The organism is Nocardioides koreensis (genome assembly GCF_039531775.1).
GTDB classification, from domain to species: domain Bacteria; phylum Actinomycetota; class Actinomycetes; order Propionibacteriales; family Nocardioidaceae; genus Nocardioides; species Nocardioides koreensis.
On the sequence record NZ_BAAAQR010000001.1, the window covers coordinates 561,896 to 617,473 of the forward strand.

Genomic DNA, 55,578 nt, shown 5'->3' on the forward strand with positions numbered 1-55,578 from the left:
CTGCTGCACGATGAGGTGACAGGTGGGGTCAGGCAGCCTGAACGGCTGGCTCGGTCATGATGGTCTCGAACTCAACAGGGGTCAATCGGCCGAGAGCATCCTGTCGGCGGTGGTAGGTGCTCTCGATCCAGGTGACGATCGCGATTCGCAGGTCGTCGCGGGTGGTCCAGGAGCACCGGTCCAAGACGTTCTTCTGCAGCAGCGCGAAGAAGGACTCCATGGCGGCGTTGTCGCCTGCCGCACCGACGCGACCCATCGATCCGACCATGGCGTGACGTCCCAGGGCACACACGAGCTTCCGGCTGCGAAATTGACTGCCCCTGTCGGTGCGGACCACGCAGCCGGCCACGTTACCGCGTCGGACGACGGCGTTCTCCAGGGCGGCAACGGCCAGGCGGGACTTCATCCGGGAGTCGATGGAGTAACCCACGATCCGGTTGGAGTAGACGTCCTTGATCGCACACAGGTAGAGCTTCCCTTCACCGGTGCGGTGCTCGGTGATGTCGGCCAACCACAACTCGTTCGGCGCTGCCGCAGGAAGTTCCGCTGGACGAGGTCCTCGTGGACCGGCGGCCCGGAACGGCCGGCCTTGCCGCGCTTGGGCTTGCCGAACGCGATCCACCAGCCGTTGCTCGAGCAGATCCGCCACGCCGTGCGTGTCGCCATGCTCTGGCCGGCGTCACGCGCCTCATCAACCAGGTACCGGTAGCCGAACTCCGGGTCGTCGCGGTGGGCGTCGAACAGCGCGTTGGCCCGGTAGGCCTCCTCGAGCTCGCCGTCGGTGACCGGGCAGGCGAGCCAGCGGTAGTAGGGCTGGCGGGCGAGATTGAGAACCCGGCACGTCACCGCGACGGGGATCCCGTCGGCGGCGAGCTCCTTCACGAGCGGGTAGAGCCTTTTCCCGGCAGGTTGGCCTGCGAGAGGTAGGCGGCGGCGCGGCGTAGGACCTCGTTCTCCTGCTCCAGAAGCCGGATCCGCTGTCGGGCCTCACGCAGCTCGGTGTTCTCCGCCGCAGTGGTCCCGGGCTTCGTGCCGTCCTCGACGTCGGCCTGTCGCATCCAGTTGCGCAGGCACGACTCGGCGATTCCGTAGTCGGCAGCGATCTGCTTGATCGTCTGTCCCGGCTCACGCCGAAGCGCGACGTTCACGACGTCGTCGCGGAACTCCTTGGGATAGGGCTTGGGCACGGCACACATCCTTCCAGTGACGCCTCACAGCGCCACAGATCAGATGTCACCTATCCGTGCAGCAGTCCCCGATGGGGACGACAGCCTCGAGAACCGCTCGGTGAAGTCGGATGAGACATATTGGGCGAGTTCAACCGGTTGATGATCAGCCCGGCCAGGTCGGTGATGCCCGTCTGTCGTTGCGTCCAGATCTCATGCTGGAGGGGTCGCGCACCAAGTCTGTGGTAATCCGGCTCAACGCACGCCAGCCGACAATCGGCCTGCTGAAGACGCCTAAGACGAACGTCATGTCCACCATGCCGGATCAGATCGGGACGTCGGTCAAGTCCGTAAGCCACAGTTGGTTGGGACGGGAGGCCCAGAACTGTCGATCGACTTGGTCGGTCGGCCGCACCGACCCTTCCTCGGCAGGCAGCGGTCGGATCCGGCACTCGCAGCGCGCGCCGCCCCTGGGCTGTTCGCGATAGAGTCGCTCGACCGTGCAGCGAGCCACATAGTGGCCGCGGCCGCGAAGGTGTAGCCATATCTTGCGTGCTCTGAACCGCGCGAGTTTCTACCGGTCGCGCTCGGCTCCGATGAACGCGACCTCGGCGTCGCGAGCGCCCGCTTCGACGGGCGGCGGCTGCGCGCCTCGTAGTCGGTGGATGGGGCGATCTTGATCCCTGCTTGCTCAGCACGCGACAGATCGGCTCGACCCCCAACTCCTCCTTGTGGTTGTCGATGTAGTCGATCAGTGCCGGTAGGCTCGGTCGAGCGCCACCGCGAAGAAAGCCGGGGCGGCCTTGAGGATTTCGTTCGCCCGGCGCAGCTCGGCGTTCTCCTTTCGTAACGCCTTGAGCTCAGCGATTTCTTCGTTGGTCTTGCCCGGCCGCAGACTGCCAACGATCTCAGCCCGACGCAGCCGTTTGCGCAACGACTCAGGCGATGTGACCCCGAGCTTCACTGCGACCGACCTGATCGCTGCCTACTCGGTCTCGTAATCGGCCCTGGACTCGATCACCATCCTGACCGCGCTGCTGCGACTCCTGCGGGTACTTGAGGGACGTGCCATGAGACTCACCCTTCCCACCAAAGGACTCTCCAGACACTCCGGGGCGGTTCACATAGCTGGCCTGATGTCCTCACAAACCCTTCGCCATCGACTCAGTCACAGCAACTCGCCCATGCCCCAGGAACTGCTCGCAATCTCGGGGACTGCGGGGCTGACAGCATAAGGAAACTGTCACGCCCAGCATCACGAACAGTGGCTCCTGAGCAAATCCAGGCGCAAGAATCACCTCAGTCATAGAGGCCAAGAGGATGGCAAGGAGCACTGCCAATCCGTACACCGAACCACGCTCTTTGGCGAGAACACCGCGTCCGAGCGCGTGCGTGGTAAAGAGGGCCACGACCGCGAATGCTGCCGCGCCCATCAACCCAGCGTCATAAAGCTGCTGCAGCAGAGAATTGTGAACGCTGATTGATCGAGGATCTGCGCTGAGTCCAGCCACCTGGGAGGCATAAGACCATGACGCCCCGGATACATGCTGACCGTAGGTGCCATACCCGAGCAGCGCTCTCCATCCTTCAACCCGTTCGGTCCAGAAGTGTGTGGACTGCGACCAGATGTACTCACGACCGTTCAAGCCGACATCGGCCTGAGTATCTCCTCGGCTAAGGAAGGGCAAAGTGCTCAGAGTCCAGGTCAGTGCCGGCTGGACGATCGGCTTCGCGAGTAGCGGGAAGATGAAGACGAAAGTCAAAGCGCCCGTAGTGAGCGATGTGCCGATACGGGCCAAGCTCCGTGGAGTGCCCGCCGCGCACACAACGATCAAGCTAGCTATGGCAATGGATGCGCGGGCATCTGCGCCTGCGAGGACGACTACCGCAGCGCCCATGCCAAGGATGCGAAAGAATCTGCGGACCGCCCGCCCCTCAAACCACAGGATCGCCGCCGCGAGGTACGCGGCAGCGAGGATAGCCGGGATGGCAAGGCCCGAGGCGAGTGGATAAAAGATCCGCTCGTCTCCACCCAAGGACTCCAGTCCGCCGACCCGGATATCGGCGTTCGGCGACCGCATGCCTGCCGCGTATGCGAGCACATTAAGGATCAAGTACAACCCGAGGCCGTCGACAAGTGAATGGATGACTGCGTGATGTGTCCGTCGCCGCGCGGAAACCGTGAGCAGGGTCACCACCAACGGCGGAACGAGTGCCGTCTCCATCGACGCCGGTCGCAGCACGACCGGTAAGAACATGACGGCAATCGACACCATCACCCAGCGTCGCGTCAAGGAACGACCGGGAAGTGGCTCACTCGTCGCAAGTAGCGCGACCACCACCGCAACAACGAGCACGAGCGTGTATCTGAGGTTGAAGATACGAAGCGACAGGAGAGTTGGTAGCAGTATGAGCTCCCATGCCCACGGGGCTGACCGCACGTGGACGAGCAGCCTCTCCCGAGTCGCGAAGGTGACGCCGACCAGGAGCGCGACTCCGCCCAGGATGACTGTGGGCAGCGGCCAGCTGACTACAGCCAGTCCTGTGAAAGCGGCCGCGGCGGCCGCCACGATCGCGAAGTGAGCTCGAGCCACGCTGCGGAGTCTCCCACAGCTGCGTCTTCGTCGGTCCCGTCGTCGCTATGAGCTCGCCCGCTCCCGACTGCGGGCTGGACTCTCATAGCCTGCTCTCATGGGATCGGAGACGAAGTACCTCTCGGGCATGAAGCGCAGCAACAACAGCATCGGGTTCCTGCGTCTCGCGGCAGCCACGCTCGTCATCGTGGGTCACTCCTTCCCCCTTGGCGGGTATGGAGACGATCCGCTCCTCGAACTGACCAATAACCAGATTGCGATCGGGCGATTCCCCGTTGATGTTTTCTTCGCACTCAGTGGGTATTTGATCGCGATGAGCTACACACGGTCCTCCCACTGGGGCGTCTTCGCCTGGCACCGGTTCCTGCGCATCTACCCGGCCTTTTGGGTATGCATTGTCCTGACTGGGATCACGTTCGCATCCCTGCTGGGCACCGGTCCCAACCTGCACTATTTACTCCGCAACGCGCCGATCATCTTCGGCATCAACGACACCGTTCCGGGCTTGTTCATCGACACTCCAGCAGCGCCGTCGGTAAACAGTTCGCTCTGGACTCTGCCGTGGGAGTTACGGGCGTACGCCCTAGTGCTCATCCTCGGCCTCACCGGTTTACTCACCCGCATTCGCGTCGTACTCCCCCTCTTCTTAGTCAGCTGGCTTCTCCTGAATGTCGAGATCTTCAGCTACCCCGGCGCCGAGAACACCTCGCCGGCTGTGACAAGCGGCGCACGCCTGATGTCCTTCTTCCTGGCGGGAACCCTGTTCTACCTGTGGCGCGATCACATACGGATCCGCACCAACTACTTCGCGGGAGCCTTGATCACGCTCATCGTGGCGACCCTCGCTGGCACTCAATGGGCCGACTATTCCGCCGGCCTGTTCTACGCGGTCGCACCGCTGCCCCTGACCTATTGCGTGTTCTGGCTGGCAGCGACCCTCCCGCTTCAACGCGTCAATACGTCGTACGATTTCTCGTATGGCATCTACATCTATGGCACTCTCACCCTCAACCTGCTCGCCGATCAGCGAGTTAACGAACACGTGTCCTGGCTGGCTTTTCTTCTGCTAGCCATCGTGTTCGGATACGCCGCCGCAGTCGCGAGCTGGTACTTGATCGAAAAACCAGCCCAAGCGTTCAAGGACTGGCGGCCCCGTCGACGACGGCCCCAAACGAAACGGCCAGACCCCGTGGGATCCGGTGGTTCCGCTGACCTGTGATGCATGGCGGGCACACCGGCTCGCCCTGTTCTCTCAGATTCACGTTCAGTAGGAACTGCCGCAACAGTGTCCTCAAGCTGCCCCCCTCGGACTGAATGTGCGCGGACCTCGGCCGGTTGAGCGTCACTACGATGTTGCCGTGAACGCCGTGCTCGCCGACCGCATCCTTATCACCGTCGCCCCCACCGGCGCCGAGACCTCGAAGGCCGACTGCCCGCAGCTGCCGACCACGCTCGAGGAGCTCGTCGATACCGCCCGCGCCTGCGAGGTCGCCGGCGCGGCCATGATCCACGTCCACATCCGCGACGCCGAGCACAAGCCCACCCTCGACCTGGGCCGGCTCACCGAGACCGTGGCCGCGCTTCGTGAGAGCACCGACCTGGTCGTCCAGCTCTCCACCGGCGGCTCGGTCCACGACCCGCTCGACCGCCGGCTCAAGGTGCTCGACGCCGCGCCGGACTCGTGCAGCCTGACCATGGGCACCACCAACTTCGGCGACGACGTCTTCTCCAACCCGTGGCCGTTCGTCTGCGAGCTCTACCAGCTCAGCCAGGAGCGACAGGTCGTCCCGGAGTTCGAGCTGTTCGACCTCGGCCAGGTGCACGCCCTGCACCGCCTGCTCGACAAGTACGGCCTGCCGTACGGCGGCAAGGTGCACTGCGACTTCGTGATGGGGGTACCCGGCGGGATGCCCGGCACCGCCGACGCACTGGTCGCGGGCGTGTCGACGCTGCCGGACGTGGTGACCTCCTGGTCGGCCACCGGCATCGGCCGTACCACCCTGCCGGTCGCGCTGGCCGCGCTGTCCAAGGGTGGCCACCTGCGGGTGGGCATGGAGGACGTGCTCACCATCAGCCGCGGGGTCCCGGTGGAGAGCAACGCCCAGCTCGTGGAGCGGGCGGTGGAGCTCGCCGATCTGGCTCAGCGCACCCCGACGTCCACAGCGGAAGCGCGGACCCTGTTGGGCCTGAGCCCCGTGGTGACCATGTGACGAGCCGGTGAACTCTCGGAAACCTGTCCGAACTCCGTACACCGGATGTGCGCATCCCCAAAATTCATGAAAGAGTGTCGATTCGATCACCACTGTCTTTCATGGGGAGTCTCACAATGAAGAAGCTGTTCGCCGGCCTGGTGGCCACGATCATGATGGTGGGCCTGGTTTCCGGCCTGTCTGCCGGCAGTGCCGTCGCGAAGTCGCGCTACCCGGACAGCGTCGCGACCGGCGTGAACATCAAGGTCGCCAACAAGGTCAAGAAGGGGCACTCGGTCCGCATCGGCGTCAAGGTGACCGCCGCCGGCAACGGTGGGCCCAAGAACGGCTCCGTGTCCATCCGGGTGCACCGTCGCGCGGGCGGCTACCACTGGGTGGACGGCCGGGACTACGACGGCGGCTGGGTCTACTTCCGCACCTCCAAGTTCAACAAGGTCGGCAAGTACTTCGTGCGGGCTCGCTACGACCGTCCGGGTGCCAACTCGCCGTGGATGGACAGCAACAACCAGGATTCGTTCAAGGTCGTTCGCTGACCACCTGAGCGCCCACGCTCTCTCCTCGGCCCCGTACGCACCTGCGTCCGGGGTCGAGGCCATTTCTGAACCCCTAGGATTCCCGCGTGCCGAACCGCCGACGCCTGCTCTGGATCGTCCCGATCGTCGTGGTGGGGGCCGCCGTCGCCTACACGGCTTGGCTCGCCTGGCAGGTCCAGGGTGACCTGAGAGGAGCGGAGTCCAGCGTCACCCGGCTGAAGGACTCGCTGGACGACAAGGATCCGTCGTCCCGCGACGCTGCCGTCGCTGCTCTGCGCGCCGACGCCCGCTCGGCGGCCGATCGCACCGACGGTGTTTGGTGGTCGGCCCTGACCCACGTCCCCGCGGTGGGCGACGACGCCGCGGGCGTCCAGGCGATGAGCTCGTCGCTCAACACCATCGCCAATGAGGGCGTGCAGCCGCTGAGCGACAGCGTGCAGGACGTCGACCACGTCCTCGTGGATGGCCGCATCGACGTCGCAGCCGTTCGAGACCTGCAGCAGCCGGTTGGGCAGGCCCAGCGGGCCTTCGCGGCCGCAGCCGGCGATGTATCAGGACTCGACAGCTCCGGGTACGTCGGGCCCCTGAGGTCGCGCTTCCAGCGCTACGCATCCCTGGTCGATGACACCGCGGCGGCGCTGGGGTCGGCAGAGAAGGCGACCGAGGTGCTACCCGGGGTGGCCGGCGCCGACGGTCCGCGGGACTACCTGCTCGTCTTCCAGAACAACGCCGAGATCCGAGCCACCGGCGGACTGCCGGGCTCCTGGGCACGCCTGCATGCCGAGAACGGCAGACTCCAGATCGTCCAGCAGGGCACGGCCAACGAGTTCCCCGAGCGGGCCACCCCGATCCTGCCGCTGACCAAGGCCGAACTTGCCCTGCATCATGAGCCGCTGGGCACCTACTTCCACGATGCCAACTTCACACCCGATTTCCCGCGTGCTGCCGAGCTGTGGACGGCACGGTGGCAGGAGAAGTACCCCACCCAGCTGGACGGCGTCCTCAGCCTCGACCCGGTGGCGATGTCCTACCTGCTCGAGGGCACCGGTCCCGTTCGGGTGGGGGACCTGACGCTCACTAGCGACAACGCGGTCGAGGAGCTGCTCAACCGGCCCTACCGCGATCTCGGGCCGGCCGCCCAGGACGTCCTCTTCGCCAAGGCAGCCCGAGCCATCTTCGAGGCGAGCACCGCGGATCTTGCTTCGCCGATGCGGTTCGTGGAGGGACTCGACCGAGCAGCCCGTGAAGGTCGCTTCTTATTCGCGCCGCGGGACCCTGCCGAGCGCAAGGCACTGGCAGGCACCCGCGTCGAGGGGGCACTCACCGCCGACGACGGCCAGACGCCGCACGTTGACATCGCCCTCAACGACGGGACCGGGTCGAAGATGTCCTACTACCTGCGCTACTGGGCCGACCTGAAGGCGATCAAGTGTCAGGCGGGCCAGCAGACGCTGACCGGATCCATGACGCTGAACCAGAACATTTCCGTGGCCGAAGCTGCCAAGCTGCCGCCATACCTCACCGGCGGTGGTCAATTCGGCGTACACCCGGGCAAGCAGATCGTCCTGATACCGCTCTTCGGGCCGTACGGCGGCACCATCGACCACATCTCGGTCAACGGCAAGTCCTTGGATGACGTCGCGCAGATCGTCGACTATCGGGGCCGTCCGGCGACGGTGGTCTTCGCGCAGCTCAGCTCGAGCAAGGAAGTCGTCTTCAACTGGACCATGACCACCGGCAAGGGCCAGACCGGCAACCCCGAGCTCGGCATGACTCCCAGCATCGTCCCCGGCAACAACGACGCCACCTTCAAGTCCGCCTGCTGACCGCATCATGCCCTCGGCCTCCGCGCTGCTGCTTGTGCGAACGAAGCGAGCCTCGAACCCCCGCTAGTAAACGACTGCCTGAACCCCGTCCTGAAGGATCTCCTCGGCAAACACCGCAGCGCCAGCGGTCTGCACCCCAGGCAGCACATCGGCGGCAGTGATGTCCCGCCGGGCAGCGCACTGCGTGCAGAGCGTCAGCCGGCCTCCGGCGAGCACAGCGTCGAGCAACGAGTCGAGCGGAGCAGCCAGCGGCAGTTCGAACTCAGCCGCCCGCCCAGGAAGCGCAAACCACGCCGCCTCACCCGTCAGCCAGAGGCTCACCTCGGCACCAGCCGCGAGGGCTGAGGCAGCCACCGTGAACGCTTGGTTGCACCGCTCACGGTCCTCCGCGCCACAGGTCACTTTGACGACGAGTTTTCGAGCCATGAGCGCAGACTAACTAGACTCCCGGACTATGCCGTTCGAGCTCCCCGAGAACCTCCACCCAGACTCTGGCCCCATCGCCTGGATGCTCGGCACCTGGCGCGGCAACGGTCACGGCGACTACCCGACCATCGAACCGTTCCAGTTCGGCCAGGAGCTGATCTTCACCCACGACGGCCGGCCGTTCTTCCACTACATGTCCCGTGCCTGGATCCTCGACGACCAAGGCCAGAAGGTCCGCGACGCGGCGATCGAGACCGGTTTCGTGCGCGCCCGTCCCAACGGCAAGGTCGAGGTCCTGCTGACGCACAACACCGGCTTCGTGGAGATCTGGTACGGCCACGCCGGCGACGGCAAGCTCGAGATCGCCACGGATGCGGTCGCGCGCACCGAGAGCGCCAAGGAGTACACCGGTGGCAAGCGCCTCTACGGCAACGTCGAGGGCGACCTCCTGTACGCCTACGACATGGCTGCGGTGGGTCAGGAGCTTCAGCCCCACCTCTGGGCGCGCCTCCAGCGTGCCTGACCACCCAGCGGGGCTGAGGTGCGAGGAGCGCAATCGACGAGCCTCGAAACCCGTAAGTGAAGTCGAGGCGTAGCCACTCGGTGGTCGAGCTTGTCAAGACCACGCGCAAGAATGTCCCCATGACCCAGGACTGGCGCGAGAAGCTCAGAGGAAGCGGCTACCGCCTGACGCCCCAGCGCGAGTTGATCCTCCGCGCGGTCGAGGACCTGGGACACGCCACCCCCGACGAGGTGCTGGCCCGGGTGCGCGAGCAGTCGTCAGCGGTCAACGTCTCGACGGTCTACAGAACGCTCGAGGTCCTTGAGGAGCTCGGTCTCGTGCGCCACGCGCACCTGAGTGACCGGGCACCCACGTATCACTCAGTGGCCGAGCACGAGCACTTCCACCTGGTCTGCCGGAATTGCCATCGCGTCGTCTCCGTTGACCCTGATGTGCTGCAACCGCTCCGCGACCACTTGGTCAAGGAGCACGCGTTCGTGGTTGACGTCGGGCATCTGACCGTCTTCGGTCACTGTGAGGAGTGTGAGAGCCGTGCGTAGCCCCCTGCTGGACCTGCCCGGCGCCGTCGCCGGCGATGCCATCGACGCCGACGTCGCCGCCCACTACGGGTCGTTTAACGGCGAGCAGCGCACCCTGGAGGCAGGGGAGGGCTTCGTCGACCTGTCCCACCGCGACGTGGTGCGCATCGAGGGTCATGACCGCCTCACCTGGCTGCACTCGCTCACGACCCAGTATTTCCTCGACCTCCCGCCGCAACTGTGGACCGGTGCTCTCATCCTCAGCCCGAACGGGCACGTGGAGCACGCGTTCTTCGGGTACGACGACGGCGAGGCGTTCGTTGCTCACACTGAGCCCGGCTACGCACCGGCCCTCATCGAGTTCCTCGACAAGATGCGCTTTATGACGCGTGTCGAGGTCACCGACGTCTCTGCCGATATCGCAGTCACCTGGCGCCCGAAGCCGGTGGTTGAGGTGCGAGGCGTGCCAGTGACGAGCCTCGAAACCCCTGAAGCCGGGCGCGGCCTGTACGACAACTACGAATTCGTCCCCAGGGTTCAGTTGACCGGGTACGCCGAAGCTGCGGGCCCGGCCTGCGGCATGTGGGCTTTCGAAGCCCTCCGCATCGCCCGCGGCGAGCCCCGGCTAGGCATCGACACCGACCACCGAACGATCCCCAACGAGGCCGGCTGGATCGGCCCGGCAGTGCATCTCGACAAGGGCTGCTACCGCGGCCAGGAGACGGTGGCTCGCGTGCATACCCTCGGCCGACCTCCGCGGCGGCTGACGTTGCTTCACCTCGACGGCTCCGAGAATAGACTTCCGGCCGCCGGGTCCGAGTTGAAGTTCGGCGACAAGGTCGTCGGCTTCGTCGGCAGTTCGGCGCGCCACCACGAACTCGGTCCGATCGCGTTGGCAATGGTCAAGCGCAATGTGTCGCTGGATGCCCAACTCGACGCCGATAGCCTCGCCGCTGCCCAGGAGGTCCTCGTCGACCCCGAGGTGGGATTGCACGTTAGCCCGCGGGTCCGCTAGCCGTACGACAGATCGCAGACGATGCGCGCGGTTATCCAGCGAGTTCTTGGCGCCTCGGTGGCCGTCGACGGGAAGATCGTTGGTGCGTTCGAGGAGCCCGGCCTGCTGGTCTACCTGGGGGTGACCCACGAGGACGGCCCGACCGAGATCGCGTGGACGGCGCGCAAGGTGTGGGAGCTGCGGCTGCTGCGCGACGAGCAGTCCGCCTCCGACGTCGGGGTGCCGATCCTCGTGGTCAGCCAGTTCACGCTCTACGGCGAGGCGCGCAAGGGACGGCGTCCCACCTGGCAGGCGGCAGCCCCGGGGCCGGTGAGCGAACCGGCGTACGACGCCGTGTGCGCCGAGCTCGAGCGGCTCGGGGCGCGGGTGGAGCGCGGCGTCTTCGGCGCCGACATGCGCGTGGAGTCGGTGAACGACGGGCCGGTGACGTTGATCCTGGAGAGCCCGAAATAGGTCTCGACACGGTTGCTGCGCAACCTGCTCGACCAACGACCTGTCAGCCGGCCTGCATGGCCTTCCAGACCAGGAAGAGCGTGACGAGCACGACGACCATCAGGCCGATCAGCTCCAGGCGCCTCTTGCGGCGCTCCTGCTCGACCGTGCGGACGCGCCTGCGCAGCGCATACATATAGGTGCCCCCTCCCCCCGAGATGACATCAGCGGGAGAAGGCTGTCACCTCTCCCGGGCTTGCGGCGGAAACGCCCAAATCCCCTCAGCAGCGAGGGTTCGGGCCAGGTGCGCCTCCACCGTACAAGCCGAGTCCGGCCCGCCGCCGAGCCCGTCGGTTAGCCTCGAGGAGTGAAGGCTCTCCACCACGCGTCCGTCAGCGCCGTCCTGCTCGCCGGTCTCCTGGTGAGCGGCTGCGGCTCCGAGCCAGCGGCCCACGACACCGCGACGCCGGTGGCCGCCTCGCAGCAGGCGCCCGCGGCCAAGGCGTCGACCAAGGTGACCAAGCTGCTGGTGTTCGTGGAGGAGAACCACTCGCTGGCGCAGATGAAGAACGGGATGCCCTACACCTTCGGGCTGGCCGAGAAGTACGGCTACGCCACGCGCTACCGGGCGATCACGCACCCGTCGCTGCCCAACTACCTCGCGATCGCGGGCGGGAAGACCTACGGCGTCACCGACGACGCCGACCCGTCGGCGCACCGGCTCAAGGGCAAGTCCGTCTTCGGCCAGGCGCTGGCCCGCGGCCGGACCGCCGGGCTCTACGCGCAGAGCATGCCGAGCAGGTGCGCGACCACCCCCAGCGGCCCCTACGCGGTCAAGCACAACCCGTGGGCCTACTTCGTCAACGAGCGCAAGGGCTGCCGGGCCCACGACGTACCGATGACCCGCTTCGGCGCGGACGTGACCGCCGGCGACCTGCCCCGGGTCGGGATGGTCATCCCGGACCTGCAGCACGACGCCCACGACGGCACGCTGAAGAAGGCCGACCGGTGGTTCAAGTCCGTGATGGCGAAGGTCTTCGCCGGCCCGGACTGGAAGTCCGGCCGGCTCGCGGTGGTGCTGACCGCCGACGAGGACGACCGCAGCAGCGGCAACCGGGTGCTGACCGTGGTCATCCACCGCAGCCAGAAGAACCACGTCGTGACCAAGCGGCTCAACCACTACTCGCTGACCCGGCTCTACGACGACGTGGCCGGCCTGCCGTACCTGCACAGGGCCAAGCGCGCGCCGTCGATGACCAAGGCGTTCGGGCTGCCCGTGAACTGACTGTTCACCCCGGCAGCACCCAGCCACCATCGGGTGGCCACCCGGCCGGTCCAGCATCGCGGCCATGACTGATCTCGGCCGCCGTACCCTGCTCACCTCCACCGCGGGCCTCGCGCTCGGCGGCACCGCCCTGGCCGGCGCCGCCCGCGCCGCCTCCCCCGCCCTCGTGCGCCGCCGGCTCACGCTCCCCTCCGGCGTGATGAGCGGGGACGTGACCACCCGCTCCGGCGTGCTCTGGGCGCGCGCGGACGGACCGGGCCGCCTGGTCGCCGAGATCTCCAGCGGCCGCCGCTCCTGGCACCAGCTCGGCCCGCGGGCGAGCGCCGCGACCGACTACACCGCCAAGATCGAGCTGGACGGGCTCGCACCGGGGCGGGAGTACGCCGTCGACCTGTGGTTCGAGGACGAGGACGGCCACCGCGGCGAGACCCGGCGGGCGACGTTCTCCACCGCTGCCCTCCATCCGGCGGCGACCACGTTCGTGTGGACCGGGGACTCCTGCGGCCAGGGCTGGGGCATCAACCCCGACCTCGGCGGGCTGGTCGGCTACCGGGCGATGCACCAGACCCGCCCCGACTTCTTCCTGCACTCCGGCGACTCGGTCTACGCCGACGGCCCGATCCAGGCCGAGGTCACCGAGCCCGACGGCCAGGTCTGGCACAACCTGGTGACCGAGGAGGTCAGCAAGGTCGCCGAGACGCTCACCGAGTTCCGCGGCCGGCACCGCTACACCCAGCTCGACGACAACGTCCGCGCGATGTACGCCGAGGTGCCGCTGATCTCGCAGTGGGACGACCACGAGACCCACAACAACTGGTACCCCGGCCAGATCCTCGACGACGACCGCTACACCGAGCGCCGGATCGACGTGCTCGCTGCCCGGGCCCGGCAGGCGTGGCAGGAGAACATGCCGATCGGGTCTCGACAGGCTCGACCGACGAAGGGCGCCGGTCGACCGGCGAGGGGCGACTCGGGGTTCGTGCCCGCGCGGATCTACCGCAAGGTGCCCCGCGGTGCGCACCTCGACGTGTTCTGCCTCGACATGCGCACCTTCAAGGACCCCAACACCCCCGGGCTCGAGCAGCAGGAGACGCACCTGCTCGGCCAGGAGCAGGTCGACTGGCTGATCCGCGAGGTCGCCGCGTCGAAGGCGACGTGGAAGGTGATCGCGGCCGACCTGCCGCTCGGCCTGGTCGTCCCGGACGGCACGGTCAATCAGGAGAGCCTCTCCAACCGCGACCCGGGCGCGCCGCTGGGCAAGGAGCTCGAGCTGGCCGCGGTGCTGTCGGCGTTCAAGCGGCACGGTGTGAAGAACGTGGTGTGAATGACCGCGGACGTGCACTACGCCGCGGCCCACCACTACGACCCGGCGCGGGCGGCGTTCACCGACTTCGACCCGTTCTGGGAGTTCGTCGCCGGCCCGGTCGCGGCCGGCACCTTCGGACCGAACGAGCTGGACGCGACCTTCGGCCCGCAGGTGGTCTTCCAGAAGGTGGCCGACTACCCGAACCAGTCGCCGCGGCACGGCAACCAGTTCTTCGGGCACGGCGCGATCGCGGCCGACGGCCGGTTCACGGTCTCGCTGCGCGACCTCACCGGCTCCACGCTCTTCAGCATGACCCTCGAGCCCGCCTGAGCCGCGGCCGGTGGCCGCGGAAGCTGCCCTCAGTCCTCGCGGATGTGGCGGGACCGGTCCGGGCGGAAGCCGTGGTCGATGCCCCAGAGCACCGCCTGGGTGCGGCTCTGCACGCCGATCTTGCGGTAGAGCGTGCGGATGTGGGTCTTGACGGTGTTCATCCCGAGGAACGCCTTCTCGGTGATCTCCTGGTTGCCCAGTCCCTGGCAGAGCAGCGCGAGCACCTCGGCCTCGCGGGCGCTCAGGCCGTGCTCGGCCCCCGGCCAGCGTCCGAAGTCGTCCCCGTCGCGCATCGGGGTCTGCAGCGGGGTGACCCGTTCGCCGGCGTGGACCCGTTCCAGGGCGTCCACGAGCTCGGCGCCGGTCAGCCCCTTGGTGAGGTAGCCCGCGGCGCCGCGCTCGAGCGACTGCTCGACCAGCTCCGGGTCGGTGTTCCAGCTGAACACCACGAGCTTGGCGTGGCTGTCACCCAGCAGCCCGGTCACGTCCAGCCGGCGCCCCTGGGACTGCCCGAAGGAGTCGTAGAGGACCACGTCGACCTCGGCCTGCACCGGGACCCGGGTGTCGAGCTCGACGACCTCGACCCGGTCGGCGTACGGCGCGAGCACCCCGGCGATGCCGGCCACCACGAGCTCGTAGTCGTTGACGACGGCGACGCGCACCGCAGCCTGTCCCATGGCCTGCAGCATAGGAGCCCGCTCAGCCGGCCAGGTCGGCGCGTCGCTCGACCACTCCGTCGACGGCGGTGGCCGTGCTGCGCAGTGCGGTGACCAGCGCGCCGTACACCGGCCAGGGCAGCCCGGGCAGGCGCTCCCCGGAGAGGTCGTGGGTGAGCTCGTCCAGGTCGGTGCGTACGTCGTCGACGTCGCGGTCGGCGTCGACGAGCCGGAGCGCGGTCCGCTCCAGCAACCCGGTCCACCGGGCCCGGAAGTCGTCGTCCCAGGCCTGACCCTGCCCGGTCGCCTCGTCCACGACGCGGGCCATCGCGCGCGCGTGGGTGACCCCGTCCTCGAGCCGCAGCAGCAGGGCGGTCGCCTGCTCGACGTCGGTGGTACGCCGGGACCGGCGCCGGCGCGGGTTGCCCCACCGGCTCTCCCGGGTGAAGCCGAGGTGCGACTCGGCCTCGTCGAGGAGGGCGTCGATGCGCCGGGTCTCGGCGATCCAGGCCCGGCTGACGGCGTCCTCCATGTCCGGGCGCAGCTCACCCGCCATCCGGCCCAGCAGCGCGCCGAGGTCGGCCGCGGCCCGGTCGAGCACCCGCTCGGCCAGCCGGTCGTCCAGCGGCGGGACGACGACCAGGTTGACGACCAGCCCGACGCCGACGCCGACGACCGTGTCGAGGAACCGGTGCAGGAGCAGCTGCTCCTGGCTGCCGTAGCCGGCGGTGAGCACGAACAACGCGGTCGTCGCCACGGTGACCCCCTCGTCGCGCAGCAGCGGGGTCCGGGCGACCAGCAGCCCGAGCAGCACCGCCAGGCCGAGGCTCGGCGCGCCGTACCCCCACAGCTGCACCACCGCGAAGGAGAGCAGGATGCCGACCATCGTGGAGAGCACCGACTGGGCGCCGCGCCACAGGGTCCGGTAGACGGTGGCGTGCACGGTCAGCAGCGCCGCCCACGGCGCCAGGAAGGGCTGCTCGAGCTCCAGCACCTTGACCGCGAGCAGCCAGGCCACGACCGTGGCGATGACCGTCTTGAGCACCTGCGCCAGGTCGGTGTGGAGCTCGGGCCGCGCGGCCCAGCGGCGTGCCGCGGGCAGGGCGCGGGCGCCGGCCTGGCGGACTCCGGACGGCGACGACATCCGGCGACGCTCTCAGCCGGGCCCCCGCGCGCGCACGTCCCTCACACCTGCGGGTGAGGGACGTGCGGGCGGCGCGGGGCGGGCCGGGTGCGGCGTCAGAACGGGTAGCGCTCGATCTCCGACTGCATCGTCACCCACTGCAGGTGGCCGAACGTCTCGAGGTTGGCCCGGGCCCCGCCGAAGTGGCCGCCGGACCCGGAGGCCTTGATCCCGCCGAAGGGGATCACCGCCTCGTCGTCGACGGTCTGGTCGTTGACGTGCACCATGCCGACCTCGAGGCGGCTGCTCAGCTCGTACGCCGCCATCGCGTCGCCGCTGAGGAGCCCGACCGAGAGCCCGTAGGGGTCGTCGTTGACCAGCGCGACCGCCTCGTCGACGGTGTCGTAGGCGATCACCGGCGCGACCGGGCCGAAGATCTCCTCGCGGGCGACCCGCTGGTCCGGGGAGACCCCGGCCAGCACCGTGGGCCGGTAGAGCAGCCCGTCGTGGGTCCCGCCGGCGGCCAGCCGGGCGCCCTGCGCGACCGCGCCCGTGACCAGCTCGTGCACCCGGTCGCGCTGGGTCGCGTCGATGAGTGGGCCGAGCGCCACCTCACCGGACCAGGGGTCGCCGACGGGCAGGGCGTCGGCCTTGGCGGCCAGCATCGCGGCGTACTCCTCGGCCAGCGGCCGCGGCACCAGGTGCCGGCCGGTGGTCATGCAGATCTGGCCCTGGTGGAGGAAGGACCCCCACGCGCCCGCCGACGCCGCCGCCTCCAGGTCGGCGTCCGGCAGCACGACGAGGGCGTTGTTGCCACCGAGCTCGAGGTGCAGCTTCTTGAACATCGGCGCCGCCACCGCGGCGATCGCGCGCCCGGCGGCCGTCGAGCCGGTGAAGGACACGCAGGGGACCTGCGGGTGGCCGACCAGCCGCTCGCCGAGCTCGCGGCCGCCGGGCAGCACGTGCAGCAGTCCCTCGGGGAGCCCGGCGTCGGCGAGCAGCCGGGCCAGGGCCATCCCGCCGGCGACGGTGGTGCGCGGGTCGGGCTTGAGCAGCACCGCGTTGCCGAGCGCGAGCGCGGGCGCGACCGAACGCATGGACAGGATCCCGGGGAAGTTGAACGGCGAGATCACCCCGACCACGCCCACCGGGACGTGCCGGGCGATCGACAGGCGGGGCTTGCTCGACCGGAGCACCTGGCCGTACGGCGCGGCTGCGGCAGCGGCCGACTCGCGCAGCTCCGACACGACGAGCCCCAGCTCGAAGGCCGCCTTGCCGGGCGCGGAGCCGGCCTCGCGGACCAGCCAGGGATGCAGCCGCTCGGGCTCCTGCTCGAGGAGCGCTGCCGCCCGCAGCAGGACCTCGGCACGCTGCTGGTACGGCGCGTCCGCCCAGGCCCGCTGGGCGGCGTGCGCGGTCGCGACGGCGTGGTCGAGGTCGTCGGCGGTGGCCGAGCCCACCGAGCCGAGGACGGCGCCCGTGGCCTTCTCGACGACCGGGCTCGGCTCGCCGCGGCCCTCGACGAAGCTTCCGGAGAAGATCCGGTCGGTCCAGGGCGCCGTGCCGGTGGCGGGGTCGCGGTGGGTCGTGGTCACGAGTGGACCTCCTTGGTGTCGTGGCTGCGGGATCCGGCGGCCTCGTGCTGGGCCTCGGAGCGTTCGAGGCCGCGGGGCACGGCGATCATCGCCGCCACCGCCAGCAGCGCCACCGCGGAGAAGAAGTAGAAGCCCCACGGGTAGGCGATGCCGGCAGTCACCAGGGCCCCGGTGATGGTCGGGCCGACGATCGAGCCCACGCGACCGATCCCGGAGGACAGGCCGAGGGCGGTGCCGCGGATGTCCGAGGGGTAGCTGCGGGTGATCCAGGCGTAGACGAGCACCTGGGCACTGAACACGAACACGCCGGTGACGAAGACCGCCACGTCGAGCAGCAGCGTCGGCATCTTCACGCTGAGCAGGCCGAGGAAGACCGCGGCACCGAAGAACCAGCCGATCGCGCTCGGGCGGATGCCGCGGGCGTCGCCGACGAAGCCGGCCAGCACCAGTCCGGCCACCCCACCGAGGTTGAGCAGGAACAGCATCACCAGCGAGGTGGACAGCTTGTAGCCGGCCTCGCTCATGATGGTGGGCAGCCAGGAGATCAGGCCGTAGACGAGCAGCAGGCCCATGAACGAGGCCACCCAGGTCGCGACGCTGGCGACCAGGAAGGGCTGCCGGAGCACGGCCGACAGCGGCACTCGCTGGGACTCGGGCTCACCGGAGCGTCGGGCCAGCACCCGCTCGCTGGTCTCGGGGAGCTTGACCCACATGACGGGCAGCACGGCCAGGCCGACCACGCCACCGATGATGAAGAGCCACTCCCAGGTGGGCATCACGACGAGCCCGAGGAGCGCGGTGAGCATCGCGCCGGTGTGGTAGCCGGTCATCGCCAGGGTCGTGCCCCGGGCGCGCTGCGAGGGCCGGACCGTCTCGCTCATCATCGTCAGCGCGGCCGGCATGCAGGCGCCGAGGCCGATGCCCGCGAAGAAGCGCAGGGCCGCGAACGCCGAGACGTCCGGCGCCCACGGCACCAGCAGGGTGAGCACGGAGAACAGCGCGATCGACCCCATCAGCGAGACCTTGCGGCCGATCCGGTCGGAGATCGGGCCGACCAGCAGCGCGCCGACCAGGATGCCGACCAGGGAGATCGTGGTGATGAAGGTGGCCTCGGCCTTCCCGATGCCGGCGTGCTCGGTGCCGAGGATGGTCGGCAGCGAGGCGCTCAGGGCCACGATGTCGAAGCCCTCCAGCGTCACGGTCGCCCAGCACAGGGCGCGGGTCCAGCCGGGGGTGGCGACGCGCGGGGTGGGGTCGCCGGTGGTGGCGGTCATCGGATGACTCCTTCTCGGGGTTCCTGCGGGCCCGGTCACCCGACGTCCTGCGACGCCGGTTCCGGGGTGGTCAGGGAGGTGTCGACCTGGAGCAGCCGCGGGCCCTCGGGGGTCCGCGACAGCTCGTGGGCGAGGGCGGACCGGTCCTTCACGTGGACCGCGGGCACGCCGTACCCCTCGGCGAGGGGGACGAAGTCGATGCCGGGCACGTCGAGGCCCGGGACGTCGGGGGTGCCGAGCAGTCCCGCGAACCAGCGCAGCGCGCCGTAGCTGCCGTTGCGCAGGATCACGAACGTCACCGGGACGCCCAGCTGGGCCGCCGACCAGAGGGCGGTGATGCCGTAGTTGGCCGACCCGTCACCGACCACGGCCACGACCGGCCGGTCCGGGCGGGCCAGCGCGACCCCGACGGCGGCGGGCAGCCCGAAGCCGAGGCCGCCGGAGGCGGGGAAGAAGTAGCTGCCCGGATGGCGCAGGTCCATCTGCGCCCAGAAGTCGGCGTTGGTCGAGGTCGACTCCACGACGTAGCTGGTGTCGGCGGGCTGAGTCTCGCGCAGGGTCGCGAACACCTCGGCCGGGTGCAGCGCGTCGTGGGCCGAGGCGGGCGCGTCGCAGGGAGTCCATCGGTCGGAGGCGTCCGCGGCGAGCGTGGCGGGTACGTCGACCCCCAGCAGGTCGAGGAGCGACTCGACGACCGCGGCGGGATCGGCGACCACGGCCTCTCCCATCGGCGCCCGGGCCGCGGCCGAGGCGCTGTCGGTGACCTGGACCAGGGTGGTGCCCTCCGGCAGCAGCTCGCCCGGCTCGTGCTGGTGGTAGCGGAAGACCGGCGCGCCGAGGACGAGGACCAGGTCGTGGCCGGCGAGGGCCGCGGCCACGGACCGCACGCCTGCCGGGAGGACGCCCCCGAACAGCCGGTGCCGGTTGGGGAACGGCAGCCGGTGCGGGGAGGGCGCGACGTGGACCGTGGCGCCGAGGTGCTCGGCGAGGGCCATGAGCGGGTCGTACCCGATCCGGCCGTCGAGCTCCGGGCCGAGCACCAGCAGCGGGCGCTCCGCCGCGCGCAGGCGGCGGGTGAGGTCGGCCGCGACGGCGGGGTCGACGTGCGTGGCGTCGCGGACGACACGGTCGAGCAGGTGCGCGCTGCCGGGGGGCGCCGGCCGGTCCCAGTCGTCGTACGGCACGGAGACGTACGCCGGCCCGCTCCGGGCGACCCTGGTCTCGTGCAGCGCCTGCGCGATCGTGCGCGGGACGTCTCCGGGCGACAGCGGCTCGGCGCTGAAGCCGGTCAGCGGCCGGGTGAGCAGCCCGGCGTCGGTGCTGGCGAGCATCACCTCCTGGCCCACGGTGTCGCGGACCTGCTGGCCGGCGATGACCAGCAGCGGGGTCCGCGAGACCGCGGCGTTGGTCAGCGCCCCCATCGCGTTGCCGGTGCCGGAGGCGGCGTGCAGGTTCGCCACGCCGACCCGCCCCGACGCCTGGGCGTAGCCGTCGGCCATACCGATCACCACGCCCTCGTGCAGGCCCAGGACGTAGCGCACCTCGCGCGGCAGCCCGGCCAGGAACGGCAGCTCGTTGGAGCCGGGGTTGCCGAACAGGACCGTCACGCCGTTCCTGCGCAGCAGGTCGTGGGTGACGTCGCGGACGGTGGTGGGCACGGAGCTGATCCCCCTCTCTGTCGGTGTCGGGCGACCGGGTGGAGTGACGGCCGTCACTGGCAAACCTAGGAAGCCCAGGACATACATGGCCAATAGAACTTGCGCGCTCCGGCATAGACGGCTTCTATGTGCCCATGGCGGCCCCGATCGACCTGGTGCAGGTGCGCACCTTCGTCCACCTCTACGAGACCCGCTCGGTCACGGCGACGGCCGAGCTGCTGCACGTCACCCAGCCGACCGTGAGCTACACGCTCGGCAAGCTCCGCCGCCGCTTCGACGAGGAGCTCTTCGTGCGCACCCCGCAGGGGCTGGAGCCCACGCCGACCGCCACCGAGCTCTACGAGCCCTTCCGATCGGCGGTCGAGACCATCGACCGCGCCGCGGGGCCGGAGCCGACCTTCGACCCGGAGGCGGCGGAGCGCGAGTTCACCCTGATGCTCTCGGAGTTCGGCGAGCTCTCCTTCCTGCCGCTGCTGCTGGGCCGGCTGGCGGTCCTGGCGCCCCGGGCCCGGCTGACGGTGCGCCACCTCGTCGTGGACGACGCCCCGGAGCTGCTCACCCGCGGGCAGGTCGACCTGGTGGTGACCAGTGCGCGCCTGCCCGAGCAGCTGCTGACCCGCCGGGCGTTCATGGTCGTCGACTACGTCGCGCTCGCCGCGGCCGACCATCCCCGGCTGCACGGGACGCGCCCGGACCCGTCGGCGTTCGCGGCCGAGCGGTTCGTCAGCGTCCGGGGCACCACCGGCCACCTGGGGCCGGTCCACCTGCTCGAGCGGCTCAGCCTGGAGACCCGCGTCGAGCTGGAGCTGAGCAACTACTCGGCGGTGCCCTACGTCGTCGCGGAGACGGCACTGGTGGCCATCGTCCCCCGCCACATCGCGGAGATCTTCGCCGCGCGGCACGCCGTCACCGCCTTCGACCTGCCGTGGCAGGTGGAGCCGATCCACGTGGCGGCCTACACCCGGCGCGGGCCGGGCCCGGCGCGTCAGTGGCTGGCCGACATGGTGGTAGGGACGCTCTCGGCTCGCCGCTTCCGCTGAGCGGCGATCCCACACCGGACCCCGGCGTACCGTCGAAGACATGACCAGGCGTGAGCAGGCGTGGCGGGTCACGGACGTGCCGCCCGGGCTCAGCGAGCGCCAGCGGCGGCGCCGGCGCCGCTACTTCGCGATGATGGGCACCTGCCTGCTGCTGATCGTGCTGGCCTGGAACGTGGTGCGGCTCTTCTCCACCGGCGCGGCCGTGGTGATGACGGTGGTGGCCGCGCTGATCCCGCCGGTCGCGGCGTTCCTCGCCAACCCGTCCGACGACAGGTGACCGCTCTCAGCCCTTCGGGAGCCGGTCGCCGAGCCAGGCCTGGGTGCCGTCGGCGAGCCCCTTCAGCTTGGGGCGCTCGGCCAGCGGCGTGACGAGCAGCGGGCTGTCGTCGGGCAGCGACCACTTGAGCTCGTGGTAGACGCGGGAGAGCGTGTCGCCGCTGTCCACCAGCAGCAGCCCGGGCGCGGCTCGGCGTACCTCCGTCCACGGCCCCGACAGGTCGTCGGGCACCGGCGCGGGGGTCCAGGCGAGGTAGACGGTCACCGCGTCAGTGTGCCGCAGGCCCCGCCTGTTCGGCCCTTGCTGAATGGCCGTCACGGCCGGAGACTGCAACGGACCCCTGCTCCACGACGAACGGTGAGGACATGGCTGACGACGAGACCGCGACGGATGACCTGCGGGCCGAGCTGGAGCGCGTCGAGACCGAGATCGACGAGCTCGGGCGGAACGTGCGCCAGGTGCGCGACAGCCTGAGCGACGGTGGTCCCATGGACCCCGAGGACCGGTCGACCGCCCTCACCCAGGTCGAGGAGCTCGAGGCGGTCCGGACCGGGCTCGAGCGGCGCCGGGAGACGATCCGCGAGCAGCTCGGGTCCGCGGGCTGAGGGCCACTCGGCTCAGCGCCCGCTGCAGTCGTCCGAGTCCGACAGCCGGGAGGCTTCCTCGTCGGGCCGTCCCTCGCCCGCCCGTCGGGTCAAGCCGGTGACGCAGCGGATCATCAGCGGAAGCGCCGCCAGCGAGATCACGAGGCGCACCACATGCATGCTGGCCACCACGGGCACATTCGCGTGCAGCGCCGTTGCGGACGCGACCATCTCCCCGACACCACCCGGGACCATGCCGAGCACGGCGCTCACGTGGTCGAGGTGGCCCGTGGCTCCGATCAGCAGACCGGCGGCAACTCCGATCCCGATGATGCTGACGACAGCCAGCGCTCCGGGCACGAGGACACCCAGGAACTCTCGCAGCACGCCTTCCTCGATCGCGGCGCCCACCGCGGTCCCGACCAGCACCTGAGCGACGATCCGCCAGCCGGCCGGCACGTCGATCGCCCCAGGCCAGACCAGCGTCAGGACGAGGCCCCCCAGGATCGCGCCCGTGAGCGGCCACATCGGTAGCCGGAGCCGGCGCCCGAGTCGGGCGCCGACGCCGGCACTGAGGGCCAGGAGCAGCAACGCCACGACCGTCACAGCGTCCGCGCCATCGCGATCAACACCGGGAGCACCAGGAGCACGACGGCCAGGATCCTCACGGTGTGCACCGCCAGCACGACGCCCATCCGGGCTCCCATCTCATCGGCCACCCCGGAGATCGCCGAGAAGCCGCCGGGCGCGCAGGCCAGGACTGCGGTGACCGCGTCCACGCGGTACCGGCGGACCAGGAGCCACGCGAGGAGCACGTCGGCCACCAGGAGCAGCACCACGGCGGCGAGCAGTGGCACCCAGATCTTGAGCAGCTCCCCGAGGGTGCCGGCGTGGACCTGCGTGGCGACCGCGCCGCCGAGCAGCACGAGGCCGCAGACCCGCACCGCACGAGGCGCCGCCCGCGGGCCCTGCCGGGCCAGAGGGCTCCTGTTCACGAGCGCACTGCCCAGCACCGAGCCGATGAGCACGCCGGCGGGCACGCGCGCGAGACCGAGCGCGGCCGCGCCGACGGCGGCGCCGGCCATCAGGGAGGCGGTGTGCGTCAGCTGCTCGTGCTCCCGGCTCACACCTGGAATCCGGGCAGCAGGGGGAGCACGGTGCCGGCGGGCAGGTCGATGTTCCCGTAGAGATAGGCCGCCACGAGCAGGGCAACCGCCGCTCCGGTGTAGACAGTCGTCTTGATGGCGCTCAGGCGGGAGACCACCAGGAGGAACAGCGGCACGAACACCAGGGCACCCACGACGAAGCCCAGGAAGTTCACCAGGGCCACGAAGAGCACCAACCAGCCAAAGGCGACGACGGTCTGGCTCACCTCGCGGTTCCACGCCCGGTCCCGTCGCTCGCCCCGCCACACGGCGACGCCCTCGCGGACGACCAGTACCGACGTCAGTGCGATCCCCAGCAGCGTGATGAACACTGGTGCGAGCCGAGCGCGGGACGGGTAGTCCTGGGCCACCAGGTAAGCGGCGACGAACATCACCAGGGTCGCGACGGCGACGGTGAGCGGCCAGATGCTCTTCGCCAGGGCGCCGTCCCCGGAGGTGTCCTGGGTCCCGCGATCCTCCTCCCCACCGGTAGCCGCGTGGCTGTCGAAGCCCGCGTGCGGTGCGCTGACCGCGCTCGGCTCGCTCACTGTCCGACCGGCGCCACCCGCAAGAGCCATCGCCGGACGGTCCGCCTCCTCCGCCTCGAGGACGGGTGTGGGCTCCGCGAGCCTCGCGCGCATCCGGCGTACCGGCACCATCACCAACGGGATCGCCAGGATCACCATCATCCCGATGACGAACGGGCGCTGGATCCACTCGCCCGTGGTGTACAGGTTGCTCGTGAGAAAGTAGTACCGCTCCAGGGGAACACTGAGGATGAAGCCGATCAGCAACGGCGCACGAGGGAAGTCGGCAGCCTTCATCACGTACCCGATCACACCGAGCGCCAGCATCGCGACGATCCCGCCGAACTGCGTGGACTCCGAGTACGCCGCGGCGAACATGATCAACAGCAGACCCGGAGCGAGGTACTGGAACGGGATGTAACTCAGTCGTGCCAGCGGCTTCACCAGGAAGAAGCAGACCACCGAGCCGACCACGCTCGCGATCGCGAACGACCACACCACGGTGTACATGACGTCGAGATGGTCGGTGATCATCTGCGGTCCGGGCTGGATCCCGTAGGCCAGGAGGGCACCGAGCAGGAGCGCCGCCGGCGCACCGCCCGGGATTCCGAAGAGCAGCGTGGGAATCAGGTCGCCGGCCTCCACCGAGTTGGCGGCGCTCTCGGCGGCGACCAGACCCCGGGTGTTCCCGCGCCCGTAGGTCTTGCGCTCTTCCCCACGAGCCGTTGCCGCGGCCTGCCCGTAGGCCATGTACGTGCCTGCCGTGGCCCCCAGGCCGGGCAGCACACCTGCCCACATCCCGACGAACACGCCCCGAAGCGTCATCTTCCACTCGCGCAGCGCCTCGAGGGCGCCCTGCCTCCAGCCGTCGCCGACCTCCATCTTCTCGGCCACGGCACTCTTGCGGGCCACCATGTGGGCGATCTCCGCCAGGCCGAACAACCCCAGCGCCAGCGGCACGAGACCAACGCCGTCGAGCAACGAGTCCGCGCCGAAGGAGAAGCGGTAGGTAGCCGCGGCCGGAGCCGCGCCGATCATGCCGATGAGCAGGCCCAGCGCGGCGCCGACGAGGCCCTTGAGCATGTTCCCCTGGGAGAGGAGGGCAGCCAGGCCGATGCCGAGCACGGTGAGCATGAACAGCTCCGGAGATCCGAACGCCAGCACCAGCGGCTCGGCGATCGGGATGGAGAAGGTCAGGCCCACCGCGCCCAGCACGCCACCGATCATCGACGCCACGAAGCAGACGGCGAGCGCTCGCGCGGCCTGCCCCTGCCGCGCGAGCGCGTTCCCGTCCGGCATGATGACCGCCGCCGACGCCGAGCCCGGCACCCGCAGCAGCACCGCTGTGATGACGTCGGAGTGGTGGACCACCGCCACCGCGCCGATCAGGATCGCCAGGGACTGCTCCGGCGGGAGCGTGACCACGAAGGGGAGCAAGATCCCCACCGCGGCCGTACCACCGAGCCCCGGCAGGACGCCCATGGCCAGGCCCGCCACGACCCCGATGGCCAACATGAGGAGGGTCCCTGGGCTGGTGAAGCCCGCCAGGGCTGACATGGCAGCGTCGAACATGGGTAGCAATCCTGTTTCTCGACGAGTAGCCGGAGGCTACTGAACGGTGGTGTCGTACTTGGTCTCGAGCATGTCGAGCACGTACTGCTTGACGGAGTCGGAGATGTTGAACGCCTTGCTCAGCGCGCCCTCGACCTCGTCACCCCGGTAGACCGGGTAGTCGCCGAGGTCGGCCTTGCGGGCCTGCTCGAACTTCTCGTTGTTCTTGAGCTCGGGCACCGCGGCGATGAAGGCGTCTCGTACCGACTTCGGTGTCTCGGCAGTCGCCCACAGCCCCTTCTGGTACGTGCAGCCCGCGGCGAGGAACGCCACGTACGCGTCGTAGCCGGGACCCGACGGCTTCTGGCCGTACAGCTGCTCATACACCTCGGGAACCGTCGGAAGATCCTTGAAGTTGGGGTCCCTCACGACGTTGCCCTGGTCGTCCAGGACACCGAAGGACATCAGCGGGATCGCGGTCCCGTCCTCCACCATCGGCTCGACCTCGGTGAGGTACCCGGCCGTGGTCTGGTAGTCGATGTTGGTCTCGCCCCGAGCCAGCGCCAGTCGCGCCGGTCCGCGCCCCTCGAATCCGAAGGTGGTCTTCGGGTACACCTTGAGCATGTCGAAGGCCAGCAGTGTGCTCAGGTCGAGACCCGTGGCGCTGATGCCGCCGTACGAGAGGGGGTTCGGAGGGTCTTTCAGGTCCTCGACCGAGCTGATCCCGGAATCCTTCGACACATAGATCACACCTCCGGTCCCAGCCACCATCAGCGGCTTGAGCTTGGTGAAGTCGTACTTCACCTGGGGGAGCCCGAGCAACCACTGGAACGTCGTCGTGGCCGACGAGACCAGCACCTGGGAGCCGTCGTTCGGATTCTGCGTGACGAACTGGTTCGTCCCCGTGATGCTCTCGCCGCCCTCACGGTTCACGACCTGGACCGAAGGCTGACCTTCGAGATCCTCGGCGAGCGCGGGGGCAAGGACTCGTCCGAACGTATCGGTGCCGCCGCCCGGGGCGAACGGGACGATGAGCTGGACGTTGCCGGGGACAGATCCGTCGGCGTGGGCCGACGACTTGCGGCTGCCGCAAGCGGACAGCGGGAGACTGGCCGCGAGCAGTACAGCCAAGAAGGCCCCGAGCCTCCGGCCTCGTGGGTTCAGCATGACGATGGCACCTCCGTACCGGTTGTGATTGTTGTGGGGTTGGCAGCCTCGGCGTGATCGTCGAGGTACTCATCGGGGACGAGGACGGCGCCCTCCATCAGCCGGCGAGCGGTTCGGAAGGCGGACACGTGGGGCACGTGCCAGCCGCCGTTCTCCTGGACCACCTCCGCCGAGAGGGGCAGCACGCCGGCCGGGTGGCCGATCATGGTCTCTCCGCTGCGGGAACCTGACGCCTCGTGCGGCAGCGTGCCGGGGAGTGCCGCGGCGACCGCCGTGCAGATGCCTCCGGTCAGGGCGTAGGAGCGGTGGAGCCGGCCCATCGACATCATGGCCGCACGCAGCGTGGTGTCGCTCGCGGACTGCAGCGTCCCGTCGGTCCGGTGGTAGTCGCGCGGCGGTCCGACGAAGGTCAGCTTCGGAACCGAGGGGCTCGACGCGGTGGCCTCCTCGGGGTGCTCCACGATGCCGGCCAGCACGCCCGCATGCGACCGCACCAGCTCCATCCGCTCCAGCAGGTCGGGGCGGGAGTCGATCTCGTCGGGCGACTCGACGCCGCGCAGCCCCAGGTCCTCCCAGCGCACGAAGACCAGCGGGTTCGCCGCATCGACGATGCTCACCTCCAGGCAGCCGACCCCGGGGACCTCGAGGGCGTCGCGGGGGTTTCCGGTGGGGAGCAGACGCCCGGTGACCGAACCGCCCGGATCCAGGTAGTCGAGCTGGATGGCGGCGCCGCCGCCCGGGACCCCGGGCAGCTCGAAGTCGCCGACCGGGTGGAAGCGACCGTTGCGGGTGGGGACGTGCGCCACGATCGTCTTGTTGGTGTTGACGTTCAGGAACCGGACCTTCGTGACCGGGTCGGTGGCCTCCACCAGACCCTCGTCGACCGCGAAGGGGCCCACCGCGGAGGAGATGTTCCCGCAGTTGCCCCGCCGGTCGATCAGGGCCTTGTCGATGGATACCTGCCCGAAGTGGTAGAGGACGTCGACCCCCAGGTGACGGCCGTCCGAGATTACCGCCACCTTGCTCGTGCTGGAGGTGGCGCCGCCGAGACCGTCGACCTGCCGCCGGTCGGGATCGGGGCTGCCGTAGGAGGCGAGGATGAACCGGTCGCGGCGGATCGGGTCCCCGGGGAGGTCCTGCTCGTGGAAGAACAGGCCCCTGCTCGTGCCGCCCCGCATGAAAACCGCTGGCACCTTCACCGAAAACCCCTTTGCATGCAACTTGAACCCGTGATGCGTGCCACTTTGGTACAGGTCGTCCCTGCACACAATCGCGAGGTTTTTCAGACACCGTGAAGCAGCGCTAAAGGCTCGTCCCGCGGTGACCGCGGCCCGGCGGCACCTACGGCACCGCGGGAGCCCCGGGCGGCGCTACCGCTCGGCGGTCCTCCGGACCGCCGTGGCGTCTGCGGCGGCGACGAGGATCTCCGCCATCGCGACCTCCGCCGGTGTCGGCACGCGGCCGACAAGGCTCGCGAGGAGGATGCGGCGACGAGGGGCGTCGGCCCCGAGGGAGAGCACGGTGACGTCGTCCCGCAGGTTCGCCAGCGCCAGGCGCGGCGCCAGGGCCACCCCCATGCCGACCGCCACCATCGCCTGCGCCTCCTGGTAGTCGTTCGCCTCGAACGACACCGTGGGCTCGAAGCCGGCAGCGTGGGCGGTGCGCGACAGCACCTCGGCCACGGGGTGCCCGCCACCGCGGATCACCCAGCTCTCGTCGGCCAGCTCTGCCATCTGAACGGCCTTCCGGGAAGCCAGCGGGTGGCTCCTCGAGACCACCACCGCGGTGGGGTCCTCCGTCACCTGCCGCAGGACGAGCTCTGGCTGGTTGATCCGGGACCACTCGTAGTCCCACAGCAACGCCATCTCCACCCGCCTGCGCTCGAGGTGCTCGAGGAGCAGCTCCAGCCTGGCGCTGAGGACGCTCAGCCTCACCCCGGGATGTCGCTCACGGAATCGGTTGACGGCGAGCGGCAGCAGCGACGACGCCACGGTCGGGAACGTCCCCAGGCGGAGGGAGCCGGCCCGGAGCCCCGCGATGTCGTCGAGCTCGACCTCGAGCGCCTCCAGCTGTCGCTCGATCGAGCCGACATGGGCCACGATCGCCTTCCCGGCATCCGTCAGGACAACCCCACGGGGGTGACGCTCGAGCACGGGATGGCCCACCTCCGCCTCGAGCCGGCGGACCTGCTGGGAGATCGCGGACGGAGTGTAGGACAGAGCTGCCGCGGCCCCCGTCATCGAGCCGTGCTGGGCGATCGCAGCGAGCAGCCTCAGCCGCCCGACGTCGAGTTGCACTGCCCCACGACCTCGGTCAGGTGCCCAGCAGGACCGCGATGCGGATCTCGCGGGCTCGGCGCATGTGGGCCCGGGCGAGGCGTTCGGCCTCGTCACCGTCGCCCTTCTCGATGGCCCGCGTCACGGCATCGTGCTCGCGCACGGCCTCCTCGGCACGCCCGTGGTGCGACAGCGTCGAGAACGGCATCCGGCGTACGGCGTGCTCGACCTGGGCCAGGAACCGGTCGAGGTAGGTGTTGGAGGCACCCTCCCGCAGCGCCCGGTGCCACTCGAGGTTGGACCGGGAGAGCGCCGGCATGTCGCCCTGCTCCGCGGCCTCGCGCATGCGGTCCCCGATCTCGTCGAGCTGGGCGACGAGTCCCGGCGGGCTGCGGAGGGCCGCCAGTCGGGCCGCCACGCCCTCGAGGTTCTCGCGGACGACGTACAGCGCCAGGATGTCCTCGAGCGAGAGCGGCGCCACGACTGTGCCGTGGTTCGTCGTCTTGACGGCGAGGTCCTCGTCGGCGAGACGCCTCAGCGCCTCCCGGACAGGCGTGCGGCTGACGTTGAACGCCTTCGCCAGCTCGTCCTCGCGCAGCCACGTGTTGGGGGGCATCACCCCGTCGAGGATGGCCTCACGCAGCGCGTCGGTCACTGCCTCGGTCGTGCGTCCCCGGTGCAGGTCGTCGGGGAGGTACTTCGACAAGGCGTCGTAGGGCGGCGCCTTCTCGGGGATTCCTCTCACGTCAGCAGCCTATCCGTCTTCCCCGTCGCGTCCAACGTGGTTACACTCGGCGACGTTTTGTATGCAATTTGAATGCGAGGAGTACCCGAATGACCAAGGTAGTAGTCGTCGGGGGCGGGAACGCGGCCTTGTGCGCCGCCCTCTCCGCTCGGGAGCAGGGCGCCGAGGTCGTCGTCCTCGAGCGCGCCGACGAGAAGACCGCCGGAGGCAACACCGCCTTCACCGCGGGAGCCATGCGTGTCGCCTACGACGGGGTGGACGACCTTCGTCAGCTGATGCCGGAGCTGACCGACGACGAGGTGGCGAACACCGACTTCGGCACGTACTCCACGTCGGACTTCCTCGACGACCTGGCCAGGGTCACCGAGTACCGGACCGACCCCGAGCTCGCCGAGACCCTGGTCGACAACAGCCACCAGACGCTGCTGTGGATGAAGGACAAGGGCGTAAGGTTCGTCCCGATCTACGGCCGACAGGCCTTCAAGGTCAACGGTCGCTTCAAGTTCTGGGGCGGGCTGACCGTGGAGGTCTCCGGCGGGGGTCCCGGCCTCGTGGACTTCCTGACCCGCGCCGCGCTGGCGGAGGGCATCACGATCGAGTACGGCGCCCGGGCGATGTCCTTGCTGCACGACGACGCCGGTGTCCAGGGCGTGGTCGTGCGCCAGGACGGAGTCACCCGGGAGGTGCCCGCCGACGCCGTGGTCCTCGCGTGCGGCGGCTTCCAGGCCAACACCGAGATGCGGACGCGCTACCTCGGCCCCTCCTGGGACCTCGCCAAGGTGCGCGGAACCATGTACAACACCGGCGACGGGATCCAGATGGCGCTCGCCGTGGGAGCGAGCCCGGTGGGCAACTGGTCCGGCGCGCATGCCGTCGGCTGGGAGCTCAACGCCCCGGAGTTCGGCGACCTCGCGGTGGGAGATCACTTCCAGAAGCACAGCTACCCCTGGGGAGTGATGGTCAACGCGCGGGGCGAGCGCTTCCTGGACGAGGGCGCGGACTTCCGCAACTACACCTACGCGAAGTACGGCCGGGAGATCCTGGCGCAGCCCGGGCACTTCGCCTGGCAGATCTTCGACCAGAAGGTGAGCCACCTGCTCCGCGATGAGTACCGCATCAAGCAGGTCACCAAGGTGAGGGCGAACAGCCTCCAGGAGCTCGCCGCCAAGCTCGAGGGGGTCGACGCCGAGGGGTTCCTGCGCGAGATGGATCAGTACAACGCCGCGGTGGACTCCTCCGTGGAGTTCAACCCGAACATCAAGGACGGGCGACGGACGCACGGCCTACCCGTCGACAAGACCAACTGGGCCAACCGTCTCGACGAGGGTCCGTTCGAGGCCTACGCCGTCACCTGCGGGGTCACCTTCACCTTCGGTGGCCTGCGCATCAACAGCTCGGCGCAGGTGCTCGACACCGACATGGCCCCCATCCCCGGTCTGTACGCCGCCGGCGAGCTGGTCGGTGGCATCTTCTACTTCAACTATCCCGGCGGCAGCGGGCTGACCAATGGCTCGGTGTTCGGGAAGATCGCCGGTGCCTCCGCAGCCGCGGAGTCAGCATGAGGCTTGCCGTCATCCCCGGGGACGGGATCGGGCCGGAGCTCGTGGACAGCGCCCTGGAGGTGCTCGCGGCGACCTCCACCATCGAGGGCTTCCCCGTGGACGTGTTCCACGAACCGGGTGGCGCGGAGCACTTCGTCCGGACCGGCGAACCGTTGGGCGCAGACGGGCTGGACCGGTTGCGGGAGGCTGACGCGATCCTCAAGGGCCCCGTCGGGCTGCCGCACGTGCGGCGGCCCGACGGGACAGAGGGCGGCCTGCTCGGCGGCGTGCTCCGGCGGGGCCTGGACACCTTCGCCAACGTCCGCCCGGTGCGTCTGCTGCCCGGGGTGCAGGGACCCACGCGGCATGCGCCGGAGGAGATCGACTACGTCGTCGTCCGCGAGAACACCGAGGGGCTGTACCTCTCGCGCGGCGCCGGGGTGGCCACCCCCGCCGCTGCCTCGGACCAGCTCATGATCACGCGGGAGGGGACGCGCCGTGTGGTGGCCTTCGCGTTCGAGCTCGCGCGCCAGCGAGCCCGGACCCGGCGGGAGCCGGCACGCGTGACATGTGTCGACAAGAGCAACGTGCTGCGCAGCTACGCGCTGTTCCGAGCCGTCTTCGAGGAGGCTGCCGCGGACTACACCGACGTCGAGACGGACTTCCTGTACGCCGACGCCGCCGCGCACGAGCTCGTGGCGCGGCCGGGACGCTTCGACGTGCTCGTCATGGAGAACTTCCTGGGCGACGTGCTGAGCGACCTGGGAGCGGCGACCGCGGGTGGTCTGGGCATGTGTGGATCGGCCAACATCGGCGCCGAGTACGCCTACTTCGAGCCGATCCACGGCAGTGCCCCCGGGATCGCGGGTCAGGACCGGGCCAACCCGGTGTCCCAGATCGTCAGCGTCGCCATGATGCTCTCGCACCTCGGTATGGACGATGCCGCAGCTCGAGTGCAGGGCGCCGTGGAGTCCGCCTTCCGCGACGGCGCGGTGACCCTCGACGACGCGGGATCACCTGCAGCCGGGACACGCGCGACGACGAGAGCGATCGTGCAGCGCCTCGACGCTGAGTAGGTCACGCACCGTCCTCGGGTGCTGAGGACGAAGCAGGGCGGCAACCCCCATGGGTTGCCGCCCTGCTCGTGCTCACGGGGTCTCGACGACGCTCGACCACCGGCTTTCGTCAGATCGGGATGACGACCTCGGCCACGGAGCCGACGCTGGCGTGCACCTTCTTGTCGACCGGCTCGGCCTTCGGGGCGAGGGTGCGGAGCGTCCACTCCCCCTCGCCGGCGAAGAACCGGAAGTGGCCGGTCGCCGAGGTCGGGACCTCGGCGGTGAACTCGCCGGTCCGGTCGAGCAGCCGCACGTAGGCGTTGCCGACCGGCTCGCCTTCGCGGGTCACCTGACCCTGCACGACGGCCTCCTTGGCCACGTTCACCCCGTCGAGCGAGAGACCGCCCTCAGTAGCACCGCACATCTCAGGCCTCACCCTTCTCGTCACCCAGGGCCACCGGCACGCCGACCAGCGAGCCGTACTCGGTCCAGGACCCGTCGTAGTTCTTCACGTTCTGCTGGCCGAGCAGCTCCTTGAGCACGAACCAGGTGTGCGAGGAGCGCTCGCCGATCCGGCAGTAGGCGATGGTGTCCTTGCTCCAGTCCACGCCGGCCTCGGTGTAGATCTTCTTCAGCTCGTCGTCGGACTTGAAGGTGCCGTCGTCGTTGGCCGCCTTGCTCCACGGCACGTTGGCCGCGGTCGGGATGTGCCCGGCGCGCTGGGCCTGCTCCTGCGGCAGGTGGGCCGGGGCGAGCAGCCGGCCGGCGTACTCGTCGGGGCTGCGCACGTCGACGAGGTTCTTGACCCCGATCGCCTCGACGGTCTCGTCGCGGAAGGCGCGGATGGAGCTGTCCTGCTCCTGCGCGGTGTACGACGTCTTCTCGCGCTGCGGCAGCTCCTCGGTGAGCTGGCGGGAGTCGAGCTCCCACTTCTTGCGGCCGCCGTCGAGCAGCTTGACGTCCTGGTGGCCGTAGAGCTTGAAGTACCAGTAGGCGTAGGCGGCGAACCAGTTGTTGTTGCCGCCGTACAGCACGATCGTGTCGTCGTTGGCGACACCGCGCTCGGAGAGCAGCGCCTCGAACTGCTGCTTGTTGACGAAGTCCCGGCGGACCTGGTCCTGCAGGTCGGTGGTCCAGTCGAGCTTGATGGCGCCCCGGATGTGGCCCTTGTCGTAGGCGCTGGTGTCCTCGTCGACCTCGACGAGCACCACCTTCGGGTCATCGAGGTGGTCCTCCACCCACTGGGCGGTGACGAGCGAGTTCTCGCGGCTCATGATGGATCTCTTTCTGTTGCGGGGTCTGGGTCAGCGTGTGGTGGCGCGGCGGATCAGCAGGTACAGCTCGCAGCCGAGGCAGAAGCCGAAGACCGCGTTGAGCAGGGCGGCGACCAGCGCGAAGCCGGTCGCGACCAGGCCGAGCACCGGGGCGCCGGCGAGGAAGCCGAGCAGGCCGACGGTGGCGAAGACCAGGCCGACGGTCTGGGCGAACCGCGGCGGGGCGGCGTCCTCGAGCTCACTCGGAGCGCCGAGCCGTGGCCGGAGCACGGCCCTGAAGACCAGGGCGTGCGGGGTGCTCTGGACGCCGAGGCCGGCGCCGATGGCGAAGAGCACCGCCTGGACGGCCAGCAGCGCGACCGCGATCGGGCTCGGCGCGGACAGCAGCACGACGGCCAGGACGACCGAGGTGACGGCGGCCGCGAACTGCTGGCCGCGGGGGTCGACCTGGGGTCTGGCGACGCCCTGCGACCGGGTGCCGCTGATCTGGGATGCGGTGGTGGACATGTCTCTCCTGATCGCGATGAGGGCCTGGTTGAGAAGGCACGGGCGCGTCAGCCGGATGGCAAGGACTCCCCACCGGGATCAGTCGACTGAACCGGTGGCTTGTTGAGGGGAGTTCGGAACGCGTCCCGTCAGGACATTCGACACAGCGACGAGCGCACGCGGCAGTGGTCCACTGCGCGGCGGCGGGTCAGCATGGTCGAGGACATGGGCGTCACTGTAGGGGAACCTGCGCCCCCCACACTTTGTTCCGTCTCGGATGGTGGTCGCCGGTGTCACGATACGGACGGGTAGCGCTGTCTATGATCGCTGCCCATGAGCGACACACGCGACCGGACCGCCCTGGTCACCGGGGTGGCAGGGCAGGACGGCATCTACCTCGCTCACCACCTCACCACACTCGGCTACCGGGTGGTGGGCACGGTGCTCCCCGGCAGCACGACCCCCGCCCTGATGGCGGCGTACGTGGCCGACGTCGCCGTGATCGAGCTCGACGTGCGTGACCGTCGGGGCTTCGGCGAGGCGCTGGAGGCGTTCCGACCCGACGAGGTCTACAACCTGGCCGCGCTCACCTCGGTGGGGGCCAGCTGGCGCGACGCGGAGCTCGTCGCCGAGACCAACGCGATGTCGGTGCTGCGGATGCTCGAGGAGCTCGTCGCCTACCGCGACCGGCACCGTGACGCGCCCCGGTTCTACCAGCCGTCGAGCTCGGAGATGTTCGGCATCTCCGACCAGCAGCCGCAGACCGAGACCACTCCCCACTACCCCCGCAGCCCCTACGCCGCCGCGAAGAGCTTCGCGCACCACCTCACGGTCAACTACCGGGACTCCTACGGCCTGTTCACCTGCAACGGCACGCTCTACAACCACGAGAGCCCGCTGCGCGGCCAGCAGTTCGTCACCCGGAAGATCACGCGGGCGGCCGCGGAGATCGCGCTCGGCCGGCGGGAGAAGGTCACCCTGGGCAACCTCGACGTACGCCGGGACTGGGGGCCGGCCGCGGACTACGTGCGGTCGATGCACCTGATGCTGCAGCAGGACGCCCCGACGGACCTGATCATCGCCACCGGGCAGTCACGTCCGCTCTCGGAGCTGCTGCGGGTCGCCTTCGAGGCGGCAGGCCTGGGCGACCCCGCGGCGTACGTCGAGCAGGACCCCGACCTGATGCGTCCTGCCGACGTGATGGACCTGCAGGGAGACCCGACGAAGGCGCGGGAACTGCTCGGCTGGCAGCCGACTCAGGGCTTCACCGACATCATCGGTCACATGGTCCGGGTCGACATGCAGCGCATCGAGAGCGGCGTTGAGGAGTCGCAGGAGTACCTGTACGCATGACCTCCCTCAGGTCACGAGCGGTGAACCGGGTCGGGGCAGCGGCAGAGCTCGCCGTCCCACCATGTCGTTCGATCCACCCAGACTTGGCAGTTGGTCGGCGGATGGACGTGCTCGTAGAGGCGCGTGACGGGATTCTTCAACGCCCGGTGAGCCGCGTGGTTGCAGTTGCTGCACACCGTCTGCCCCACCGCCTTGGGGGCGGCATGCGACCTGTGCACGAGCGCGAACATGCTTCGAAAATAGGAGCGTCACACCTCTCGAACGACGACTGACGACGCCTCTACCCAGATGTAGGTAGGCGCTGCTGGTCGTCAGCCGACCGCGGCTTCCAGTGCGGAGAGCACCTGCTCCTTGCGCGGCGCGCCCGAGGCGCGCGCGATCTCGGCGCCGCGGGCGTCGAGGACCAGGGTGGTCGGGGTGCGCAGGACGTTGAGGGCTCGGACGGCCTCGAGGTGGTGCTCGGCGTCGACCTCGACGTGCACCACACCCGGCACCGCGGCCGCGACCTCGGTGAGGGTACGGCGGGTGGCGCGGCAGGGCGCGCAGAAGGCCGAGGAGAACTGGAGCAGGGTCGCCCGCTCGCCCAGGTCGATCTCGAGGCCCGTGGTCTCGACAAGCTCGACCACCGAAGGAGGGAGCTCGACCACCGAAGGAGGGAGCTCGACCACCGAACGAGGGAGCTCGGCGTCCGACGGGGCGTGCTCGGCGCCCGAGGGAGGGAGCTCGGCGGCCGTCGGGGCGTGTTCGTCCGCGGAGACGGGCTGCTCGCGATCCGACCCGGCGCCGGCCACGCGGTGGGTGCCGCGGAAGCGGCCGTCGGTCGAGGCGCGGTAGAGGCCGAAGCCCACTGCGGCCACGACGGCGACGATCAGCACCCAGGCTCCAGCGGTCATGAGCACCCGAACAACGACGGAGGCCTCCACATTCCTGCCGCGGAGCTCACTCGTGCCGGCAAATGACGATTGGGACGGCCCACCCGGTCAAAGGACTCAGGGGCGGGCCGCCCCAGTGCTGTCGAGGGTAGGAGGCGCGGGCGCCGGCGGCATCACCCATGTTGGGGATGCGGCGGCGCACCCCGAAGATGCGGCGACCGGTGGACGCCCACACAGACTGGGCGCCCACCGGCCTCGCGGAAGACAGGGACCGACAGGGGATCGGACGGTCTTCCGGATCTCGTGGACTGCGATCGACAGGCCACGACTCGAAGCCACACCGGTTGTCAAGACGCAGCGAAGGGAGGCACCCCTGCTGCCCCCTCGTGCGACTTCCGGCACGCCGGCCCGCTCGTTCCAAAGGGACTCGGAGCGGCCCGGTCGAGGCTTCACGAGAAGAATAGGCAGTCCGGGACGCTCTCGTCTCGCCCAAAGAGCACGATCTCGTGCTTTTGCACAACGTTCACACCAGCCCCACGAGCGCGGGGGTGCGCGCCGTGGCGTCAGCCGCGGTCGCGGAGCCGGGCGTTCTGCACGCGGAGCCGGCGGACCTCGTCCTCGAGCTCGAGGACCCGCGCGATGCCGGCCAGGTTGAGCCCCTCGGCCAGCAGGTCGCGGATCCGGAGCAGCCGCGCGAGGTCGTCGTGGCTGTAGAGGCGGGTGCCGCCGGCGGTGCGGTCGGGCTCGAGGAGGCCGCGGCGCTCGTAGACGCGCAGGTTCTGGACCTGCATCGACACCATCTCGGCGGCGACCGAGATCGCGAAGACGCCACGGGTCGCATCCGTCATCTGGCCTCCTCTGGTCCGCGGTCTCGACAAGCTCGACCACCGGTGGGACTTGATTCTGCCTGACTTTTGGAATAGAAGAAACCTGTAACGTTTGATACAAGTACGGACGCCGCCACCGAGCGGCGGCCCTCGACACCAGAACCAGGAGGAATCGTGATGTTGCTGCGCACCACCGACCCGTTCCGTGACTTCGACCGCCTGACCCAGCAGATCTTCGGCACCACCAACCGCCCCGCGGTGATGCCGATGGACGCCTGGCGCGAGGGCGACCGGTTCGTCATCGAGTTCGACCTGCCCGGGGTGGCCCCGGAGAGCATCGACCTCGACGTCGAGCGCAACGTGCTGACCGTCCGCGCCGAGCGGGTCGCCCGCAACGGCGACTGGGAGATGCTCGCCACCGAGCGCCCGCGCGGCGTATTCAGCCGCCAGCTCGTGCTCGGTGACAACCTCGACCTCGACCGGATCGAGGCGGGCTACTCCGACGGCGTGCTCCGGCTGCTCGTCCCGGTCGCCGAGAAGGCCAAGCCGCGCAAGATCGAGGTCAGCACCGGCTCCGACTCCGGTCGCACCGCGATCGAGGCCTGAGGACCGGCGTACGACGCACGGGGGTCACGCACAACCAGGTCGTACGCCCGATCGAGGGCCGCTCCCGTCCGGGGGCGGCCCTTCGGCGTGAGTGGTCTCGACAGGCTCGACCACCGACCACCGACCACCGACCACCGACCACCGACGTGCTCAGCCGGCGGAGGGTGCCACGGTCACGTGGACGAGCGTGCCGCGGACGAACATCCGCTTCGCGGAGCCGTACTTGGGCCAGCAGGTGGTCAGCGTGAGCTGCCGGCCCGGCAGCGGGTCGAGCACCCACACGTCGGTGAGCTCGATGATCTCGGGCGCGGTGGTCAGCCGGTAGGTCCACGTGGTCCGGCCCTGGGAGAGGTGGACCCGGTCGCCGGGGCGCAGCAGGTCGAAGTCGATGAACGGGTCGCCGTGCCCGGCGCGGTGGCCGGCGAACGCGGCGTTCCCCTGCTCGCCGGGCAGCGCGGTGCCCTCGTAGTGGCCGGGCCCGTCGGCGATCACCCAGTCCGCGGTGCCCTCCAGCGCCGTCCAGCGCCAGTCCGCCCCGAACCGCGGGATCCGCATCGTGGCCAGCGCGTGGCCCACCGCGGCGGGTGTGGCGGTCGGCGTACGACGGTCGTGCAGCCGGCTGCCGGCGACCTCCGCCTCCGGCACCTGGCCGGTCAGCGCCCGCTGCGCCCGCGCGGTCGCCGCATCCCCGCGGCTGTCCGCCTGCTGCCCGGTGAGGTACCAGGCGAGCAGGCAGACAGCCACGAGCAGGTACGCCGCGGGCACGAGGCCCGCGACGATCCGTGCGCGCACGTCACCCCCCGGTGACGAGGCGGATCCGCGAGGCTGCCGCCGGGTTGACCTTGCGGACCTCGCGTACGTGCCGCGGCGCGATGGTCACGACGGCGACTGCCGCCATCGTGAGCACGAACACCGCCAGCAGCAGCCACCCGAGCGGCAGTCCGAACGCGATGCCGGTACCGGTCAGACCGGTAGCCGCCAGCGTCGAGTGCTGTCCGTACATGTGCTTCCCCTCCCTTCGATTGAGCCGTGTGTCTTGTCCCCCGTGGTCCGTCCCCCGCTCCCCTGCCCGCTACTGCCAGGCCGCGGCCCGCCCGCGGCGGATGTCGTAGAGGCACCGCAGGTTCACGGCGTGCTTGAACAGCCCGTAGCCGAGCTCCACGACCATGCTCAGCGCCACCAGCACGGCCAGCGGCCCGGCCCGCCACACGCTGACCACCCGCTCGAGCACGAACACCGCGCCCACGGCCAGCCACAGCGGCGAGAACCGGAGCGTGCCGTCGTACGCCGCCACCGCGGTCAGCGCCAGGTAGATGACGAAGAACGCCAGCTCGACCAGCGACCAGACCTGCCGCGCGGCGTACGGCAGCGTCACCCGGGTGAGGCCGAAGGTCCGCAGGTTCTCCAGCGCCCCGCGCTGCCAGCGCACCCGCTGCCGCCACAGGTCGCGCCAGGTGGGCATCACCTCGGTGCTGACCCAGCACTCCATCGGCGAGAGGCACTCGTGGCGCAGCGTCTTGATCGCCAGCGTCAGCTCGCTGTCCTCGGTGATGTTCTGCTCGTGGTAGTAGACCGGCGGCCCGTCGGGGGTGCCGCCGGAGACCAGGCCGGTACGCCGCGCCTCGCCGACCTCGCGGATCGTCGCCGCGGTGAACGCCGTGGCGGTGCCGGTGAGCACGAACGCGCGGCTGTGGGCGCGGCGGGCGAGCTGGCGGGCGTACCGGACGTACTCCATCCGCTGCAGCAGGCCGATGAACCCGGCCCCGCGCTGGCCGTAGAAGATGCCGCCGACCGCGCCCACGCCGGGCCGGTCGAGCGTGCCGAGCGCCGCCTCGATCCAGTCGTCGGCGATCACCGAGTCGGCGTCCATCACCATCACGACGTCGCCGTCGTCGAGGTCCGGCAGCAGCATCCGGAGCACCTGGTTGAGCGCGCCGGCCTTGCGGCGGGTGTTGCCCACCGACCGGACCACGGTCGCGCCGGCGGACCACGCCCGGGCGACGGTGCGGTCGGTGCAGTTGTCGGCGACCACGATCACCTTGTCGGGGCGCCGGGTCTGGGCGAGCAGGCTCGCCACCGCGGACGCGATGCCCGCCTCCTCGTTGTGCGCGGGCACCACCGCGAAGACCCGCGGCCGGCCCGCGGCCGACGAGTCGCCGCGGGCCGGCGCCGTCGCCGGCGCAACCCGCGGCTCGTCGTACGCAGCCATGGCTGACCGCATGCCGTGCCACCCCCACCCAGTTGGCGGGACCCGGTTTGGCCCCGCCGGCCGGGCACCCCTCCCGGCTGTGACCACAGAGTGGTCCGGGTCGCTCAGGCGGCACCACCAGACTGGGCAGGCGTCCCCACTATTGGTGAGAGGTGCTGCGGGCGGTCTGGATCAGCCGCCGGCGAAGGGCGGCAGGAACTCCACGGTGGTGCCCGGCACGACCTGCACGGTGTCCGGGTCCTCGGCGGTCACCGGCCGGTCCCCCAGCAGCGTCGAGCAGGTCTGCAGCACGTCCGGGAGCCTGGTGCCCGGGTGCAGCGCGACGGCGCGGCGTACGACCTCGGCGAGGCTGATCGGGCCGTCGACGGGCAGCTCGTCGCCGGGCACGCCGGCCGCGGACTTGGCCGCCGCCCAGTAGTGCAGCCGGATGACGCCGGTCTCACCGTTGCCTGATCCCACCGTGGTGACCTCCATGTTTCGGTATTCTTGCCGATCAGCGAACTGACCGAGGCCCAGCGTTGCGTTTCGGTCCCCCGTTCCACGGGAGGCCCCCTTGAGCACACTGCTGCTGATGACCAGCGCCCTGCAGCCCTCCGTCGAGGTGCTGCCCGGCCTCGCGCTCCTCGGCCACCAGGTCAAGATCCTGCCCGCCGAGGGCAGCGCGCTGCTCGAGGCGCCCGAGGTCGACCTGCTGCTCGTCGACGGCCGCCAGGACCTCGCGCACGCCCGCGACCTGTGCCGCCTGATCCGTACGACGGGCGCCGACGTGCCGGTGCTGCTGGTCGTCACCGAGGGCGGCCTGGCCGTCGTCGCGCACGACTGGGGCATGGACGACGTCGTACTGCACACCTGCGGCCCGGCCGAGCTCGAGGCGCGGATCAAGCTCGCCATCGGCCGGCTGCTGGCCCGCCGGGAGGCCGACGACCCCGAGTCGCACGTGATCCGCACCGGCGAGGTCGTGGTCGACGACGCGACGTACACCGCCAAGATCGGTGGCCGCCCGCTCGACCTGACCTTCAAGGAGTTCGAGCTGCTGAAGTTCCTAGCCCAGCACCCGGGGCGGGTCTTCTCGCGCCAGCAGCTGCTGCAGGAGGTGTGGGGCTACGACTACTTCGGCGGCACCCGCACCGTGGACGTGCACGTGCGGCGGCTGCGCGCCAAGCTCGGCCCCGAGAACGAGACGCTGATCGGCACCGTGCGGAACGTCGGCTACCGGTTCGTGCTGCCCGCGAAGGAGAAGGAGGCCGCGGGCGATGCGCGCGCGGTCTCCGAGGGCGTCGACCGGGAGACCGCCGGCTGATCGTTGATCGTGGAGGGGATGGCGCACCGGGTGCGCCATCGGCTCCACGGTCCGGTTGTCCACAGCCCTGCCGGTAGCCCGTTCGATGGGGCGTTGGTGCGGGCACGCTGCCGCTCGTGGGGGACATCGACGTCGAGGAGCTCCGCCGGCTGCAGATCGAGCAGGACGGCCTCATCACGCGCGCCCAGCTGTGGTCGGTGGGCGCGCGCAAGTGCGACCTGGACCGGATGCTCCGCCGTCGTGAGCTCGCACCGACCGCGCACCGCGGCGTCTTCGTCAACCACACGGGGCCGCTCAGCTGGCGTCAGCGCGCGTGGGCGGCGGTGCTGTACGCCGCGCCGGCCGCGCTCTACCTCGAGTCGGCCGACGAGCCAGCACCCGACGACCCGATCCACCTGGCCATCGACGCCACCCGCCGCGTGGGGGCGATCGAGGGTGTCCGGCTGCACCGGGTCCGCGAGCTCGACCCGATGGTGCAGTGGCACCTCGGGCCGCCGCGGGTCAGGTTCGAGGAGAACACGCTGGCGCTCGTGCACCGGGCCGAGAGCGACCTCGAGGCGATCCGGCTGCTGACCTCGGCGGTCGGCTCGCGGCGTACGACGGCAGCGCGGTTACGACAGGCGCTGGTCGGGACGTCCCGGATCGCCCGGCGTCCGTTCCTGCTCGCCCTGCTCGACGACCTGGAGGCCGGGACCTGCTCGGTTCTGGAGCACGGCTACCTGACCCGGGTCGAGCGCGCGCACGCGCTGCCGGAGGGACGTCGGCAGAAGCCGCGGGCCGGGGTGCACGGGACCGAGTACCGCGACGTGGAGTACGAGGAGTTCGGGCAGGTGGTCGAGCTGGACGGATGCACCGGGCATGCCGCCTGGGAGGCCCAGGGGCGCGACGCCGACCGCGACCTCGACGACCACGCGGACGGTCGCGACGCGGTACGGCTGCGATGGGCGCAGGTCTACGGCACCCCCTGTCGGACCGCGGAGCGGCTGGGCCGGATCCTGGCCCGCCGGGGGTGGACCGGGCGGCCGCGCAGCTGCGGGCCGGGCTGCGAGGCGGCCTGATCGTGGAGTGCTTGGCGCACGGGGTGCGCCAAGCACTCCACGTTCCTAGGGTGGGCCGGTGGACATCTCCCAGATCGCGACCGCGGCTGAGCACGCCGACGGGGCCGCACCCCTCGACGAGGCCACCTGGCTGACCCTGCGCCACCACCCGGAACGGGTCCGGACCTGGGTGCGCGAGGGCGCCTTCGCGCTGCTGGTCGGTGAGGAGCTGACCCTCGTCGTACACCCCGACAAGCGGGGGCGCGGGCTCGCCGGCGAGCTGCTCGGCGAGGTGCTGACGGCGTACGACGGGGAGCTGCGCGCCTGGTCGCACGGCGACCACCCGGCGGCGGCGAAGCTGGCGCAGGCTCACGGCTTCGACCGGGTGCGCGAGCTGTGGGTGATGCGGCGCGACATGGCGAATCCCCTGCCCCCGTTGACGAAACGCGACGGGATCACCGTGCGCGGCTACGAGCCGGGCGACGCCGACGAGCTGGTCCGCGTGAACGCGGCGGCGTTCGCGGCGCACCCCGAGCAGGGTGCGATGGACGCCGCGAACCTGGCCGAGCGGATGGCGCAGGAGTGGTTCGACCCGGCCGGGCTGCTGGTCGCGGTGGAGGGCGACCGGATGCTCGGCTTCCACTGGACCAAGCGGCACTCCCCCGAGCTCGGCGAGGTGTACGTCGTGGGGATCGACCCGTCAGCGCAGGGGCGGGGGCTGGGCAAGACGCTGACCCTGGCCGGGCTGCACCACCTCGCGGACGGCGGCGCGCGGGAGGTGCTGCTGTACGTCGAGTCCGACAACGAGCCCGCGATCGCGGTCTACGCGGGGCTCGGCTTCGGGCACGCCGCGCGGGACACGCACGTGATGTACCGCCGGGTCAGAGCCTGATCACGTAGAGCAGCTCGGTGCCGCCGCCCTTCTCCCGGGCAGTCAGCACCACCCGCTGCCCGTCGTCGCGGGTCAGCGTGCGCGTGGTGTCGCTCGGGCTCTTGCCGACCTTCCAGCCGGCGTCCTCGAGGATCCCGGACGCGTCATCCACCACCTTGGCGGGCGGGTCGGTGCTCTGCAGCAGCACCCGCCAGTTCGAGCTCGCCGAGTCGGTGCCCTGGGTGACCGCGAGGATCGTCGCGTTCAGCACCGGTACGTCGGACTTCGGGTAGCCCGGCGGCATGTCCATGTTCACCTGGCTGCTGGCCGAGGTCTTCTGCGACGTCGGGGTGCCGCCGTCGTCGGAGCAGCCGGCGAGGACGGTCGCTGCCAGGGCGAGTGTCGCCGCAGCCGCGGCCGTGCGTGGTCGCGCTCGTGCCATGTCGGTCCCTCCCCCCACGTACTGGCACTGACCATAGTGCGGTTCGACGCCCGCGGCCTGCCCCAAAATCAGGAGATCTGGGCTGTCAGAAGTCGGAGTCGGCTGCGCCCGACTCGGTCACGGCACCGGCCGCGCACGCACCTTGGAGGTAGAAATCCTTGACCGCGGTACTCGGAGTCCAGGTCATCGCCCCAGCCGCCGTGGCGACCTTGGTGGCCCCCGTCAGCGTGCCCAGCGCGACGGTGATCACCGTCGCGCCGTTCACGTCGGCGGCGGTCATGGTCCCGGTCATGGTGACGCCACCCGCCGCGACGTAGTCCTGGGCAAAGACGACCTGGCCGAGGTTCGCATCCGTGAAGTCGATGCGGTCCATGCCAGTGCCTGCCCCGGCGTCGGTCTTATCCCGGAAGGCCATGGACACGGAGGTCGAGCCGCCGGTCCAGCCGGCCTTGATCGATGCCAGGTCCACCTTCGTCGAGTACGTCAGTGTCAAGGTGTCGCCGCTCGCCACGGTCCCGTTCTGGTTGCCGGCCTGGACGTCGACGGCCTTCAGGTTGGCCACGTTGACCGTGACAGTGCTCGAGGTGACCGTCGCCCCATTGGCCAAGGTCATCACCGCTCGCAGGTCGTAGGAGCCGTTCGACTTCGTCAGCGTGTCCCAGGCGCAGGAGTACGGGGCGACGGTGGGCGCCACGGCGCAGACCGCTGTCCATGTGTTCGTGCTGGCCGGACTCACGTCGTACCGGACCGAGCTGATGTTGACGTTGGAGCTCGTGGTCGCGGTCAGCGTCTCCGTGCCCTTCACGTAGCCCGAGGCCGGCGCCGGGTTCAGGTTCGCTGCGACCGACGCCGTGACGTTGTCGACATTGACCGTGACGGCGCTCGGCGTCTTCACCACCACGGTGTTGCCCTGCTTCATCTCGGCACGCAGCTCGTAGCTGCCGTAGACGATCGCGCTGGTGTCCCAGGCGCAGCTGAAGGTGCCGTTGCCGAGCGTGCAGTTGGTCGAGGTGGTCGTGCCGGACGGGTTGACCGGGGTCGCCTTGAGCGTGACCGCGGTGACGCCGCTCGGGGACTTGGTGCTGCCCGTGACCGTCACGGAGTTCTGGTGACTGATGGTGGTGCCGCCCGCGGGGCTCGTGATCGTCACAGTGCCTGGGTTGTGATCCACCGCGACGGTGCGGACGTCCGAGACGACATCGCTTCCGGAGGTCTGCGACAGCACGGCGCGCAAGTCGTAGGTGCCCGCTAGCAACGTGGTCGCGTCCCACGGGCAGGAGTACGGCGCTGTGGTGTCGGTGCAGAGGTCGGTGAAGTTGCCGCCGGGAGCTCGGGTCTGGATCCGCACCGCGGTGACTCCGCGTGCGGACTGGGCAGCCACGTCGATGTTGGCGGTCTTGTCGATGATCGTGCCCGCCGCCGGACTGCTGATGCTGACGGTGGCGGGGGTGTTGTCGACGGTGCGGGTGACCGATGCCGAGGTGGTGGCGTTGCCCGCGGCATCCGTCGCCACGGCCTGGAAGCTGTAGGACGCGCCGTTGTTCAGGCCAGAGGTGTTGAGCCGACAGGAGTAGGGCGCAGTGCTGTCGGCGCCACAGTTGGTCCATGCTCCGCTGCCGGAGCGGTACTGGAAAACCACGTTGGCGACACCCGAGGTGGCGTCGCTCGCGGTAGCAGTGAGATCCACGTTCCCGCTGAGAACGCCAATCGGGACCGAGATCGTCACGCCCGTCGGAGCCGTGTTGTCGACCGTGACGATCTGGGTGTCATAGGAGTCGCTGCCCTCGACCTTCCCGTGTGCCTGCACCTCGTACTGACCGTCGGTCAGGCCGACGGTGTTCCAGGGGCAGGTCAGCGACGTGACCGCCTGCGTGTTGCATATGTTCGGATTCTTGGTCCAGGTTCCGCCGACTGGACGGAACCACAAGTCGATGAAGGTGTTCGCGCCCGACAAAGTGAACAGGGATCCGGTCACCTGAACGCTGCCGCGAACTGCATTCGCGAGCGGGCTCAGCACCACCGAGCCGCTGTTCGCACCGACCGCAGTCGTGGTCTTGATCGCGGAGGTTGCGGCGATACCTGCGGTGTCGGTGGCGGAGGCTCGGAGCTGGTAGTCGCCGAGGGCGAGACCCGTGGTGTTCCAGGAACAGTTAAAGGTCAACGGGTTCGTGCCGCTGGTCGTGCAGCCGCTCAGCGGCGTCCAGAGGACCGCGCCGACCTGCGCGAACTCGATCCGGACCGTGGCGGCGTCAAATGCTGAACGGTCGTCGGCAGCCATCGCCGTCAAGGACACCGTCGTGCCGGGAGTGAAGCCCCCGGGCGGATCGGAGAGCGTGACCGTGGGTGGCGTCCAGTCGGCCGCGGCAACAACCGAAACAGGCGCGGTCGACTGGTAGGTCCATGTCGCTCCCGAGAAGTGGACGCCGATGAACGCACTGCTCCCGAAGAGCAGCGCGCTCGTGGCGATCAGGACCCGGCGAAGCATCGTTCAGCCGCGTACCGGGATCGAGGGGGAGCCGGAGTGATCAGCGGCGCCCTTCCGCCGCGGACGCAGAGCGAGGAAGAGCTGCTTGAGGCTGAGCAAGGCGATCACGACAGCAGGCAACCCGATCAACAGCATCCGGATCTCACGATCGGCAAGCCAGATGAGCGGATAGCCAACATAAGGCACCGAGAACTTGACCCGGGCCTGCTGGGTGCTGTCCAGCTTGAACTTCCAGGGGTCCTTCTGCGGCACTGCGTCGCCCTTGGTCTGCAGGACGTCGCCGTGGATCGCGATGATCCGGTGCGTCACCAAATGGTCGACACCCGAATCAGGCGGCGGCGTGTAGGTGATGATGTCGCCAACCCGCAGTTCGCTGACCGGCACCACCTCCTCGACCGCAACGGAGCCGAAGTCGATGGTGCCGGTCATCGAAGTCCCGGTGATGACGTACCGCTGGAGACCGAAGAGCGCGGGCACGATGAAAGCGAGCGCCAGCACGCTCACCACGACGCACGCGGTGGTGATCGCCATGTTGGCGAACTTCCGCGAGCGTCCCTGCCGATGCTGCTGCACCACGATCTCCATGTCCTACTCCCCCGGGTAGTTCAGTCCTGCTCAGTAATGCGAGCGCTCGGCCCCTCATCGAGGGGCCGAGCGCAGGGGATCACGGGATGAGGTTCCAGCCCGAGACACTCGGCAATGCGTTGCCGTCCTTCGGAACGGTCTTGAAAACGTAAGTCGCCGACGCGCTCTTGCCCTGATCGCTGTCAGCAGCATTCGAGGACAGAGTGACAGTGAACTGGTAGGTGTGCTTGTCGTGCGCCGCGAACGTGTTGTCCAGCAGCATCTCCGTCGTGTCATTCGGGAAGGTGGCAGGTCCAAACCCCGCCCACTCCGCAGCAGCGTCCGTCTGCGCGATTGTCAGCGACAGGTCCGAGCCGAGGTTGTTTGTCGCGTTCGACCGCTGCAGTGTGAGAATCGCTTCCAGATCTCCGACATTCTCAATGGTGACCGTGCCAGTGGCACTCTTTCCCGGCAGCAAGCCCGTCACTGAAAGCGTCATAGCGCCGTTCGTGCTGTTGGTGTGGATGATGCTTCCGGCGGTCACCGACACCGTACTCTGGGTGGTCGACGTGAACGTCGCACCCGAACCCACCGCAACAGCGGCAGCAACAGCCAGCGTGGCCAGCGGAACCAGAACCTTGCGCGTCTTGCGCTCGTCGCGCTCGTCGTTCTTCATTTTCGTCATACCCCCCAGCGGGGCCCTCTACCGGAGGGCCGATGTCCTTGTCATCACGAAACCTAGGTATCCGCCTTCCACCTCACGCCCACGCCGGATCCACGCAACATCCACATTTCGGTAACAAGCCGCCGCCACGATCGTGACCTTCACCGACTACGCTCCCGCTCGATGAACGCGGCCGCCCCTCCCCCCTCCGACGACCAGGTCGACCCCGGGTCGCTGCGCGGCCGCACGCCGGCAGAGAACAGCCGGCGCTGGCGCCGGCGTACCGACCAGGCGGCGCCGAGCAACGAGACGCCCGAGCAGGCGGTACGCCGCGCGGCCGAGCAGACCGCGGCGGCCGAACGGGCCGCGAACCTGCGCCACAAGGCCGAGCTGGCCGCCGCCGAGCAGGCCGCCGAGCGCCTGGTCGCCGAGGAGTCCGCCCGCGACGCCGCGGCCGCCCGGGAGGAGGCCGACCGCCGGGCCGCCGAGCACGCGGCCGCCGCCGCCGAGGCGATCGCCGCGCGCACCCAGGCGGAGGAGGCGCTGGCCCTGCACGTCAGCGAGCGGGCCGCCGCCCAGCAGGCCGCCAACGACGCCACGATGGTCCGCGAGCAGGCCGAGCACGCCGCCCGCGAGCTCGCCGCGGCGGCCGAGGCGGCCGTTGCCGCACGCCTCTCCGCCGAGGAGGCCGCCTCGCAGCAGGCCGCCGACCGGACCGCCGCCGAGGAGGCCGCCCGCGACCACGCCGAGCAGGCGCGGGCCGCGCACGCCCAGCGCCTCGAGGCCGAGGAGGCGGCGCGGGCGCAGGCCACGGCGGCGGAGTACGCCGCGGTCGACCGGCGCAACGCCGAGCAGCACGCCGCCGCCCAGGCCGAGCTCGCCCGGGAGGCGCACGAGTCCCGGCAGGCCGCCGAGGAGCGGGCCACCGAGCTGGCCGCGCAGGCCGCCACCGCGGCCACCGCCCACGAGGAGGCGAGCCGCCGCGCCACCGAGGCCCGCGAGGCGGCCGAGCAGGCCGCCGCCGACCAGGCCCGGGCCCGCGGGGAGGCCGAGGCCAGCGCCGCCGAGCAGGCCACCGCCCGGGCCGCCGCCGAGGAGATCGCCCGCGACCACGCGGAGCAGGCGCAGGCCGCGCACGCCCAGCGCCTCGAGGCCGAGAACGCCGCGCGCGCCCAGGCCGCGGCCGCGGAGGACGCCGCCGTCGACCGCCGCAACGCCGAGCAGCGCGCCAACGACCAGGCCGACCAGGCCCGCCAGGCCCACGAGGCCCGGGTCACCGCCGAGGAGCGGGCCATCGAGCTGGCCGCGCTGGCCGCCGCCGCGGCGAAGGAGCACGCCGAGGCCTCCCGCCGCGCCACCGACGCCCGCGAGGCCGCCGAGCAGGCCGCCACCGAGCAGGCCCAGGCTCGCGCCACCGCCGAGCAGATCGCCGCCGAGCAGGCCACCGCCCGCGACGCCGCCGACGAGTCCGCCCGCCAGCACGCCGCGCTGGCCGAGCAGGCGCACGCCGCGCGCACCGAGGCCGAGACCGCCGCCCGCGACCTGGCCCGCACGGCCGAGCAGGCGCTCGCCGACCGGATCGCCGCCGAGGTGTCCGCCCGCGACCTGGCCGAGGCCGCCGCCCAGGCGGCGGCCGCCGAGGAGGCCGCGCTCCGCGCCGCCGCCGACCGGGCCGAGGCCGCCCGGGTCGCGCACGAGGCCCGGGTCGCCGCCGACGAGTCCGCGCGGGAGCACGCCGAGCTCGCCGCCGAGGCGCACGCCGCACGCACCCAGGCCGAGACCACCGCCGCCGAGGCGGTCGCGGCCCGCGAGGCGGCCGACCGGGAGGCCCAGTCGCACGCGCAGCTGGCGCAGGAGGCGGCCGAACGCCGGGCCGCGGCCGAGCGGCGTACCCGCGAGGTCCTCGACCTCGCCGCCCAGGAGTCGACCGTCCACGCCGAGGAGCTCGCGCACGCGGTCCGGGCCCGCGCGGCGGCCGAGGCCGCCGTTGCCGAGCAGTACCGCATCCGCATCGAGGCCGAGAAGCTCATTCAGGAGCGGACCGTCGACCGCGCCGCCGTCGAGGCCGCGGTCCGGCACCAGGCCGAGCTGGCCGAGGAGGCGATGCGCCAGCGCGCCGAGGCCGAGGACCGGGCCCGCGAGCTGGCCCAGGCCCTCGCCGAGACCCGCGGCCTGCTCCTCGACGAGCTCACGACCCGGCGCCGCTGGTGGCAGCGCCCCGACGCGGTGGTGCTGCCGCCGCTGCCGGCGACGGCCGCCGAGGCCACGCCGCGCGCGATGACGGTCGGCGCGACCGGGGTCGACACCGAGCACGAGGTGGTCTCCTTCGAGCCGCCGCTGAGCCGCCGCGAGGCGTCGTACGCCTTCGGGCTGGTCGCGATCGCCGCGGTCGGCGTCGCGGCGTACGGTCTCGTGGGCGGGGTGGGTACGACGTTCGCGGTGCTCGCCGCCGTCGTCGCGGTGGCACTGGGCCTGCTCGCCTGGCGGCTGCGCCCGAACCGGTCGCACGTGCGGATCGACCACGGCCTGGTCGACATCGTGGTGGGCGACCGGCAGCACCGCTTCGACCTCAACAGCGACCACACCGACCTCGAGGTGGTCGGCAGCCCGGGCGAGAAGGACTGGCAGGTGCAGTTCCTGCGCCGGGGCCAGGAGCCGGTCGCGGTGGACGCGCGGATGGTCGACGGCGACGCGTTCACCGAGGCGCTGCGGAAGTGGCGCCCGGAGCTGTGAGGCCGCGGCGTACGCCGGGCCGCTGGGCGTCCGGCGGGCCCGGCCCGGAGCTCAGGCCAGCGCGGCCCTGAGCTTCGCCGCGATCTCCGCGTTGGCGGCCCGGCTGGTCCGGCCCATCCCGACGATGTTGAAGAAGCCGTGGATCTGGTCGGGGAACCGCTTGAGCTCCACGGTCGCCCCGGCCTCGGCCAGCTTGCGGGCGTAGGCCTCCCCCTCGTCGCGCAGCGGGTCGAAGCCGGCGGTGACGAGGTAGGCCGGGGCCAGCCCCTTCGGCAGGTCGGCGTACAGCGGGGAGAGTCGCGGGTCGCGCGGGTCGAAGCCCTCGGGGACGTAGTTGGCGGTGGCCAGGTCCATGAAGTCGCTGGTGAGGTAGAAGCCCTCGGCGAACATGGCGCGGCTGCCGCCGGTCGCGGTGTGGTCGGTGCCGGGGTAGATCAGCAGCTGGAAGGCCAGCGGCAGCCCCTCGCGGGCGGCCTCGATCGCGGTGGTCGCGGCCAGGCAGCCGCCGGCGGAGTCGCCGCCGACCGCGAGCCGGTCCCGGTCGGCGCCGACGGACTCGGCGTTCGCGACCAGCCAACGGTACGCCGCGACCGCGTCGTCGTAGGCCGCGGGGAACGGGTCCTCGGGCGCCAACCGGTAGTCGACCGCGAGCACCCGCACCCCGCTGCGCTCGGCCAGGAACCGGCAGGCGGCGTCGTGGGAGTCCAGGTCGCCGTAGATCCAGCCGCCGCCGTGCAGGAACAGCAGCGTCGGGCCGGGGGTCTCCACCTGCCCGGACGGCACGTAGAGCCGGCCCTTGAGGTTGCCCATCGGCAGGCTGCGGACCGCGCCGATCGGCTGCCTGCCGCCGGTGATCGAGGAGTGCCGCAGGATCGCCAGCCGGCCCTCGGGGATCGGCAGTGTCTCCGCGCCGACCTCCCGCGCCAGCCGCTGCAGCCGCAGCGCCAACTGGGTGTCGGTGGCCAGGGTCTGCCCGTCCCGGATCACCGGCTTGCCCGCGAGCCGCCGCTGCACCCCCTCCGGCAGCGCCAGCGCGCCCCGCACGGTCAGGGCCTGGAGCCGGTGGTTGGCGTCGGTCAGTCGCTGCTTGAGGGCCACGGCCCGCACCCTAACGAGGGGTGGCGAGAGCCGGGCGGGGGGATACTCCGTCACGGTTTGGCTGTGGACAACGCGTTGTCCACAGCCAAAACGTGACGGACTACCCAAAATTTCCACAGCCCCCGGCCGCTACGGCCGCAGCGAGGCCACGAAGACGTGCCGGCCACCGGGCAGGTTCTGCGACTGCACGGTGAGCTCGACGACGGTCTCGGAGCCGTCGGCGCGGAGGGCGGGGACGCTGACGGGGTGCTCGAGCAGCGGGGACCGGCCGTTGGCGAGGTGCATGGTGAACCCGGCCAGGTGGGCCTGGCGCAGCCGCGGCGGGATGATCCACAGCAGCCGGCGCCCCACCAGCTGGCCGGCGTCGGCGTACCCGAGGAGCGCCAGCGCCGACTGGCTGATCGCGATGATCCCGTTGGTGTCGTCGGCCGCGATCAGCGCCTCCGGCGAGGTGCTGACCACCTCGGTCGCCCACTCCAGCCCCGCGCGACCCTCCGGCGGCGCCGCCTCGCTCTGGTCCACCCACGGCACCGGCGCCTCGCCGCGGCTCTGCCGCTCGACCTCGTCGCACACCCAGCGCCGGAAGGCCCGGATCTCCGGCTGGGTCGGCGCGGTCAGGAGGACGCCGTCGTCGGCGAGCGCGAGCGCGGCGTCCAGGGTCTCGCCGAGCACCCGGAAGTGCACCAGCGACGCCAGCGGCACCGGCAGCAGCTGGCACTCGCTCGTGACCCCCGGCTCGACCGCGGTGGCCATCAGCTTGTCCGGGTCCTCACCGACCCCGGGGTCGGGCAGGTGGTCGAGCATCAGCGCGATCGCGTCGCTGGACGCGGCGTGCGCCTGCAGGCCGTCGAGCTCGAGGTCGCCGAGGCTGAAGAGGAGGTGCTCGCGCAGCAGCGCCTCCGCGTGCTGGTGCCAGGCCAGGTGCAGCAGCAGCGGGACGTTGCGCAGCTCGACGTGGACGGTCCCCCGCGCGTCGCTGCGGCTCAGCACCTGCAGGTCGCGGGGCGCGTCGACGTACGACGCGTCGCCGTCGTCCAGCTCGAACCACACCGTCTTGCCGGTCCGGTGAGAGTCCACGCCCCAGCGGTCGACCGTGCGCTGGACCAGGTGCAGCCCGCGTCCGGTCCCGGCCAGGGTGCCGTTGTGGCGCAGCGTCGGCAGCTGGGCGCTGCCGTCGGTGACCTCCACCCGCAGACCATCGCCGTCGACGCGGGTGGACAGGCCGATGCGGGTGCCGGCGTGCACCAGCGCGTTCGTGACCACCTCGGTGACGGCGGTCTCCGCCGCGTCCACCAGGTCGAGTCGGCCGGCACCGGTCAGCACCTCCCGCACCAGACGGCGGGCGTCACCGACGCTGGCGGGATGGGGCGCGAGACTGCGATGCACGCCGAGGGCGTGTTCGTCCACGCAGGGAGTTGTACCCCATTCCACCCCGGGGCGAACGTCATCCCCCGTTCACCCGGCGGTGCAACACTGGTCGGATGAGCCCCGAGAGCGTGCCGAGCGTCGCCCAGCCCGTGGAGGAGGCCGGGGGCCACGAGACGTTCGACGTGGAGCCGCCGTACTTCCCGGACGACGCCCAGCTCGCCGCCGTCGAGAAGTACGACGACCGCTTCCTCGACCGGGAGCTGTCTTGGCTGCACTTCAACCAGCGGGTGCTCGAGCTGGCCGAGGACGCCGAGCTGCCGCTGCTCGAGCGGGTCCGGTTCCTGGCGATCTTCACCAGCAACCTCGACGAGTTCTTCATGGTCCGGGTGGCCGGCCTGAAGCGGCGGATCGCCGCCGGGGTCGCCGTCCGGGCCGCGTCCGGGCTGCTGCCGCGCGAGGTGCTGGAGCAGATCTGGACCGCCAGCGGCGACCTGATGGAGCGGCACTCCCGGCACTTCCGCGACGAGATCGTGCCGGCGCTGCGTGACGCCGGGATCCAGCTGGTCCGCTGGGACGACCTGGACCGGGAGGAGCAGAAGTACTGCAAGCGGCTGTTCCGGGACCGGGTGTTCCCGGTGCTGACGCCGCTGGCCGTGGATCCGGCCCACCCGTTCCCCTACATCTCCGGGCTCTCGCTCAACCTGGCCGTGATGGTGCGCAACCCCAAGACCGGCAAGGAGCACTTCGCCCGGGTCAAGGTGCCGCAGATCTTCGCGCGCTTCGTGCCGCTGGGGAACCAGCGGTTCGTGCCGCTCGAGGACGTGATCCGCCAGCACCTCAACCGGCTGTTCCCGGGCATGGAGATCCTGGAGGTGCACAGCTTCCGGGTCACCCGCAACGAGGACCTCGAGGTCGAGGAGGACGACGCCGAGAACCTGCTGGCCGCGCTGGAGAAGGAGCTGCTGCGCCGGCGCTTCGGGCCGCCGGTCCGGCTGGAGGTCGAGGAGACGATCGCCCCGCACGTGCTGGAGCTGCTGGTCAGCGAGCTCGGCATCTCCAAGGACGAGGTGTTCCGGCTCAGCGGCCCGCTGGACCTGCGCGGCCTGCACGACATCGCCGACCTCGCCCGCGAGGAGCTGAAGTACCCCGCGTTCGTGCCGACCACCCACCACCGGCTGGCCGAGGTGGAGTCGGCCGCGCCGGTCGACGTGTTCAAGGCGGCCCGGCGCAACGACGTGCTCCTGCACCACCCCTACGACTCGTTCGCCACCTCGGTGCAGCGGTTCCTCGAGCAGGCGGCCGCCGACCCGCACGTGCTGGCGATCAAGCAGACCCTCTACCGCACCTCGGGCGACTCCCCGATCATCGACGCCCTCATCGACGCCGCTGAGGCGGGCAAGCAGGTGCTGGTCATCGTCGAGATCAAGGCCCGGTTCGACGAGCAGGCCAACATCCGCTGGGCCCGCAAGCTGGAGCAGGCCGGCTGCCACGTCGTCTACGGCCTGGTCGGGCTCAAGACCCACTGCAAGCTGTCGCTGGTGGTGCGCGACGAGCCGGACGGGATCCGCCGCTACACCCACATCGGCACCGGCAACTACAACGGCAAGACCGCCCGGATGTACGAGGACCTCGGCCTGATCACCACCGACGAGCTGATCGGCGAGGACGTCGCGCACCTGTTCAACAACCTGTCCGGCTGGTCGCGCAACGCGATCTACGGTCAGCTGCTGGTCGCGCCCGACTCGGTGCGCGACGGGCTGGTCGAGCAGATCCACCGCGAGATCCACCACCACCGGGCCGGGCGGCCGGCGCGGATCCGGTTCAAGGCCAACTCGATCGTCGACGAGGCCGTGATCGACGCGCTCTACCTCGCCTCGCAGGCGGGCGTCCCGGTGCAGCTGCTCGTGCGCGGCATCTGCGCGCTGCGGCCCGGCGTACCCGGCCTGTCGGAGACGATCGAGGTGCGCTCGGTGCTGGGCCGGTTCCTCGAGCACAGCCGGGTCTACTGGTTCGAGAACGCCGGCGAGCCGGTCGCCTGGATCGGTTCGGCGGACATGATGCACCGCAACCTCGACCGCCGGGTGGAGGTGCTGGTGCGGCTGCCGGGCGAGGCGAACATCGAGGCCATCGACGGGCTGCTCGACCTCGCCTTCGACGCCGACACCAGCGCCTGGGAGCTCGACAGCCACGGCACCTGGGCCCGCAACGAGGGCGGCGTACACCTCCAGGAGGTGCTCATCGAGCGGCAGCGGCGGCGACGCTCGTCGAGCTGACAACGCCCTGAGTTGCAGCCTTGCGGACGGCACCCCCTAGCATGATGGCCGTTCTGCTCCTCCTCACCAGGAGTTCTCCGTGGGTTTGCGATTCCGCCCTGTCGACACCACCTTCTACGACCTCTTCACCGAGTCCGCGCAGCACCTCGTCACCGGGGCCGGCCTGCTGGCCGAGATGCTCAGCGAAACCTCGGACCGTGAGGACGTCGCGCAGCGGATGCGCGAGGCCGAGCACCAGGCCGACGAGACGACCCACGCGATCGTCCGGCGGGTGAACAGCACGTTCGTGACGCCGTTCGACCGCGAGGACATCTACGCGCTGGCCTCCGGCCTCGACGACGTGATGGACATGATGGACGAGGTCGTCGACCAGATCCTGCTGTACGAGGTCAAGGTGCTCCCCGCCGAGCTGTCCGCCCAGGTCGAGGTGATCCAGCGCTGCGCCGAGATCACCGCCGCCGCGATGCCGCAGCTGCAGTCGATGGCTTCCCTGGAGGAGTACTGGATCGAGATCAACCGCCTCGAGAACGCCGGCGACAAGAACCACCGTCGTACCCTCGCGAACCTTTTCTCCGGTGAGTTCAAGGCGATGGAGGTCCTGAAGCTCAAGGACATCGTCGAGTCGCTCGAGGGCGCGATCGACGCCTTCGAGAAGGTCGCCAACACCGTGGAGCAGATCGCGGTCAAGGAGTCCTGAGCCGATGACCCTCGCGATCGTCATCGCGGTCGTCGTCG

General features: G+C 70.3%; 59 protein-coding genes, 1 pseudogene and 1 other annotated feature (1 of these 61 running past the window's edge). Of the genes and pseudogenes, 25 read left to right on the forward strand and 35 right to left on the reverse strand.

All coding sequences use genetic code 11. The features are described 5' to 3' along the window. Positions 1 to 28: 28 nt before the first annotated feature. From ABD268_RS02715 to ABD268_RS02730, 4 genes are all read right to left on the reverse strand, one after another. Positions 29 to 649, reverse strand: coding sequence for an IS3 family transposase (locus tag ABD268_RS02715; RefSeq protein WP_344147180.1), 621 nt, complete (start codon positions 647 to 649; stop codon positions 29 to 31). Positions 650 to 878: 229 nt separating this feature from the next. Next, complete coding sequence (locus tag ABD268_RS02720; RefSeq protein WP_344147183.1) at positions 879 to 1,187, reverse strand: transposase; 309 nt, start codon at positions 1,185 to 1,187, stop codon at positions 879 to 881. 645 nt (positions 1,188 to 1,832) lie between these two features. After that, positions 1,833 to 1,960, reverse strand: a sequence feature (AL1L pseudoknot). Beyond that, positions 1,918 to 2,130, reverse strand: coding sequence for a hypothetical protein (locus ABD268_RS02725; RefSeq protein ID WP_344147186.1), 213 nt, complete (start codon positions 2,128 to 2,130; stop codon positions 1,918 to 1,920). Its footprint overlaps the feature before it by 43 nt. 178 nt (positions 2,131 to 2,308) lie before the next feature. Beyond that, complete coding sequence (locus tag ABD268_RS02730) at positions 2,309 to 3,760, reverse strand: hypothetical protein (RefSeq protein ID WP_344147189.1); 1,452 nt, start codon at positions 3,758 to 3,760, stop codon at positions 2,309 to 2,311. A gap of 97 nt (positions 3,761 to 3,857) precedes the next feature. On the opposite strand from ABD268_RS02730, the gene ABD268_RS02735 reads away from it, so the two are divergent. From ABD268_RS02735 to ABD268_RS02750, 4 genes are all read left to right on the forward strand, one after another. Further along, on the forward strand, positions 3,858 to 4,979 hold the full coding sequence (locus ABD268_RS02735; RefSeq protein ID WP_344147192.1) for an acyltransferase family protein: 1,122 nt from the start codon (positions 3,858 to 3,860) through the stop codon (positions 4,977 to 4,979). Positions 4,980 to 5,118: 139 nt separating this feature from the next. Beyond that, positions 5,119 to 5,970, forward strand: a complete 852-nt coding sequence (locus ABD268_RS02740) for a beta-keto acid cleavage family enzyme (protein ID WP_344147195.1) — start codon at positions 5,119 to 5,121, stop codon at positions 5,968 to 5,970. A 116-nt stretch (positions 5,971 to 6,086) separates the two neighbouring features. After that, positions 6,087 to 6,503: a hypothetical protein gene (locus tag ABD268_RS02745; RefSeq protein ID WP_344147199.1), complete on the forward strand. Its 417-nt coding sequence runs from the start codon at positions 6,087 to 6,089 to the stop codon at positions 6,501 to 6,503. 86 nt (positions 6,504 to 6,589) lie between these two features. Then, positions 6,590 to 8,329, forward strand: coding sequence for a DUF4012 domain-containing protein (locus ABD268_RS02750; RefSeq protein WP_344147202.1), 1,740 nt, complete (start codon positions 6,590 to 6,592; stop codon positions 8,327 to 8,329). A 63-nt stretch (positions 8,330 to 8,392) separates the two neighbouring features. Here the strand turns inward: ABD268_RS02750 and ABD268_RS02755 are convergent, their stop codons facing one another. Further along, on the reverse strand, positions 8,393 to 8,755 hold the full coding sequence (locus ABD268_RS02755) for a DsrE family protein (protein ID WP_344147205.1): 363 nt from the start codon (positions 8,753 to 8,755) through the stop codon (positions 8,393 to 8,395). Between the two features lie 28 nt (positions 8,756 to 8,783). On the opposite strand from ABD268_RS02755, the gene ABD268_RS02760 reads away from it, so the two are divergent. The 4 genes from ABD268_RS02760 (at position 8,784) to dtd (ending at position 11,264) form a co-directional block, all read left to right on the forward strand. Next, entirely contained in the window at positions 8,784 to 9,278 is a 495-nt protein-coding gene (locus ABD268_RS02760; protein ID WP_344147208.1) for a heme-binding beta-barrel domain-containing protein, read from the forward strand. 119 nt (positions 9,279 to 9,397) lie between these two features. After that, positions 9,398 to 9,817, forward strand: coding sequence for a Fur family transcriptional regulator (locus tag ABD268_RS02765; protein WP_344147211.1), 420 nt, complete (start codon positions 9,398 to 9,400; stop codon positions 9,815 to 9,817). After that, positions 9,810 to 10,811, forward strand: coding sequence for a CAF17-like 4Fe-4S cluster assembly/insertion protein YgfZ (gene ygfZ / locus ABD268_RS02770; protein WP_344147213.1), 1,002 nt, complete (start codon positions 9,810 to 9,812; stop codon positions 10,809 to 10,811). The genes ABD268_RS02765 and ygfZ overlap by 8 nt, the downstream gene beginning before the upstream one ends. 21 nt (positions 10,812 to 10,832) lie before the next feature. Further along, positions 10,833 to 11,264: a D-aminoacyl-tRNA deacylase gene (gene dtd, locus ABD268_RS02775; protein ID WP_344147215.1), complete on the forward strand. Its 432-nt coding sequence runs from the start codon at positions 10,833 to 10,835 to the stop codon at positions 11,262 to 11,264. A 43-nt stretch (positions 11,265 to 11,307) separates the two neighbouring features. Here the strand turns inward: dtd and ABD268_RS02780 are convergent, their stop codons facing one another. Continuing rightward, on the reverse strand, positions 11,308 to 11,439 hold the full coding sequence (locus ABD268_RS02780; protein WP_344147218.1) for a hypothetical protein: 132 nt from the start codon (positions 11,437 to 11,439) through the stop codon (positions 11,308 to 11,310). Positions 11,440 to 11,610: 171 nt separating this feature from the next. Here ABD268_RS02780 and ABD268_RS02785 point away from each other — a divergent pair, with 171 nt between their 5' ends. Both ABD268_RS02785 and ABD268_RS02790 read left to right on the forward strand, forming a co-directional pair. Further along, positions 11,611 to 12,528 carry an alkaline phosphatase family protein gene (locus ABD268_RS02785; protein ID WP_344147221.1) on the forward strand — a complete coding sequence of 306 codons (918 nt, stop codon included), beginning with the start codon at positions 11,611 to 11,613 and terminating at the stop codon, positions 12,526 to 12,528. A gap of 199 nt (positions 12,529 to 12,727) precedes the next feature. Beyond that, positions 12,728 to 14,164: pseudogene (locus tag ABD268_RS02790) on the forward strand (alkaline phosphatase D family protein). A 29-nt stretch (positions 14,165 to 14,193) separates the two neighbouring features. On the opposite strand, the gene ABD268_RS02795 reads toward ABD268_RS02790, so the two are convergent. The 5 genes from ABD268_RS02795 to mdlC all read right to left on the reverse strand — a co-directional run bounded on the left by ABD268_RS02795 (position 14,194) and on the right by mdlC (position 20,470). Then, positions 14,194 to 14,841, reverse strand: a complete 648-nt coding sequence (locus tag ABD268_RS02795) for a response regulator transcription factor (RefSeq protein WP_344147224.1) — start codon at positions 14,839 to 14,841, stop codon at positions 14,194 to 14,196. A gap of 22 nt (positions 14,842 to 14,863) precedes the next feature. After that, entirely contained in the window at positions 14,864 to 15,964 is a 1,101-nt protein-coding gene (locus ABD268_RS02800; RefSeq protein WP_344147227.1) for an FUSC family protein, read from the reverse strand. A gap of 95 nt (positions 15,965 to 16,059) precedes the next feature. Then, entirely contained in the window at positions 16,060 to 17,538 is a 1,479-nt protein-coding gene (locus ABD268_RS02805) for an aldehyde dehydrogenase family protein (RefSeq protein WP_344147230.1), read from the reverse strand. After that, positions 17,535 to 18,812 (reverse strand): MFS transporter, encoded by a 1,278-nt coding sequence (locus ABD268_RS02810; RefSeq protein WP_344147233.1) that lies wholly within the window; start codon positions 18,810 to 18,812, stop codon positions 17,535 to 17,537. Before ABD268_RS02810 ends, ABD268_RS02805 begins: the two co-directional genes overlap by 4 nt. 35 nt (positions 18,813 to 18,847) lie before the next feature. Beyond that, positions 18,848 to 20,470, reverse strand: a complete 1,623-nt coding sequence (gene mdlC, locus ABD268_RS02815) for a benzoylformate decarboxylase (RefSeq protein ID WP_344147236.1) — start codon at positions 20,468 to 20,470, stop codon at positions 18,848 to 18,850. A gap of 134 nt (positions 20,471 to 20,604) precedes the next feature. Here mdlC and ABD268_RS02820 point away from each other — a divergent pair, with 134 nt between their 5' ends. Further along, positions 20,605 to 21,510, forward strand: coding sequence for a LysR family transcriptional regulator (locus ABD268_RS02820; RefSeq protein WP_344147238.1), 906 nt, complete (start codon positions 20,605 to 20,607; stop codon positions 21,508 to 21,510). Positions 21,511 to 21,550: 40 nt separating this feature from the next. Continuing rightward, positions 21,551 to 21,787: a DUF3099 domain-containing protein gene (locus ABD268_RS02825; RefSeq protein WP_344147240.1), complete on the forward strand. Its 237-nt coding sequence runs from the start codon at positions 21,551 to 21,553 to the stop codon at positions 21,785 to 21,787. Between the two features lie 6 nt (positions 21,788 to 21,793). Here ABD268_RS02825 and ABD268_RS02830 read toward each other — a convergent pair whose 3' ends face one another. Then, positions 21,794 to 22,051: a hypothetical protein gene (locus ABD268_RS02830; RefSeq protein ID WP_344147242.1), complete on the reverse strand. Its 258-nt coding sequence runs from the start codon at positions 22,049 to 22,051 to the stop codon at positions 21,794 to 21,796. Between the two features lie 101 nt (positions 22,052 to 22,152). Here ABD268_RS02830 and ABD268_RS02835 point away from each other — a divergent pair, with 101 nt between their 5' ends. Next, positions 22,153 to 22,392, forward strand: coding sequence for a hypothetical protein (locus ABD268_RS02835; protein WP_344147245.1), 240 nt, complete (start codon positions 22,153 to 22,155; stop codon positions 22,390 to 22,392). Positions 22,393 to 22,404: 12 nt separating this feature from the next. Here the strand turns inward: ABD268_RS02835 and ABD268_RS02840 are convergent, their stop codons facing one another. The 7 genes from ABD268_RS02840 to ABD268_RS02870 form a co-directional block, all read right to left on the reverse strand. Beyond that, entirely contained in the window at positions 22,405 to 22,962 is a 558-nt protein-coding gene (locus ABD268_RS02840; RefSeq protein WP_344147248.1) for an AbrB family transcriptional regulator, read from the reverse strand. Between the two features lie 11 nt (positions 22,963 to 22,973). Further along, positions 22,974 to 23,498 (reverse strand): AbrB family transcriptional regulator, encoded by a 525-nt coding sequence (locus ABD268_RS02845; RefSeq protein ID WP_344147251.1) that lies wholly within the window; start codon positions 23,496 to 23,498, stop codon positions 22,974 to 22,976. Beyond that, on the reverse strand, positions 23,495 to 25,615 hold the full coding sequence (locus tag ABD268_RS02850) for a tripartite tricarboxylate transporter permease (RefSeq protein ID WP_344147254.1): 2,121 nt from the start codon (positions 25,613 to 25,615) through the stop codon (positions 23,495 to 23,497). The genes ABD268_RS02845 and ABD268_RS02850 overlap by 4 nt, the downstream gene beginning before the upstream one ends. Before the next feature lie 36 nt (positions 25,616 to 25,651). Further along, entirely contained in the window at positions 25,652 to 26,527 is an 876-nt protein-coding gene (locus ABD268_RS02855) for a type 2 periplasmic-binding domain-containing protein (protein ID WP_344147257.1), read from the reverse strand. 227 nt (positions 26,528 to 26,754) lie between these two features. Continuing rightward, positions 26,755 to 27,960, reverse strand: a complete 1,206-nt coding sequence (locus ABD268_RS02860) for a 2-methylaconitate cis-trans isomerase PrpF family protein (RefSeq protein WP_344147260.1) — start codon at positions 27,958 to 27,960, stop codon at positions 26,755 to 26,757. A 171-nt stretch (positions 27,961 to 28,131) separates the two neighbouring features. Next, entirely contained in the window at positions 28,132 to 29,058 is a 927-nt protein-coding gene (locus tag ABD268_RS02865; protein ID WP_344147263.1) for a LysR family transcriptional regulator, read from the reverse strand. Positions 29,059 to 29,074: 16 nt separating this feature from the next. Further along, complete coding sequence (locus ABD268_RS02870) at positions 29,075 to 29,782, reverse strand: GntR family transcriptional regulator (protein WP_344147266.1); 708 nt, start codon at positions 29,780 to 29,782, stop codon at positions 29,075 to 29,077. 89 nt (positions 29,783 to 29,871) lie between these two features. Here ABD268_RS02870 and tcuA point away from each other — a divergent pair, with 89 nt between their 5' ends. Beyond that, positions 29,872 to 31,344 carry an FAD-dependent tricarballylate dehydrogenase TcuA gene (tcuA, locus tag ABD268_RS02875; protein ID WP_344147269.1) on the forward strand — a complete coding sequence of 491 codons (1,473 nt, stop codon included), beginning with the start codon at positions 29,872 to 29,874 and terminating at the stop codon, positions 31,342 to 31,344. Continuing rightward, positions 31,341 to 32,399 carry an isocitrate/isopropylmalate dehydrogenase family protein gene (locus tag ABD268_RS02880; RefSeq protein ID WP_344147272.1) on the forward strand — a complete coding sequence of 353 codons (1,059 nt, stop codon included), beginning with the start codon at positions 31,341 to 31,343 and terminating at the stop codon, positions 32,397 to 32,399. Before tcuA ends, ABD268_RS02880 begins: the two co-directional genes overlap by 4 nt. A gap of 109 nt (positions 32,400 to 32,508) precedes the next feature. Here ABD268_RS02880 and ABD268_RS02885 read toward each other — a convergent pair whose 3' ends face one another. From ABD268_RS02885 to ABD268_RS02895, 3 genes are read right to left on the reverse strand one after another with little or no spacing between them, the layout of a single operon-like run. Continuing rightward, a complete protein-coding gene (locus tag ABD268_RS02885) occupies positions 32,509 to 32,805 on the reverse strand; it encodes a DUF1416 domain-containing protein (protein WP_344147277.1) in 297 nt (98 codons plus the stop codon). Between the two features lies 1 nt (position 32,806). After that, positions 32,807 to 33,655 carry a sulfurtransferase gene (locus ABD268_RS02890; RefSeq protein WP_344147280.1) on the reverse strand — a complete coding sequence of 283 codons (849 nt, stop codon included), beginning with the start codon at positions 33,653 to 33,655 and terminating at the stop codon, positions 32,807 to 32,809. Between the two features lie 30 nt (positions 33,656 to 33,685). Beyond that, on the reverse strand, positions 33,686 to 34,162 hold the full coding sequence (locus ABD268_RS02895) for a DUF4395 domain-containing protein (RefSeq protein ID WP_344147283.1): 477 nt from the start codon (positions 34,160 to 34,162) through the stop codon (positions 33,686 to 33,688). A gap of 312 nt (positions 34,163 to 34,474) precedes the next feature. On the opposite strand from ABD268_RS02895, the gene ABD268_RS02900 reads away from it, so the two are divergent. After that, positions 34,475 to 35,494 carry a GDP-mannose 4,6-dehydratase gene (locus ABD268_RS02900; protein ID WP_344147286.1) on the forward strand — a complete coding sequence of 340 codons (1,020 nt, stop codon included), beginning with the start codon at positions 34,475 to 34,477 and terminating at the stop codon, positions 35,492 to 35,494. Between the two features lie 11 nt (positions 35,495 to 35,505). Here the strand turns inward: ABD268_RS02900 and ABD268_RS02905 are convergent, their stop codons facing one another. The 3 genes from ABD268_RS02905 to ABD268_RS02915 all read right to left on the reverse strand — a co-directional run bounded on the left by ABD268_RS02905 (position 35,506) and on the right by ABD268_RS02915 (position 37,214). Next, complete coding sequence (locus ABD268_RS02905) at positions 35,506 to 35,724, reverse strand: hypothetical protein (protein WP_344147289.1); 219 nt, start codon at positions 35,722 to 35,724, stop codon at positions 35,506 to 35,508. An 81-nt stretch (positions 35,725 to 35,805) separates the two neighbouring features. Then, positions 35,806 to 36,387 (reverse strand): TlpA family protein disulfide reductase, encoded by a 582-nt coding sequence (locus tag ABD268_RS02910; protein ID WP_344147292.1) that lies wholly within the window; start codon positions 36,385 to 36,387, stop codon positions 35,806 to 35,808. Between the two features lie 542 nt (positions 36,388 to 36,929). Further along, entirely contained in the window at positions 36,930 to 37,214 is a 285-nt protein-coding gene (locus ABD268_RS02915) for a MerR family transcriptional regulator (protein WP_344147295.1), read from the reverse strand. A gap of 156 nt (positions 37,215 to 37,370) precedes the next feature. On the opposite strand from ABD268_RS02915, the gene ABD268_RS02920 reads away from it, so the two are divergent. Beyond that, positions 37,371 to 37,799: an Hsp20/alpha crystallin family protein gene (locus ABD268_RS02920; protein WP_344147298.1), complete on the forward strand. Its 429-nt coding sequence runs from the start codon at positions 37,371 to 37,373 to the stop codon at positions 37,797 to 37,799. A 150-nt stretch (positions 37,800 to 37,949) separates the two neighbouring features. On the opposite strand, the gene ABD268_RS02925 is transcribed toward ABD268_RS02920, so the two are convergent. The 4 genes from ABD268_RS02925 to ABD268_RS02940 all read right to left on the reverse strand — a co-directional run bounded on the left by ABD268_RS02925 (position 37,950) and on the right by ABD268_RS02940 (position 40,482). Continuing rightward, complete coding sequence (locus tag ABD268_RS02925; protein WP_344147301.1) at positions 37,950 to 38,591, reverse strand: sortase; 642 nt, start codon at positions 38,589 to 38,591, stop codon at positions 37,950 to 37,952. A gap of 1 nt (position 38,592) precedes the next feature. Further along, the gene (locus ABD268_RS02930; protein WP_344147304.1) at positions 38,593 to 38,802 is read right to left on the reverse strand and encodes a hypothetical protein; all 210 of its coding nucleotides are present in this window, start codon (positions 38,800 to 38,802) and stop codon (positions 38,593 to 38,595) included. Between the two features lie 69 nt (positions 38,803 to 38,871). Further along, complete coding sequence (locus ABD268_RS02935; protein WP_344147307.1) at positions 38,872 to 40,008, reverse strand: glycosyltransferase family 2 protein; 1,137 nt, start codon at positions 40,006 to 40,008, stop codon at positions 38,872 to 38,874. Positions 40,009 to 40,179: 171 nt separating this feature from the next. Beyond that, positions 40,180 to 40,482 carry a MoaD/ThiS family protein gene (locus ABD268_RS02940; protein WP_344147310.1) on the reverse strand — a complete coding sequence of 101 codons (303 nt, stop codon included), beginning with the start codon at positions 40,480 to 40,482 and terminating at the stop codon, positions 40,180 to 40,182. 79 nt (positions 40,483 to 40,561) lie between these two features. Here ABD268_RS02940 and ABD268_RS02945 point away from each other — a divergent pair, with 79 nt between their 5' ends. The 3 genes from ABD268_RS02945 (at position 40,562) to mshD (ending at position 43,237) form a co-directional block, all read left to right on the forward strand. Further along, a complete protein-coding gene (locus ABD268_RS02945; RefSeq protein WP_344147312.1) occupies positions 40,562 to 41,308 on the forward strand; it encodes a response regulator transcription factor in 747 nt (248 codons plus the stop codon). Between the two features lie 116 nt (positions 41,309 to 41,424). Beyond that, the gene (locus ABD268_RS02950) at positions 41,425 to 42,366 is read left to right on the forward strand and encodes a hypothetical protein (protein ID WP_344147315.1); all 942 of its coding nucleotides are present in this window, start codon (positions 41,425 to 41,427) and stop codon (positions 42,364 to 42,366) included. 58 nt (positions 42,367 to 42,424) lie between these two features. Then, positions 42,425 to 43,237, forward strand: coding sequence for a mycothiol synthase (mshD, locus tag ABD268_RS02955; protein ID WP_344147318.1), 813 nt, complete (start codon positions 42,425 to 42,427; stop codon positions 43,235 to 43,237). On the opposite strand, the gene ABD268_RS02960 is transcribed toward mshD, so the two are convergent. Beyond that, positions 43,227 to 43,658 carry a hypothetical protein gene (locus ABD268_RS02960; protein ID WP_344147321.1) on the reverse strand — a complete coding sequence of 144 codons (432 nt, stop codon included), beginning with the start codon at positions 43,656 to 43,658 and terminating at the stop codon, positions 43,227 to 43,229. The two genes, mshD and ABD268_RS02960, sit on opposite strands and share 11 nt — an antisense overlap. An 85-nt stretch (positions 43,659 to 43,743) precedes the next feature. Next, entirely contained in the window at positions 43,744 to 45,675 is a 1,932-nt protein-coding gene (locus ABD268_RS02965) for an Ig-like domain-containing protein (RefSeq protein ID WP_344147324.1), read from the reverse strand. A gap of 115 nt (positions 45,676 to 45,790) precedes the next feature. Here ABD268_RS02965 and ABD268_RS02970 point away from each other — a divergent pair, with 115 nt between their 5' ends. Then, positions 45,791 to 46,054, forward strand: coding sequence for a hypothetical protein (locus ABD268_RS02970; RefSeq protein ID WP_344147327.1), 264 nt, complete (start codon positions 45,791 to 45,793; stop codon positions 46,052 to 46,054). Between the two features lie 92 nt (positions 46,055 to 46,146). Here the strand turns inward: ABD268_RS02970 and ABD268_RS02975 are convergent, their stop codons facing one another. Then, on the reverse strand, positions 46,147 to 46,728 hold the full coding sequence (locus ABD268_RS02975) for a signal peptidase I (protein ID WP_344147330.1): 582 nt from the start codon (positions 46,726 to 46,728) through the stop codon (positions 46,147 to 46,149). 79 nt (positions 46,729 to 46,807) lie between these two features. Next, positions 46,808 to 47,383 (reverse strand): hypothetical protein, encoded by a 576-nt coding sequence (locus ABD268_RS02980; RefSeq protein WP_344147333.1) that lies wholly within the window; start codon positions 47,381 to 47,383, stop codon positions 46,808 to 46,810. Between the two features lie 171 nt (positions 47,384 to 47,554). Between ABD268_RS02980 and ABD268_RS02985 the strand changes: the two genes are divergently transcribed. Beyond that, positions 47,555 to 50,104, forward strand: a complete 2,550-nt coding sequence (locus ABD268_RS02985; RefSeq protein WP_344147335.1) for a coiled-coil domain-containing protein — start codon at positions 47,555 to 47,557, stop codon at positions 50,102 to 50,104. A 51-nt stretch (positions 50,105 to 50,155) separates the two neighbouring features. On the opposite strand, the gene ABD268_RS02990 is transcribed toward ABD268_RS02985, so the two are convergent. Both ABD268_RS02990 and ABD268_RS02995 read right to left on the reverse strand, forming a co-directional pair. After that, positions 50,156 to 51,202 (reverse strand): alpha/beta hydrolase, encoded by a 1,047-nt coding sequence (locus ABD268_RS02990; RefSeq protein WP_344147338.1) that lies wholly within the window; start codon positions 51,200 to 51,202, stop codon positions 50,156 to 50,158. Positions 51,203 to 51,331: 129 nt separating this feature from the next. Beyond that, the gene (locus ABD268_RS02995; RefSeq protein ID WP_344147341.1) at positions 51,332 to 52,609 is read right to left on the reverse strand and encodes an ATP-binding protein; all 1,278 of its coding nucleotides are present in this window, start codon (positions 52,607 to 52,609) and stop codon (positions 51,332 to 51,334) included. 74 nt (positions 52,610 to 52,683) lie between these two features. On the opposite strand from ABD268_RS02995, the gene ABD268_RS03000 reads away from it, so the two are divergent. From ABD268_RS03000 to ABD268_RS03010, 3 genes are all read left to right on the forward strand, one after another. Next, complete coding sequence (locus ABD268_RS03000; RefSeq protein WP_344147344.1) at positions 52,684 to 54,843, forward strand: RNA degradosome polyphosphate kinase; 2,160 nt, start codon at positions 52,684 to 52,686, stop codon at positions 54,841 to 54,843. Between the two features lie 79 nt (positions 54,844 to 54,922). Beyond that, positions 54,923 to 55,540, forward strand: coding sequence for a DUF47 domain-containing protein (locus ABD268_RS03005; protein ID WP_344147347.1), 618 nt, complete (start codon positions 54,923 to 54,925; stop codon positions 55,538 to 55,540). A gap of 4 nt (positions 55,541 to 55,544) precedes the next feature. After that, positions 55,545 to 55,578: the 5' portion of an inorganic phosphate transporter gene (locus ABD268_RS03010; protein WP_344147350.1), read on the forward strand. Its footprint extends 965 nt past the window's final position; only the first 34 of its 999 coding nucleotides appear in the window; the start codon lies at positions 55,545 to 55,547; its stop codon lies beyond the right edge, outside the window.

Bases quoted from the DNA above. Each gene is read 5' to 3' on its own strand.
- ABD268_RS02735 (WP_344147192.1), top strand. From the start codon at position 3,858: ATGGGATCGGAGACGAAGTACCTCTCGGGCATGAAGCGCAGCAACAAC.
- ABD268_RS02745 (WP_344147199.1), top strand. From the start codon at position 6,087: ATGAAGAAGCTGTTCGCCGGCCTGGTGGCCACGATCATGATGGTGGGC.
- ABD268_RS02755 (WP_344147205.1), bottom strand. From the start codon at position 8,755: ATGGCTCGAAAACTCGTCGTCAAAGTGACCTGTGGCGCGGAGGACCGT.
- ABD268_RS02760 (WP_344147208.1), top strand. From the start codon at position 8,784: ATGCCGTTCGAGCTCCCCGAGAACCTCCACCCAGACTCTGGCCCCATC.
- ABD268_RS02765 (WP_344147211.1), top strand. From the start codon at position 9,398: ATGACCCAGGACTGGCGCGAGAAGCTCAGAGGAAGCGGCTACCGCCTG.
- dtd (WP_344147215.1), top strand. From the start codon at position 10,833: ATGCGCGCGGTTATCCAGCGAGTTCTTGGCGCCTCGGTGGCCGTCGAC.
- ABD268_RS02780 (WP_344147218.1), bottom strand. From the start codon at position 11,439: ATGTATGCGCTGCGCAGGCGCGTCCGCACGGTCGAGCAGGAGCGCCGC.
- ABD268_RS02795 (WP_344147224.1), bottom strand. From the start codon at position 14,841: ATGGGACAGGCTGCGGTGCGCGTCGCCGTCGTCAACGACTACGAGCTC.
- ABD268_RS02800 (WP_344147227.1), bottom strand. From the start codon at position 15,964: ATGTCGTCGCCGTCCGGAGTCCGCCAGGCCGGCGCCCGCGCCCTGCCC.
- ABD268_RS02810 (WP_344147233.1), bottom strand. From the start codon at position 18,812: ATGACCGCCACCACCGGCGACCCCACCCCGCGCGTCGCCACCCCCGGC.
- ABD268_RS02820 (WP_344147238.1), top strand. From the start codon at position 20,605: ATGGCGGCCCCGATCGACCTGGTGCAGGTGCGCACCTTCGTCCACCTC.
- ABD268_RS02825 (WP_344147240.1), top strand. From the start codon at position 21,551: ATGACCAGGCGTGAGCAGGCGTGGCGGGTCACGGACGTGCCGCCCGGG.
- ABD268_RS02835 (WP_344147245.1), top strand. From the start codon at position 22,153: ATGGCTGACGACGAGACCGCGACGGATGACCTGCGGGCCGAGCTGGAG.
- ABD268_RS02850 (WP_344147254.1), bottom strand. From the start codon at position 25,615: ATGTTCGACGCTGCCATGTCAGCCCTGGCGGGCTTCACCAGCCCAGGG.
- tcuA (WP_344147269.1), top strand. From the start codon at position 29,872: ATGACCAAGGTAGTAGTCGTCGGGGGCGGGAACGCGGCCTTGTGCGCC.
- ABD268_RS02880 (WP_344147272.1), top strand. From the start codon at position 31,341: ATGAGGCTTGCCGTCATCCCCGGGGACGGGATCGGGCCGGAGCTCGTG.
- ABD268_RS02885 (WP_344147277.1), bottom strand. From the start codon at position 32,805: ATGTGCGGTGCTACTGAGGGCGGTCTCTCGCTCGACGGGGTGAACGTG.
- ABD268_RS02890 (WP_344147280.1), bottom strand. From the start codon at position 33,655: ATGAGCCGCGAGAACTCGCTCGTCACCGCCCAGTGGGTGGAGGACCAC.
- ABD268_RS02895 (WP_344147283.1), bottom strand. From the start codon at position 34,162: ATGTCCACCACCGCATCCCAGATCAGCGGCACCCGGTCGCAGGGCGTC.
- ABD268_RS02900 (WP_344147286.1), top strand. From the start codon at position 34,475: ATGAGCGACACACGCGACCGGACCGCCCTGGTCACCGGGGTGGCAGGG.
- ABD268_RS02905 (WP_344147289.1), bottom strand. From the start codon at position 35,724: ATGTTCGCGCTCGTGCACAGGTCGCATGCCGCCCCCAAGGCGGTGGGG.
- ABD268_RS02910 (WP_344147292.1), bottom strand. From the start codon at position 36,387: ATGACCGCTGGAGCCTGGGTGCTGATCGTCGCCGTCGTGGCCGCAGTG.
- ABD268_RS02915 (WP_344147295.1), bottom strand. From the start codon at position 37,214: ATGACGGATGCGACCCGTGGCGTCTTCGCGATCTCGGTCGCCGCCGAG.
- ABD268_RS02920 (WP_344147298.1), top strand. From the start codon at position 37,371: ATGTTGCTGCGCACCACCGACCCGTTCCGTGACTTCGACCGCCTGACC.
- ABD268_RS02930 (WP_344147304.1), bottom strand. From the start codon at position 38,802: ATGTACGGACAGCACTCGACGCTGGCGGCTACCGGTCTGACCGGTACC.
- ABD268_RS02935 (WP_344147307.1), bottom strand. From the start codon at position 40,008: ATGGCTGCGTACGACGAGCCGCGGGTTGCGCCGGCGACGGCGCCGGCC.
- ABD268_RS02940 (WP_344147310.1), bottom strand. From the start codon at position 40,482: ATGGAGGTCACCACGGTGGGATCAGGCAACGGTGAGACCGGCGTCATC.
- ABD268_RS02960 (WP_344147321.1), bottom strand. From the start codon at position 43,658: ATGGCACGAGCGCGACCACGCACGGCCGCGGCTGCGGCGACACTCGCC.
- ABD268_RS02975 (WP_344147330.1), bottom strand. From the start codon at position 46,728: ATGGAGATCGTGGTGCAGCAGCATCGGCAGGGACGCTCGCGGAAGTTC.
- ABD268_RS02980 (WP_344147333.1), bottom strand. From the start codon at position 47,383: ATGAAGAACGACGAGCGCGACGAGCGCAAGACGCGCAAGGTTCTGGTT.
- ABD268_RS02985 (WP_344147335.1), top strand. From the start codon at position 47,555: ATGAACGCGGCCGCCCCTCCCCCCTCCGACGACCAGGTCGACCCCGGG.
- ABD268_RS03000 (WP_344147344.1), top strand. From the start codon at position 52,684: ATGAGCCCCGAGAGCGTGCCGAGCGTCGCCCAGCCCGTGGAGGAGGCC.